The 45,255-nt window shown below is 71.2% G+C and carries 35 protein-coding genes, 6 tRNA genes, 1 pseudogene and 1 riboswitch (1 of these 43 running past the window's edge); of the genes and pseudogenes, 18 read left to right on the top strand and 24 right to left on the bottom strand.

Annotated features, from left to right (window positions below):
• Positions 1 to 448: 448 nt before the first annotated feature.
• Positions 449 to 1,006: a MarR family winged helix-turn-helix transcriptional regulator gene (locus ACFYQ5_RS29315; protein ID WP_389201866.1), complete on the bottom strand. Its 558-nt coding sequence runs from the start codon at positions 1,004 to 1,006 to the stop codon at positions 449 to 451.
• Positions 1,007 to 1,146: 140 nt separating this feature from the next.
• On the opposite strand from ACFYQ5_RS29315, the gene ACFYQ5_RS29310 reads away from it, so the two are divergent.
• Complete coding sequence (locus ACFYQ5_RS29310; protein WP_389201877.1) at positions 1,147 to 2,445, top strand: MFS transporter; 1,299 nt, start codon at positions 1,147 to 1,149, stop codon at positions 2,443 to 2,445.
• A gap of 27 nt (positions 2,446 to 2,472) precedes the next feature.
• On the opposite strand, the gene ACFYQ5_RS29305 is transcribed toward ACFYQ5_RS29310, so the two are convergent.
• Positions 2,473 to 4,137, bottom strand: a complete 1,665-nt coding sequence (locus ACFYQ5_RS29305) for a SpoIIE family protein phosphatase (RefSeq protein ID WP_389201864.1) — start codon at positions 4,135 to 4,137, stop codon at positions 2,473 to 2,475.
• Positions 4,138 to 4,468: 331 nt separating this feature from the next.
• The gene (locus ACFYQ5_RS29300) at positions 4,469 to 5,908 is read right to left on the bottom strand and encodes an NAD(P)/FAD-dependent oxidoreductase (RefSeq protein ID WP_389201862.1); all 1,440 of its coding nucleotides are present in this window, start codon (positions 5,906 to 5,908) and stop codon (positions 4,469 to 4,471) included.
• Between the two features lie 332 nt (positions 5,909 to 6,240).
• Here ACFYQ5_RS29300 and ACFYQ5_RS29295 point away from each other — a divergent pair, with 332 nt between their 5' ends.
• Positions 6,241 to 7,044: a TetR/AcrR family transcriptional regulator gene (locus ACFYQ5_RS29295; protein ID WP_389201859.1), complete on the top strand. Its 804-nt coding sequence runs from the start codon at positions 6,241 to 6,243 to the stop codon at positions 7,042 to 7,044.
• Positions 7,045 to 7,301: 257 nt separating this feature from the next.
• The gene (locus ACFYQ5_RS29290) at positions 7,302 to 9,248 is read left to right on the top strand and encodes a sigma-70 family RNA polymerase sigma factor (RefSeq protein WP_389201858.1); all 1,947 of its coding nucleotides are present in this window, start codon (positions 7,302 to 7,304) and stop codon (positions 9,246 to 9,248) included.
• Here the strand turns inward: ACFYQ5_RS29290 and ACFYQ5_RS29285 are convergent.
• The 3 genes and pseudogenes from ACFYQ5_RS29285 to ACFYQ5_RS29275 all read right to left on the bottom strand — a co-directional run bounded on the left by ACFYQ5_RS29285 (position 9,235) and on the right by ACFYQ5_RS29275 (position 12,097).
• Entirely contained in the window at positions 9,235 to 9,597 is a 363-nt protein-coding gene (locus ACFYQ5_RS29285; protein ID WP_389201856.1) for a hypothetical protein, read from the bottom strand. The genes ACFYQ5_RS29290 and ACFYQ5_RS29285 overlap by 14 nt on opposite strands.
• A gap of 11 nt (positions 9,598 to 9,608) precedes the next feature.
• Positions 9,609 to 9,930, bottom strand: a pseudogene (locus tag ACFYQ5_RS29280) (winged helix-turn-helix domain-containing protein); the annotation flags it as partial.
• 55 nt (positions 9,931 to 9,985) lie between these two features.
• Positions 9,986 to 12,097 (bottom strand): asparagine synthase-related protein, encoded by a 2,112-nt coding sequence (locus ACFYQ5_RS29275; protein WP_389201854.1) that lies wholly within the window; start codon positions 12,095 to 12,097, stop codon positions 9,986 to 9,988.
• Positions 12,098 to 13,031: 934 nt separating this feature from the next.
• Here ACFYQ5_RS29275 and ACFYQ5_RS29270 point away from each other — a divergent pair.
• The 4 genes from ACFYQ5_RS29270 to ACFYQ5_RS29255 all read left to right on the top strand — a co-directional run bounded on the left by ACFYQ5_RS29270 (position 13,032) and on the right by ACFYQ5_RS29255 (position 18,378).
• Positions 13,032 to 14,552, top strand: a complete 1,521-nt coding sequence (locus ACFYQ5_RS29270) for a sporulation protein (RefSeq protein ID WP_389201852.1) — start codon at positions 13,032 to 13,034, stop codon at positions 14,550 to 14,552.
• A 161-nt stretch (positions 14,553 to 14,713) separates the two neighbouring features.
• Positions 14,714 to 15,970, top strand: a complete 1,257-nt coding sequence (gene lhgO / locus ACFYQ5_RS29265) for an L-2-hydroxyglutarate oxidase (RefSeq protein WP_389201851.1) — start codon at positions 14,714 to 14,716, stop codon at positions 15,968 to 15,970.
• Positions 15,963 to 16,853: a tRNA (guanosine(46)-N7)-methyltransferase TrmB gene (trmB, locus tag ACFYQ5_RS29260; protein WP_389201849.1), complete on the top strand. Its 891-nt coding sequence runs from the start codon at positions 15,963 to 15,965 to the stop codon at positions 16,851 to 16,853. Before lhgO ends, trmB begins: the two co-directional genes overlap by 8 nt.
• A gap of 70 nt (positions 16,854 to 16,923) precedes the next feature.
• Positions 16,924 to 18,378: a PrsW family intramembrane metalloprotease gene (locus tag ACFYQ5_RS29255; RefSeq protein ID WP_389201847.1), complete on the top strand. Its 1,455-nt coding sequence runs from the start codon at positions 16,924 to 16,926 to the stop codon at positions 18,376 to 18,378.
• Between the two features lie 4 nt (positions 18,379 to 18,382).
• Here ACFYQ5_RS29255 and ACFYQ5_RS29250 read toward each other — a convergent pair whose 3' ends face one another.
• The 5 genes from ACFYQ5_RS29250 to ACFYQ5_RS29230 form a co-directional block, all read right to left on the bottom strand.
• A complete protein-coding gene (locus tag ACFYQ5_RS29250) occupies positions 18,383 to 19,327 on the bottom strand; it encodes an aldo/keto reductase (RefSeq protein WP_389201846.1) in 945 nt (314 codons plus the stop codon).
• Between the two features lie 142 nt (positions 19,328 to 19,469).
• Positions 19,470 to 20,510, bottom strand: coding sequence for a M23 family metallopeptidase (locus ACFYQ5_RS29245; protein ID WP_389201844.1), 1,041 nt, complete (start codon positions 20,508 to 20,510; stop codon positions 19,470 to 19,472).
• Positions 20,511 to 20,521: 11 nt separating this feature from the next.
• Positions 20,522 to 20,674: riboswitch (cyclic di-AMP (ydaO/yuaA leader) on the bottom strand.
• Between the two features lie 233 nt (positions 20,675 to 20,907).
• Entirely contained in the window at positions 20,908 to 22,065 is a 1,158-nt protein-coding gene (locus ACFYQ5_RS29240; protein WP_389201843.1) for a PP2C family protein-serine/threonine phosphatase, read from the bottom strand.
• Between the two features lie 133 nt (positions 22,066 to 22,198).
• On the bottom strand, positions 22,199 to 22,396 hold the full coding sequence (locus tag ACFYQ5_RS29235) for a TipAS antibiotic-recognition domain-containing protein (protein WP_389201842.1): 198 nt from the start codon (positions 22,394 to 22,396) through the stop codon (positions 22,199 to 22,201).
• Positions 22,397 to 22,527: 131 nt separating this feature from the next.
• Positions 22,528 to 22,601 (bottom strand) — tRNA-Met (locus tag ACFYQ5_RS29230).
• 435 nt (positions 22,602 to 23,036) lie between these two features.
• Between ACFYQ5_RS29230 and ACFYQ5_RS29225 the strand changes: the two genes are divergently transcribed.
• The 3 genes from ACFYQ5_RS29225 (at position 23,037) to ACFYQ5_RS29215 (ending at position 25,113) form a co-directional block, all read left to right on the top strand.
• Complete coding sequence (locus ACFYQ5_RS29225) at positions 23,037 to 24,422, top strand: FAD-binding oxidoreductase (RefSeq protein WP_389201841.1); 1,386 nt, start codon at positions 23,037 to 23,039, stop codon at positions 24,420 to 24,422.
• A gap of 208 nt (positions 24,423 to 24,630) precedes the next feature.
• A complete protein-coding gene (locus ACFYQ5_RS29220) occupies positions 24,631 to 24,789 on the top strand; it encodes a hypothetical protein (protein WP_389201840.1) in 159 nt (52 codons plus the stop codon).
• A 102-nt stretch (positions 24,790 to 24,891) separates the two neighbouring features.
• Entirely contained in the window at positions 24,892 to 25,113 is a 222-nt protein-coding gene (locus tag ACFYQ5_RS29215) for a hypothetical protein (protein WP_389201839.1), read from the top strand.
• A 69-nt stretch (positions 25,114 to 25,182) separates the two neighbouring features.
• On the opposite strand, the gene ACFYQ5_RS29210 is transcribed toward ACFYQ5_RS29215, so the two are convergent.
• Positions 25,183 to 26,523: an ABC transporter substrate-binding protein gene (locus ACFYQ5_RS29210; protein ID WP_389201838.1), complete on the bottom strand. Its 1,341-nt coding sequence runs from the start codon at positions 26,521 to 26,523 to the stop codon at positions 25,183 to 25,185.
• 433 nt (positions 26,524 to 26,956) lie between these two features.
• Here ACFYQ5_RS29210 and ACFYQ5_RS29205 point away from each other — a divergent pair, with 433 nt between their 5' ends.
• A complete protein-coding gene (locus ACFYQ5_RS29205; RefSeq protein ID WP_389201837.1) occupies positions 26,957 to 27,412 on the top strand; it encodes a MarR family winged helix-turn-helix transcriptional regulator in 456 nt (151 codons plus the stop codon).
• Between the two features lie 233 nt (positions 27,413 to 27,645).
• On the opposite strand, the gene ACFYQ5_RS29200 is transcribed toward ACFYQ5_RS29205, so the two are convergent.
• From ACFYQ5_RS29200 to ACFYQ5_RS29165, 8 genes are all read right to left on the bottom strand, one after another.
• Positions 27,646 to 28,254: a hypothetical protein gene (locus tag ACFYQ5_RS29200; protein WP_389201836.1), complete on the bottom strand. Its 609-nt coding sequence runs from the start codon at positions 28,252 to 28,254 to the stop codon at positions 27,646 to 27,648.
• Positions 28,255 to 28,346: 92 nt separating this feature from the next.
• Positions 28,347 to 28,420: transfer RNA gene (locus tag ACFYQ5_RS29195), tRNA-Lys, on the bottom strand.
• 91 nt (positions 28,421 to 28,511) lie between these two features.
• The gene (locus ACFYQ5_RS29190; RefSeq protein WP_389201835.1) at positions 28,512 to 30,068 is read right to left on the bottom strand and encodes an amino acid permease; all 1,557 of its coding nucleotides are present in this window, start codon (positions 30,066 to 30,068) and stop codon (positions 28,512 to 28,514) included.
• A 103-nt stretch (positions 30,069 to 30,171) separates the two neighbouring features.
• Complete coding sequence (locus ACFYQ5_RS29185; protein ID WP_389201834.1) at positions 30,172 to 32,448, bottom strand: DEAD/DEAH box helicase; 2,277 nt, start codon at positions 32,446 to 32,448, stop codon at positions 30,172 to 30,174.
• Between the two features lie 198 nt (positions 32,449 to 32,646).
• On the bottom strand, positions 32,647 to 33,207 hold the full coding sequence (locus ACFYQ5_RS29180) for a hypothetical protein (protein ID WP_389201833.1): 561 nt from the start codon (positions 33,205 to 33,207) through the stop codon (positions 32,647 to 32,649).
• A gap of 120 nt (positions 33,208 to 33,327) precedes the next feature.
• The gene (locus tag ACFYQ5_RS29175; RefSeq protein ID WP_389201832.1) at positions 33,328 to 33,711 is read right to left on the bottom strand and encodes a fluoride efflux transporter FluC; all 384 of its coding nucleotides are present in this window, start codon (positions 33,709 to 33,711) and stop codon (positions 33,328 to 33,330) included.
• A complete protein-coding gene (locus ACFYQ5_RS29170) occupies positions 33,708 to 34,205 on the bottom strand; it encodes a fluoride efflux transporter FluC (RefSeq protein WP_389201831.1) in 498 nt (165 codons plus the stop codon). The genes ACFYQ5_RS29175 and ACFYQ5_RS29170 overlap by 4 nt, the downstream gene beginning before the upstream one ends.
• The gene (locus ACFYQ5_RS29165) at positions 34,202 to 34,555 is read right to left on the bottom strand and encodes a metallopeptidase family protein (protein ID WP_389201829.1); all 354 of its coding nucleotides are present in this window, start codon (positions 34,553 to 34,555) and stop codon (positions 34,202 to 34,204) included. The genes ACFYQ5_RS29170 and ACFYQ5_RS29165 overlap by 4 nt, the downstream gene beginning before the upstream one ends.
• Before the next feature lie 124 nt (positions 34,556 to 34,679).
• On the opposite strand from ACFYQ5_RS29165, the gene ACFYQ5_RS29160 reads away from it, so the two are divergent.
• The 4 genes from ACFYQ5_RS29160 to ACFYQ5_RS29145 all read left to right on the top strand — a co-directional run bounded on the left by ACFYQ5_RS29160 (position 34,680) and on the right by ACFYQ5_RS29145 (position 36,589).
• A complete protein-coding gene (locus ACFYQ5_RS29160; protein ID WP_389201828.1) occupies positions 34,680 to 36,212 on the top strand; it encodes a metallophosphoesterase in 1,533 nt (510 codons plus the stop codon).
• 91 nt (positions 36,213 to 36,303) lie between these two features.
• A tRNA-Glu gene (locus tag ACFYQ5_RS29155) sits at positions 36,304 to 36,376 on the top strand.
• 39 nt (positions 36,377 to 36,415) lie between these two features.
• A tRNA-Asp gene (locus tag ACFYQ5_RS29150) sits at positions 36,416 to 36,490 on the top strand.
• Between the two features lie 22 nt (positions 36,491 to 36,512).
• Positions 36,513 to 36,589: transfer RNA gene (locus ACFYQ5_RS29145), tRNA-Phe, on the top strand.
• A 39-nt stretch (positions 36,590 to 36,628) separates the two neighbouring features.
• Here ACFYQ5_RS29145 and ACFYQ5_RS29140 read toward each other — a convergent pair.
• Both ACFYQ5_RS29140 and ACFYQ5_RS29135 read right to left on the bottom strand, forming a co-directional pair.
• Positions 36,629 to 37,474, bottom strand: coding sequence for a cytochrome c biogenesis CcdA family protein (locus tag ACFYQ5_RS29140; RefSeq protein ID WP_389201827.1), 846 nt, complete (start codon positions 37,472 to 37,474; stop codon positions 36,629 to 36,631).
• A complete protein-coding gene (locus ACFYQ5_RS29135; protein ID WP_389201825.1) occupies positions 37,471 to 38,250 on the bottom strand; it encodes a DsbA family protein in 780 nt (259 codons plus the stop codon). The genes ACFYQ5_RS29140 and ACFYQ5_RS29135 overlap by 4 nt, the downstream gene beginning before the upstream one ends.
• Positions 38,251 to 38,460: 210 nt before the next feature.
• On the opposite strand from ACFYQ5_RS29135, the gene hrpA reads away from it, so the two are divergent.
• The 3 genes from hrpA (at position 38,461) to ACFYQ5_RS29120 (ending at position 43,074) form a co-directional block, all read left to right on the top strand.
• Complete coding sequence (gene hrpA, locus ACFYQ5_RS29130; RefSeq protein WP_389201823.1) at positions 38,461 to 42,393, top strand: ATP-dependent RNA helicase HrpA; 3,933 nt, start codon at positions 38,461 to 38,463, stop codon at positions 42,391 to 42,393.
• Positions 42,394 to 42,509: 116 nt separating this feature from the next.
• A tRNA-Asp gene (locus ACFYQ5_RS29125) sits at positions 42,510 to 42,584 on the top strand.
• A gap of 142 nt (positions 42,585 to 42,726) precedes the next feature.
• On the top strand, positions 42,727 to 43,074 hold the full coding sequence (locus ACFYQ5_RS29120; protein WP_389201820.1) for a DUF6274 family protein: 348 nt from the start codon (positions 42,727 to 42,729) through the stop codon (positions 43,072 to 43,074).
• A gap of 499 nt (positions 43,075 to 43,573) precedes the next feature.
• Here the strand turns inward: ACFYQ5_RS29120 and bldC are convergent, their stop codons facing one another.
• Entirely contained in the window at positions 43,574 to 43,780 is a 207-nt protein-coding gene (gene bldC / locus ACFYQ5_RS29115; protein ID WP_003949541.1) for a developmental transcriptional regulator BldC, read from the bottom strand.
• A 658-nt stretch (positions 43,781 to 44,438) separates the two neighbouring features.
• On the bottom strand, positions 44,439 to 45,255 hold the 3' portion of the coding sequence (locus ACFYQ5_RS29110) for a hypothetical protein (RefSeq protein WP_389201819.1). The gene runs 44 nt beyond the window's last position; the window shows 817 of its 861 coding nt (coding positions 45-861); the start codon falls outside the window, past its right edge; it ends in the stop codon at positions 44,439 to 44,441.

The following is a 45,255-nucleotide window of genomic DNA, read 5'->3' as shown; positions in this document are numbered from 1 at the left end:
CCGTTTCACCGGGGCCCTCCGGGCGCTTCCCTTCGTTCTTGCGTTTCCGACTCTATCAGACTCTTTCGTGTCCGATTCCCGGTCGAAGCGGGTTCTTGCTTTTTCGCTTTCCAGTTCTTCGCTTTCGCGTTTCCCTTTCCGGCGAGTCCGACTCTATCAGATCCTTTCGGGCCTGATTCCCAGTCAGCGGGGTTCGTCTTCCGGGCTGTTGGGCCCTTCCGACGTCTCAAACTCTAGCGGATTCTCCCGGCGACTCATAATCGAGCCTGTGAATTGAATTCCGGGCATGCCGAAATTCTCCCCGGTGGGAGGTCGTGCTGAGTTTGTTTGCCGCATGTGCGGCGGGATCGATTGCCGCCGGACCGTACCGGCTCCGTGACAACTCGAAGAACCTTACGGATGCAGGGGAGGCGTGTCAACCCCGTCGCCCTGCCCCCGCCCCCGCCCCTCAGTCCAGGTCGGTGAGCCGGCCGCCGGCGTCAGGCTGCTCGTGCTCCACCCTGCGCAGGAGACGGATCAAACTCTCACCCAGCGCTCCGCGCTCCTCGCCCGAGAGGTCCTGGAGAAGGTCCTCCTCGAAGGTGGTGGCCATCCGCATCGCCTCGAGCCACTTCGTACGGCCCTCGTCGGTCAGCTCCACGATGACGCGCACCCGGTTGTTCTCGTCCCGGTCCCGGGTGACCAGGCCTTCGCCCGCCATGCGGTCGATGCGGTGGGTCATCGCCGCGGGAGTGAGCCCGAGGCGCTTGGCCAGCTCGCCCGGCCCCAGCCGGTACGGGGCGCCGGACAGGACGAGGGTCTTCAGGACCTCCCACTCGGCGTTGCTGATGCCGAGGGCGGCGACCTGTCTGCCGTAGGCGACGTTCATCCGGCGGTTCAGCCGGCCCAGCGCGGAGACGATCTGCTCGACCTGCGGATCGAGGTCCCGGAATTCGCGCTGGTAGGCCGCGATCTGCTCGTCGAGGCTCGGCTCCTGGAGCTCTGGCCGCTCGGTGGTGTCAGACATGGCGGGCAGTATGGCACGCCCCCATCGCCTTCAAAGTCCTTCACAGTGAAGACTTCAGCATCTAATTTTAGTGCTAAAGTCTACGAGTTCGTGTTCTCGAAGTTCTTCATGTCTTGAGGTAGGTGAGTGTGACCAGGGAGATGGGTGCAGCGCTGCGGCGGATCCAGCTGGGGAGTGCGCTGAGCGCGTTCGGCCTCGGATTCACCGTTCCGTATCTGTACGTCTACGTGGCACAGGTACGGGATCTGGGTGCGGGTACGGCAGGTGTCGTGCTGGCTGTCTTCGCGATGGCGGCGCTTGCCGTACTGCCGTTCACGGGCCGTGTCATCGACCGGCGCGGCCCCCTGCCCGTGCTGATCGTCGCCGCCGTCACGGCGGCCGTGGGCGCCGGTGCCCTGGGCTTCTCGAACGGTGTGACGTCCGCCGTGCTCTCCGCCGCGGTCCTCGGCGCGGGCACCGCCGTCATGCAGCCGGCGCTCGCGACGATGCTGGTGTGGTGCTCGAGCGCGGCGACCCGTACCCGTGCCTTCGCCATGCAGTTCTTCCTGCAGAACCTCGGCCTCGGCATCGGTGGCCTGCTCGGAGGGCAGCTGGTGGACGTCGCCCGTCCGTCGAGCTTCACCCTGCTGTTCCTCATCGAGGCGGCGATGTTCGTGGTGCTCGGCGTGGTCGCGGCCACGGTGCGCATGCCGCGCGGCCCTTCCCTCACGGGTCCGGTGTCCGCCGACGGCACGGCGCCCAAGCCCGGACTGCGTGTGCTGCTCTCGCACAAGGCCATGGTGCAGCTGTGCGTGCTGGGCTTCGTGATCTTCTTCGCCTGCTACGGACAGTTCGAGTCCGGCCTCGCCGCCTACGGCACCGAGGCCGCCGGAATCGCTCCGTCCACCCTGGGCATCGCGCTGGCGGCCAACACGGCGGTCATCGTCCTCGCGCAGTTCGTCGTGCTCCGCCTCGTGGAGCGGCGGCGGCGCAGCCGGGTCATCGCGTGGGTAGGTCTGATCTGGGCCTTCGCCTGGATCGTGGCGGGGTACGCGGGTCTCGGACACGGCAGCCAGACCATGGCGACGGCCGCGATGATCTCGACGTACGCGCTGTTCGGGCTGGGTGAGTCGATGCTGTCGCCGACGGTGGCGCCGCTCGTCGCCGATCTGGCGCCGGAGGCCATGGTCGGTCAGTACAACTCGGCCTTCGCCCTGGTGAAGCAGCTGGCCCTGGCCGTCGGGCCCGCCGTTGGCGGTCCCATGGGGGCGTCGCTGCACGGGCCGTACATCGTGACCTTCGTGCTGTTCTCGCTGGGCATCACCGTGCTGGCGCTCAAGCTGGGCCGTCAGCTCACTCCCGTACAGGACAAACCGTCGCTCACGGCGGCGCCGTCCCGGGTGGTCGCCGTGTCGCTTCCGGAGAGCGAGCCGGTCACCACGCCCGCCGTCGTGCGCTGAGACGTCCGGCCGGGTGCTGAGCCGGGGTCAGCCGGGCAGCGCGAATTCGCACCAGACCGACTTACCGCCGCCCGGGGTGCGGCGACTGCCCCAGGACGAGGCGATGGACGCGATGATGGAGATGCCGCGCCCCGCCTCGTCGGCGGGTTCGGCACGGCGGCGGCGCGGCAGGTGGTCGTCGGCGTCCGTCACCTCGATGATCAGGCGTCGGTCGGTCCTGCGCAGACCGAGGCGCATGGGCGGGGTCCCGTGCTGGAGCGAGTTCGCGACGAGCTCGCTCGCCGCGAGGACACCCAGATCGCAGAGCTCCATGGGAAAGCGCCAGGACGCCAGGACTCCGGTGGCGAAGGCGCGGGCCCTGGGAGTGGCCTCGATGCCGCCGAGCAGTTCGAGCGAGGCGTTGTGGAAGAGCTCCGCGGCCGTTCCCGTACGGGCGGGGTGCTGGACCACGAGGACCGCCACGTCGTCGTCGTGCTCCGCGGTGACGCCCAGGGAACGGATGAGCCGGTCGCAGACCACCTGGGGCGATCCCTTGGCACCGGACAGGGCGCGCTCCAGGGAGGCCACGCCCTCGTCGATGTCCTCGCTGCGGCGTTCGACCAGGCCGTCCGTGTAGAGGACGGCCGTGGAGCCGGGCGGCAGGGCGATCGTCCCGGAGGTATGCACCCAGCCACCCGTGCCGAGCGGCGGCCCGGTCGGGTCCTCGGCACGGTGGACCGTGCCGTCCTCGTCGCACACGAGGATGGGGAGGTGCCCGGCGGAGGCGTAGACGAGGTGCCCCTCGTTGGGGTCGTGGACGGCGTAGGCGCAGGTGGCGATCTGGCTGGCGTCGATCTCCGCGGCGAGTACGTCGAGGAGCTGGAGCACCTCGTGCGGCGGCAGGTCGAGGCGGGCGTAGGCGCGGACGGCCGTACGCAGCTGGCCCATGACGGCGGCGGCCCGCACGCCGCGGCCCATCACGTCACCGATGACGAGCGCGGTCCGGCCGGCGCCCAGGGTGATCACGTCGTACCAGTCGCCGCCGACCGCCGCGTCCGTGCCACCCGGCTGGTACGTGGCGGCGATGCGCAGGTCGTCGGGCTGTTCGAGGTCCTGCGGGAGCAGGGAACGCTGGAGGGTGACGGCGGTTTCCCGGTGGCGCCGTTCGCTGGCGCGGAGCCGCTCCGCGGCCTCGGCGTGGTCGGTGACATCGGTGGCGTAGACGAGGACGCCCGCTTCCCCGTCGGGTCCGTCGGGGTCGCCGGTGGCCATGGGGGTGCAGGTCACCGTGTACGAGCTGCCGGCCAGGACCTTGCGGGACTTGACCGTGCGCGGGGTGCCGCTGCGCAGGACCTGGTCCATGAGGGGCAGCAGGCTCAACTCGGCGAGCTCGGGCATGGCTTCGGCTGCGGGTTCACCGCTGGGACGCGGGCCGAAGGCCGACGTGTAGGCGGCGTTGACATAGGTGATGCGGTGCTCGGGGCCGTGGAGCAGCGCGACGGGTGCGGGAAGCCGGCCGAGGAGCTCGCGGGCCGACAGTGCCTCCAGCGAGGGCCCTGGGGCGGAGGGTGCCGAGGTGTCGTCCGGTGGCGTGGGCTCGGTGTCCGGCCGTACGGACTCGGCGCGGGCGGCGGGTACGGAACTGTGGTCGTCCCGCGCGGCGGCTCGACGCTGCGTTCCGGGAAGGCGGGCGCTCCAGCGCGTGAAGTTCACGGAATTTCTGGCCTCGTGTGTCGGTCTGGTCCGCTCGGGCGAGCTGCTTCTTCTGCTGGTCCTGTGGCTGGTACCCGGCCGGTTCTCATGCGGGGACGGGCTGCCGGGGCCAGGCTTCCGGGAACGCGCAGCCAGGCCTCTTGGTGCTGTTGATCGTCGCTGACGGTCACTGTAGGTGACTGCCCGCCGGGTGACTCTGCGCAGGTGTGAGCCCACCTATGGTCACACGTCAATGGTGACCGGCCGTACTGACAGTTGTCGTACGGCAGCCGGTCCGCCGGCTGAACTCCAGCCGGTCCCTGGGGCGTGCCGGAGGGCGGGGAACCGCGGGTCAGCCGGACGTGCCCGGCGGCCCGCCGTCCTTCGGCGGAGTGTCGCCGGGGGGACCCGGGTGCGCGTGTCCACGGGCGGCGAGGGCGAATTCGGCACGCGGGTGTTCGAGCGAGCCGAGGGAGACGATCTCCCGTTTGAAGAGCCCGGCCAGGGTCCACTCGGCAAGGACACGCGCCTTCCGGTTGAACGTGGGTACGCGGCTCAGGTGGTAGACGCGGTGCATCAGCCAGGCCGGGTATCCCTTGAGCTTGCGCCCGTAGACGTGCGCGACGCCTTTGTGCAGGCCGAGAGAGGCGACGGATCCGGCGTAGGAGTGCCGGTAGTCCTGGGCCGGCCGGCCGGCGAGCGTGGCCAGGATGTTGTCCGCGAGGACCTTGGCCTGGCGCACCGCGTGCTGGGCGTTCGGCGCGGTCTCGGTGCCCGGCTCGGACGCGGTGAGGTCCGGGACGGCCGCCGCGTCACCGGCGGCCCAGGCGTGCGCGGTGCCGTCGACGGCGAGCGTGGCGTCGCAGCGGATCCGGCCGCGCTCCGTGAGCGGAAGGTCGGTGGCGGCGAGGATCGGTGCGGGTTTGACGCCCGCGGTCCACACCAGGGTGCGGGTCGGGAAGCGCGAGCCGTCACTGAGCACGGCGACCCGGCCTTCGCAGCTGACCAGCCGGGTGTCGAGCCGTACGTCGATGTTGCGGCCCCGCAGTTCCCTGACGGCGTACCTGCCCATCGCCTCGCCGACTTCGGGCAGGATCCGCCCGGTCGCCTCGACCAGGATCCACCTCAGGTCCGCGGGCTTGATGTTGTGGTAGTACCGCGAGGTGTACCGGGCCATGTCCTCGAGCTCCGCGAGCGCCTCCACGCCCGCGTATCCGCCGCCGACGAAGACGAAGGTGAGGGCCGCGTCGCGGATGGCGGGGTCCCGGGTGGCGGACGCGATGTCCATCTGCTCGATGACGTGGTTGCGGAGGCCGATGGCCTCCTCGACCGTCTTGAAACCGATGCCGAAGTCCGCGAGGCCGGGTACCGGCAGGGTGCGCGACACGGATCCGGGCGCCAGGACGATCTCGTCGTACGGGATCTCGAGGGCGCCGGTGCCGTCCTCGCCGGTGGCGAGCGTCGTGACCGTCACGGTGCGCTTGGCGTGGTCGACGCGCTCCGCCTCGCCGATGACGATCGTGCAGTTCTTCAGGACCCGGCGCAGGGGGACGACGACATGGCGTGGCGAGATCGAACCGGCGGCCGCCTCGGGCAGGAACGGCTGATACGTCATGTAGGGCTCGGGCGTGACCACCACGATCTCGGCCTCACCGCTTCTCAGTCTCTGCCGCAGCTTCCGCTGGAGACGCAGAGCGGTGTACATCCCGACGTAGCCGCCGCCGACGACGAGGATGCGCACACTGGGCCGGGTGCCGGGGGGTGTCCCCGGAGAATCTGGTGCCTTCACCATCCCATGACGCAACGGAGTCCGGTGTTTGTCCACAGGCCCGGCAAATTGTGTGACCGGAGCTCCTGGGCCGCGCGGCGGGCGGCGGCGCCCTCCTGTTTCCGAGCTGTGCAGGTCAGGTACGCCGGGAGGGCGGGCCCACAGGGGCCGAACCCGGGTCCAACCGGTCCTTGCTCCGATCGGGGGGCGCCCGGTGCGGAACAACCCTCTTCTGAATTGAGCCGGGCTCAACTATGTTCGTATCGCGTCGGGGTGTCGGATACGGACGAAGGTCCACACGTCGGCTGACACGGCGGGGAAGTCTCCGGGGGGAGACGTCATAACCGGGGGAAGTTATGCACATTCAGGATTTACATGGACCGAGCGCTGTCACCTCCTCTGTCGAGGACCAGGGGCGGCTGAGCCCCGTGGGAGCAGTCGGGACGGTCACGGCAGCGGGAGCGGCGGGCAGCACGGCCCGCTCCGCACCGCTCCGTGTGGACGCACAGCGCAATCTCGAACACGTCCTGCGCGCCGCGCGTGAGGTGTTCGGCGAGCTGGGTTACGGCGCGCCGATGGAGGACGTGGCGCGCCGGGCACGGGTCGGCGTGGGGACGGTCTACCGGCGTTTCCCGAGCAAGGACGTGCTGGTGCGCCGGATAGCCGAGGAGGAGACCGCGCGGCTCACCGATCAGGCGCGCTCGGCCCTCGGCCATGAGGACGAGCCGTGGTCGGCGCTCTCCCGCTTCCTGCGGACCTCGGTGGCATCGGGCGCGGGGCGGCTGCTGCCGCCGCAGGTGCTGCGTGTCGGTGCGGAGCAGGACGAACAGGCCGGGACAGCGGGCTCCGACGGATCTACGCGCGTTCCGCATCAGCGGCAGGGAGTGGAGTCCTCCGGGCTCAGGGCGGTCGGCCGGCACCCTGCGGGCGACGACAGGCTCGACGACGGTCCGGGGGCGGCCGAGCTGCTCGAGGTCGTGGGCAGGCTCGTGGACCGGGCCCGGGAGTCGGGTGAGCTGCGGGGTGATGTGACGGTGGCCGATGTGCTGCTGGTCATCGCCACAGCGGCACCGGCTCTGCCGGATCCCGCGCAACAGGCGGCCGCTTCGGCCCGGCTGCTGGACATCCTGCTGGAGGGCCTCCGCGCCCGCCCGGCGTAGGCGCTGCTGGGAGCGCGCTTCCCCACCCCACCGCGACGGTGCGCCGCGCGGTGGGGCGGGGCACGGCCTCCGTCGGCCGGACACCCGTGCGACCGGGGGCAGTTGTTTCTGCCCCGTCGAGGTGATGCCACGCCCCGCGGGCAGGGGAAGCCACCCCGGACGAGTGGTTGCTCCCGCTCAGGGGTTCGTCGCGGCGTCGCTCTGTGGCACTCTTGCCCCGTTATTCGGGTCCGAGGGTGTACACGGGGGCTTCCGCGATGAGCGGTGAAGCGCAGCAGGAAGAGCCGGCCGAAGGTATCGCTGCCACGGGCAAGGGCGGCAGTTCCGACGAGGGTGGCACCGTGCTGCCCGGCCCCTGGCCGACGGCACCCGCCGCCGACGTGGTGCGGCCGGAGCCCGTCGCGGAGACCGATGCCGTGTACGCGGTCCCTCTGCAGCGCGAGGGACGCGCGGGGTCCGCCGATCTCGGCCCCTCCGACGCACAGTTGCTCCAGGGCATGCGCGCGGGCGACGACCAGGCGTACGAGGAGCTCTTCCGCCGCCACTCGGGCGCCGTGCGCCGCTACGCCCGTACCTGCTGCCGGGACGCGCACACCGCCGACGACCTGACGGCCGAGGTGTTCGCCCGGACGCTGCAGGCCGTGCGCGGGGGAAAGGGGCCGCAGGAATCCGTCCGGGCCTACCTCATGACCGCGGTCCGGCATGTCGCCGCCGCGTGGACCAAGAGCGCCAAGCGTGAGCATCTGGTCGACGACTTCGCGGTGTTCGCCGCGCAGGCCACCCGCACCGCCGAGCTGTCGGAGGCCGACACCCTCGATCTCGGCGCCGATGTGCTGGCCATGCACGAGGCGGACCGGTCGATGGCCATGCAGGCGTTCCGCAGCCTGCCGGAGCGCTGGCAGGCCGTGCTGTGGCACACCACCGTGGAGGAGGAGTCACCGAGCGACGTCGCCCCGCTGTTCGGCCTCACGGCCAACGCCACGGCGGCGCTGGCCGTCCGGGCCCGCGAAGGGCTCAAACAGGCCTATCTGCAGGCCCATGTGAGCCAGTCGCTGACGACGGGCGGCGACTGCGCGCAGTACGCCGACCGGCTCGGCGCCCATGCCCGGAGCGGCCTGCGGACCCGGGCCGAGCGCGGACTGCGCAAGCATCTGGACGAGTGCGTGAAGTGCCGGCTCGCCGCCGGTGAGCTGGACCGCGTGAACGCCGGCATCCCGGCCCTCCTTCCGGTCGCCGTCATCGGCTGGTTCGCCGCGGGTTACGCGGTCAAGGCAGCCGGCGTCGTGGCGGGTGGCGCGGTGGGGGCAGCCGGTGCCGGTGCCGCCGCTGCGGCCACGGGAAGCACGTCCTCCGGAGGAGGCGCGGCCGGCGGTGCGGCCGCGGCCGAAGGGATCGGCGCTCCGCTGAAGGCCGGGATCGCCGCCACGGCGGCCTTGGCGGCCGCCGGACTCGTGTGGGCCCTGGCCGGCGGCGACCGCCCCGCGCCGGAGCAGAAGCCGGTGGCCAAGCCGCCGGTCGTGGCTCCCGCCACCCCCACGCCCCCACCGGAACCCACGCCGAGCCCGCGACCGGCCCCGCCGGCCCCCGTGGCACCGCCCGCCCCGGAGCCGACACCCACGACGACCCCGACACCCACACCCACACCCACACCCACGCCTCCGCCTCCGTCGCCTCCGAAGGAACCGACGCCGACTCCCACCGCCACCCCGACACCGACACCGACCCCGGCACCCCCTGCCCCGAAGGAACCACCGCCGCCCGCGCCGGAGATCTACCAGGTCAACGAGCTGTCCTACTCCGCCACCGGTGATCACACCGGCCCCGAGATCCTGCTCGGCCGGAGCAGCGGTGTGGTCTGGCAGCGGCAAGGGCTGTCGATCGCCTCCGAGACGTACGCCCACGGGGTGACCGTCCACTCCCGTTCGTCGATCACCGTCCAGCTCAACCGGGCGTGCACCCGCTACGACGCCGTGGTCGGGGTCGACGACCTGACGACGGGGCCCGGCGCCGTGCTTTTCTCCGTGTACGACGGTGCCGGGGCGCGGCTGTGGCAGTCGCCCGTGCTGCGGGGTGGTGAGCCCGGCGTACCGGTGGGCCTGGGCATCGAGGGCCGGGAGACGATCCAGCTGGTCGTGGAGCCGTCGGGACGGGGCGGCGGGGTCGCGATGGCCGACTGGGCCCAGTCGGCCATCAGCTGCCGCTGAGCTCCTCGGCGACACCGGTCAGGAGGCCCAGGACGTCGTCCGGGGTCAGACCGAGCCCCAGGGCGCCCTCCTCCTCGTACCTCCCGCGCATCATCCCCGTCTCCGCGGTGGCGCTCGCGACCTGGGCACGCAGATAGCGGTCGCCGATACGGCGGCCGAGTACGCGCAGCTCGGCGAGGTCCTCGTCCATGCCGGTCGTGCCGAACGGGGTGTCCACCAGCATGTGGGGGCGGAACATCCAGGTGATGGCGTACTCCCAGCCGCCGCCGTGCGCACGAGTGTTGGCGACGGCCGCCTCGAAGCGCGCGGGCACGTGAGGCATGTACGCGCGACGCATGTACGCGGTCATCTCTGCGGCGCGCCCCGGCGGGCGAGCCGTTCGAAGACGTGCGGGTCGATGTCGTCGGGCCCGGCGGTGAGCCGGTAGCCGCCCGGGGTGCCCGACGACCGCCTCCCGGCCGAGGACGCGCCGCAGCCGGCCGACGAGGGCCTGGAGGGCGGCGGGGGCGTCCTGCGGAGAATCGTCGGTCCATACGTCGTCGATGAGCGCGACGACGGGTGCCGGGCGGCCCGCGCGCAGGGCGAGGGCCGCGAGCAGGGTGCGCAGCCGCGTGCCGCCGACGGGCAGTACCTCGCCGTGCTCGTCTCGCGCCTCGGTGACGCCCAGGATCAGGTACCGCACGCGGCCGTTGTGTCCCGGCGGGCGCGCGCCCGGCGGCGGGTGCGGCGGACCGCCCCTACGACTGCAGGGTGCGGCGGGCCGGGACGACGCCGCCGGCCACGGCTCGCTGCCTCGGTGCCGCCGTGCCCGTCCAGCAGGTGCCGCGGCGCGTGACCAGGCGGCGCAGCCAGAGCTCCGTGGACGCCAGCTCGGCCAGGCCGTCCAGCGGAAGGGGTTCGCCCTCGGAGGCCGCGCGCAGCGCCTTGCGTACGACGCGGGCCTCGATCAGGCCCGCGTCGGCGAGCAGCGGGGCGTCGAAGAGGGCGATCAGTTCCGGAAGGGCGGTACGCAGGCCGATGCGGCCTGCCGCGGTCGAGGTGGCCTGCGACGGGGCGCCCCAGCCGGGCGGCAGGTCGTGGATACCGGCGCCCGCGAGGACCCGGCGCAGGATCGCGGCACGGGCGCCCGGCTGGACGCGCAGCGATTCGGGGAGGGCTCGGGCCGCCCGTACGACCTGGTTGTCGAGGAAGGGGGCGTGCAGCCGCTGGCTGCGGATCTCCGCGGCCTGTTCCAGGATCCGCTGGTCGGCCGCGTGGCGGGCCAGTGCCGCGCGGGCCCTGGCCTCCCCCGGGCGCTGGACGGAGGCGGGCCGGATCGCCGCCTCCTGGAGGCGAACCGATACTACCGCGAGTGCCTCCCCGGTGAGCCAGCGCGCGGCCGGTCCGGGCCGGGACCAGGCGAGGGAGGCGAGCGAGGCGTCGGCCGGGGTGTCGAGGCCGGGGGCGGCACGGTTGGCGTCGGGCAGCAGGGACGCCGCCGCTTCGAGCCCGGTGCGGTACGACGTGCGGGCCAGCCGGCGAGCGGCCCGGTAGACGGCCAGCGGGACGAACAGGGAGCGGGCCGAGGGCCCTTCCGCCCTGGCGAGCGCGGCGACGGGCCGCAGGAGATGGCGTCTGCGCCGGTCCATGAGGAGGTCGGCCAGCCGCGCGGGGTGCGCGTCCAGGACCTGACGGGCACCGTGCCCGACGAAGTGGTCCGCGCTGCCCGCGGCCAGCCGGCGGCGGTGGCGCTCCGCGACGACGAGGGAGGGGGCGGGCTCGTCGGTGAGCGGGCCGCTCTCCAGCGACGCGTACGGCAGGGCCTCCTCGCCCGCCGCCACGACCACATGGTGCAGACGGGGGTTCGCGGCGATGATCCGGGCGCGCTCCAGTTCGTCCTCGCGGCCCTGTGTGGAGAGGTCGTTGAACGTGACGGCGAGGAGCCGTTCACCGGCCCCCGTCCCATGGCCCAGCACGGTGCCCGGAAGTCCGGGCAGCCCCGACGCCAGCAGGGCGAGCGTGGCGGAGGCACTGCCGCCGGAGAGGTCCGCGCCGATGCCGGGCACCGGTGCCCCACGGGCCGCACGGCGTTCGGCGGGCCCCATGCCGGGGACGGGCCCGGGGTCCGGCGGCAGGGTCTCCGGGGCGTGGCGCGGCGCCGTGAGCCGTGCGCGTACGGCTTCGACGAGCGCGTCCCGTACGCCTTCGACGGCGCTCACCGGGTCGGTCTGGGCGGCCGCCACGGCGAGCGAGGCCACCGCCTCGTACCCGGTGATCTCGCGCGAGCCCTCCCGCAGGATCAGCGCGTGCCCGGGCGGGATCCGCTTCACCCCCGCGTACGGAGTGCCGTCACCCAGCGCCTCCGGGGTCTCGGGGCAGGCCAGCAGCGCGGCGAGGTGGCCGATGTCCAGCTGCGCCTCGATGAGGTCGGCGAGCGGGAGGGCGGCGGTGGCGTACGCGGTGCCGTTGGCCCAGGGCGTGTGGAAGACGGGCCGGGCTCCGGCGAGGTCTCCGGCGACGGTGATGCGGCGGCCGATCTGTACGACGGCCGTGTAACTGCCGGGCCAGGCGGTGAGATGGCGCAGCGCTCCGCCACGGGCGGCGAGCAGCCCGACGCGCAGTTGTTCGTCGGTGGCCCCGCAGCAGCCGAGGACGGCGAGGCGGGTGGTGGGCGCCCCCTCGGGGGTCGCGACCGTGATGATGCGGATCTCGTCGGGGCGCCAGTCGCCGACGGCCCAGAGCGGATCCGGGTCCCCCCACAGGAGTTGGGAGCCCACCGGATGTACGGTGCGCCCCTCCCCGTGGTGGCCGACAGCACCCACGGTGCCGAAGCTCGCGGCGATACTGCTCCACCCCACCAACCAACGCATCGCCGCCTCCACAGGCTGTGGACGAACCGGCGCTCCAGGACACGGGGGACGCCGTCGCGGGACATGCTGCCACGACAACGGCACCCGGGAGGGGGTACGGGCGGCGCACACCGGATACGCATGCGCCCCTGGCAAAAGCATGGCCACGGCTCTGTGGATCGTCCGCAACGGAATTGGATCTTCCGGGAGTTGCGGGGATCGGCCCCGGAAGCGGGCCCCGCCTCGGCCGGTCCACGGAACCGACGTAATCCGGCCATAGCCGGACGGCTTCGCGACGCACGCTCCGACCGGCACTATTCGGCCATTCTCCGATCGCCGGCGGAACCGCGCGTTTCGCCTGTGGAAGCCCGCCGATGGATCTCCCACGCGGCCCTCCCCCGGGCGCGGGCACACTCCCGCAGTCCCTCGGCGCGGAAAGGCCCGCCGAAGTGCGGCGACGTGCGGGCCGGCACAACCCCCCGGTGCGCCGGCCCGCACACCGCCTTCTCCGAACCCCGCCCGTGCGGCGCACAGTCCGGGAGGTGTTCGCCACCTCCCGGACCGGTTCGCCGCCCGCGGGGATTGGGGCGGCGGTCTCCCCCAGCCCACTGTGTCCAGTTCAGCGGGCCGACCCACGCAGGACCATCGAAGCGCTTGCACAACGGCCGGACCAGAGCGCACGGCCGGGCGCACGGCCACACATCAGGAGCACGATGCCCACGCCCCGCGCGGCACCGACAACATTCCCGCCATACGGAGGTCTGCCCCTTAACGGTGGGGATGCGGCGAACTACGCTGGGTTTACCGATGTTCTCAGCAGGGCGGCATATTCCACGGGGCTCAGCCAAATGCGTGTGCAGCCGGAGTGCCGGGGACAGTACCTGGGGAGAACACGGTACGAATGCCGCGCGCCTGACGGTGACGCGGCGGCCGTCTGTGTGTCGAGGGGTGACGCATGTCCAGGGAACAACGCGGGCCGAACGAGAAGCTCGGCACGGTTCTCGCCCTCGCGGGAATCAGCAACGCCGGGCTCGCCCGGCGGGTCAACGACCTCGGAGCGCAGCGCGGTCTGACACTTCGTTACGACAAGACCTCGGTGGCCCGGTGGGTCGCCAAGGGCATGGTGCCGCAGGGCGCGGCGCCTCATCTCATCGCGGCGGCGATAGGGGCCAAACTCGGCCGTCCTGTCCCGCTGCACGAGATCGGGCTCGCCGACGCCGATCCGGCGCCCGAGGTCGGTCTGGCCTTCCCCCGAGACGTGGGCGAGGCGGTCCGGTCGGCGACGGATCTCTACCGGCTGGATCTGGCGGGCCGCCGGGGCGGCGGGGGGATCTGGCAGTCGCTGGCGGGTTCCTTCGCGGTGAGCGCCTATGCGACCCCCGCGTCCCGCTGGCTCATAACCCCGGCCGATCCGTCGGTCGCACGGGACCCGACGGCCGCCCAGGCCGCGATCCTCGGCACGGAGGGCGCACCCGGGGCGCAGGGCGGGGTGCCCGTCCAGCCCGGCCCGGACACGGCGGGCGGTGGCGGTAGTGGTGGCGGCGTCGACGGCCTGCTGCTGCGTGTCGGGCACAACGACGTGGCCAAGCTGCGCGAGGCCGCCCAGGACGCACGCCGGTGGGACTCCAAGTACGGCGGCGGCGACTGGCGTTCCTCCATGGTCCCGGAGTGCTTACGGGTCGACGCCGCACCGCTCCTCCTGGGCTCGTACAGCGACGAGGTGGGCCGGGCTCTCTTCGGCGCCTCCGCCGAGCTGACCAGGCTCGCCGGGTGGATGGCCTTCGACACCGGCCAGCAGGAGGCCGCCCAGCGCTACTACATCCAGGCGCTGCGCCTGGCCCGAGCCGCCGCCGACGTACCGCTCGGCGGCTACGTCCTGGCATCGATGTCACTCCAGGCGACCTACCGTGGCTTCGCCGACGAGGGCGTGGACCTGGCGCAGGCCGCGGTCGAACGCAATCGCGGGCTCGCCACCGCACGGACCATGAGCTTCTTCCGGCTCGTGGAGGCGCGCGCCCACGCCAAGGCCGGCGACGCACCGGCCGCGGGGGCCGCGCTCAGGGCCGCCGAGAGCTGGCTGGAGCGCTCCCGGGCCGGTGACTCCGACCCGGCGTGGCTCGGCTTCTACTCGTACGACAGGTTCGCCGCCGACGCCGCCGAGTGCTACCGCGACCTCAAGGCGCCCCGCCAGGTCCGGCGCTTCACCGAGCAGGCCCTGTCGAAACCCACCGACGAGTTCGTCCGCTCCCACGGGCTGCGGCTCGTGGTGTCCGCGGTCGCCGAGCTGGAGTCGGGCAATCTCGACGCGGCCTGCGCGGCGGGGACGCGTGCGGTGGAGGTCGCGGGCCGCATCTCCTCGGCGCGCACCACCGAGTACGTCCGCGACCTGCTGCACCGCCTGGAGCCGTACGGGGACGAGCCCCGCGTGGCCGAGCTGAGGGAACGAGCGCGTCCGCTCCTCGTCGCCCCGGGCTGACCCGAACGGCGGGACGTCGCGGACGGGACCCGGGGCGAAGGCCACCGGTACGCCCCGGTTTCGCCGGGTCCGGGTGCGGGGTATCCCGGCACGCACACGCTCTCCCTGGTTTGAGCCCGTTGTCAGTGGGTCAGTGCACTATCGGGGTGGGAGGTGGCGTGATGGTGACGCACGCGGCGTACGACTGCGATGTGCTGGTGATCGGTGGCGGGATCGTCGGTCTGTCGACCGCGTACGCGATCACGCGCACCGCGCCCGGCACCCGGGTCACGGTGCTGGAGAAGGAGTGGGGCCCGGCCCTGCATCAGACGGGGCGCAACAGCGGGGTGATCCACAGCGGTATCTACTACCCGCCGGGCTCGCTCAAGGCGCGCTACGCGGTGCGGGGCGCCGCCGAGCTGGTGGACTTCTGCGCGGAGCACGGCATCGCCCACGCGGTGACGGGCAAGCTGATCGTCGCGACCGACAGCGGCGAGCTGCCCAGGCTGCACGCCCTGGTGCAGCGCGGCCGGGCGCACGGCCTGCCGGTCCGGGAGCTCGGCCCCGCCCAGATCGCGGAGTACGAACCGCGGGTGCGCGGCCTCGCGGCGATCCGGGTCGGGACGACGGGGGTGTGCGACTTCACCGCGGTGGCCGTCAGGTTCGCCACCGAGGTGTGCGCCTCGGGCGGGCAGATCCGTTACGGCGCGGAGGTCGTCGCCGTCGACCGGCGCCCGTGGGGTGTGGCGGTGCGCACGGCCGACGGCCAGGTGGTCAGGGCCCGTGTGCTGGTCAACTGCGCGGGGCTGCACAGCGACCGGGTGGCGCGGCTCGCGGGCGACGCCCCGGGGGCACGCATCGTGCCGTTCCGCGGGGAGTACTACGAGCTGACCAGGCCGGAGCTGGTGCGCGGGCTGGTCTATCCGGTACCGGACCCCGCGTTCCCCTTCCTCGGGGTGCATCTGACCCGGGGCGTCGACGGCACGGTCCACGTCGGTCCGAACGCCGTGCCGGCGCTGGCCCGTGAGGGATACGGCCGGACGGTCGTCCACCCGCGCGAGCTGGCCGCCACCCTGGCCTGGCCCGGTTCCTGGCGGATCGCCCGGCGGCACTGGCGGTACGGGGCGGGCGAGGTGCACCGGTCCCTGTCGAAGAGCGCGTTCACCCGGGCCGTCCAGCGACTGCTGCCGGAGGTGACGGAGGCCGATCTGCGGCCCTCCCCCGCCGGGGTCAGGGCCCAGGCGGTCCTCCGGGACGGCACGCTGGTGGACGACTTCCTGATCCGGGACGCCCCGCACACCGTGCACGTGCTGAACGCCCCGTCTCCCGCGGCGACCGCTTCCCTGCCCATCGGGAGGGAGGTGGCGCGACGGGCCCTGCTGCGGGCCGGGGCGACGGGCTGGACGCCTCCCGCCGTAGAATCGGGTCATTGTGTCTGAGCCTGTGAACCCCACCCCAGAGACTCCCGGCCCCGCCCCGGAAACACCCGGCCCCGCCCCGGAGACTCCCGGCCCCGCCCTGGAAACACCCGGCCTCGCGGACGCGGACGACGCGGCAGCGAGGCGCGCCGCCTCCTTCGAGCGCCAGCGCAGGCTGCGCCAGGAGCCCCGCTTCCCCGGAGGCCCGGCCGCCGATCCGGCGGGCTCGCACCACGAGCGCCGGATCCGCAGCTTCCAGCCCCGCCGCAGCCGGGTGACCACCGGCCAGGAGGACGCCCTCCAGCGGTTGTGGCCCACCTGGGGCCTGGACATCGACGGCCGCGGCGTCCTCGATCTCCGCACGCTCTTCGACGGCCTCCCGGTGATCCTGGAGATCGGCTTCGGCATGGGCGAGGCGACGGCGCAGATGGCGGCCGACGACCCGACCACCGGAATCCTGGCCGTCGATGTGCACACCCCCGGGCAGGGCAATCTGCTCGGTCTCGCGGAACGGGCGGGGGTGTCCAACGTCCGTGTCGCCAACGGTGACGCGATCATCCTGCTCCGCGAGATGCTGGAGCCGGCCGCCCTGGACGGGCTCCGGGTGTACTTCCCCGACCCCTGGCCCAAGAAGCGGCACCACAAGCGGCGGCTGATCCAGCCGGAGTTCCTCGACCTGGTGGCGCAGCGGCTGAAGCCGGGCGCTGTCGTCCACTGCGCGACGGACTGGGAGCCGTACGCGGAGCAGATGCTGGAAGTCCTCACGGCACACCCCCTGTTCGAGAACACCCAGGCGGACGGCGGCTACGCGCCCCGGCCGCCGTTCCGGCCACTGACCCGCTTCGAGGGCCAGGGCCTGGACAAGGGGCACGTCGTGCACGACGTGCTGTTCACCCGTCTCTGACCGGCCACGCCCCGCCACCCCGCCCGACGCGGCATGGCCAGGTGTCAGTCCCCCTCGTTAGGGTCGTCGGGTGTACCAGGGGTTCGTGCAGCACCAGCAGCCGGACGTCCCGGTTCTCGAGGAGCAGCGGCTCGACGAGTTCCTGGGCGCCGTCCCGGAGCGAGGCCAGTGGCGTTACCGGCCCCGCATCGTCGGCATGGTCTGGCGCAGCAAGGCGTTCCGCGCCGGAGCGGTGATCACGGTGCTCGCACTCTGCGGCCTGGTGATCCTGGCCCTGGTGCGCCGGCAGACGGGGCCTGAGGGCTTCCTGGTGGGGCTGGGCCTGGCCGTACTGCCCGTGCCGCTGCTGATGGCGGCGTTCCGCTGGCTCGACCGGGTCGAGCCGGGTCCGTGGCGGAATCTGCTGTTCGCCTTCTCCTGGGGCGCGTGCGCCGCCGCGCTCGTGGCGATCATCGCCAACTCCTTCGCGACCCGGTGGATAGCGACGGCCACCGCGGACCCGGCGAGCGCCGACACCCTCGGAGCCACGGTCGTCGCCCCGGTCGTCGAGGAGACAGCGAAGGCCGCCGCGGTCCTGTTGATCTTCCTCTTCCGCAGACGGCAGTTCGGCGGGATCGTCGACGGCATCGTGGTCGCCGGATTCACCGCGACCGGCTTCGCCTTCACCGAGAACATCCTCTATCTGGGCAATGCCTTCGGCGAGGACCAGCAGCAGGGGACCACGGGCTTCGTCTCCGTGACGGCGGGGACGTTCTTCGTCCGCGTGGTGATGTCGCCGTTCGCGCACCCCCTGTTCACGGTGCTCTCCGGCATCGGCTTCGGCATCGCGGCGCTCGGCGGCGCGCGCCACCGGGTGCGCCGGATCGTCCTGCCGCTGCTCGGGCTCGTCCTCGCCATGGGCATGCACGCCCTGTGGAACGGCTCGTCGTCCTTCGGACCGTACGGCTTCTACGCGGTGTACGGCGCGTTCATGGTGCCGGCCTTCGGCCTGGTGACCTGGCTGGCGATCTGGTCGCGCCAGCGGGAGCTGCGCACCCTCTCCACCGAGCTGCCGGTGTACGCGGCGGCCGGCTGGCTGGCTCCCGCCGAGCCCCTCGCGCTGGCCTCGATGCGGGCACGGGGCATGGCCCGCGACATGGCCAGGCACTGGAACAGCCACCCGGACCGCGCCCGGGGCAGGGCCGCGGCCCGCGCCGTCGCTGAGTACGAGTCGTTCGCGACGTCCCTGGCCATGCTGCGCCGGAGGGCCCGCCACGACGGCCCGGGAGCGGACTTCGCCGTCCGCGAGCAGGAGTTGCTGCATCACCTCTGGCACCGCCGGGACATCGCGGGCCCGGCCCTGACCTACGCGGCCCACGCGACGGGCCGGCTGCGCGCCCACCGGCCGCCCTCGCCGCCCCCGTTCCCCCGGCAGTTCCCTCACGGCGGGCCGCCTCAGCAGCACCTCCCCGCACCGCACCGGCACTACGGCGGCTACAACCCGTACCTGGAGAACGGCGGCAGGCACCGCGCACCGCCGGGTTAGGACGTCAGGCGGATGCCTCGGTCAGCTCCGCCACCTGCTGCCCGGTCAGCTTCAGGTCACCGACCGCCACCAGCGCCGGCAGCTGTTCGACGGTACGCGCGGAGGCGATCGGCGCGGTCACGGTCGGCCGGGCGGCCAGCCAGGCGAGGGCGACCGTGGCGATCTCGGCGTCGTGCTCCTGGGCGATCCTGTCGAGCGCGGCGAGCACCTTGCGGCCGCGCTCGGTCTCCAGGTGCTTGCCCGCGCCCTCGGCCCGTGCGCTCTCGACGGCCGCCCCCGGCCGGTACTTGCCGGTGAGGAAGCCCGAGGCGAGCGCGAAGTAGGGGACCGCTGCGAGACCGGCACCGGCCGCCGTGTCCTGGAGCGCGCCCTCGTAGGTGTCGCGCGAGACGAGGTTGTAGTGCGGCTGCAGGGCGACGTAGCGGGCCAGGCCCTCGCGCTCGGAGAAGTCCAGCGAGGCCTGGAGCCGCTCGGGGCTGATGTTGGAGGCGGCGATCTCCCGCACCGTGCCGGCCTTCACCAACTGGTCGAGGGCGGTGATGATCTCCTCGACCGGGACGTTCTCGTCGTCGAAGTGCGTGTAGTAGAGGTCGATGTGGTCGGTGCCGAGACGGCGCAGCGACGCCTCGGCCGCCTCCTTGACGGTGGTGGGCGAGAGCCCCTTGTACGCGGGGTGGGCGCCGACCTTGGTGGCGATGACGACATCGTCGCGGCGGGCACGGGCCTTCAGCCACTTGCCGATGAGGGTCTCCGACTCACCGCCCTCGTTGCCCGGGGCCCAGGCCGAATAGGAGTCGGCCGTGTCGATGAAGTTGCCGCCGGCCGCCACGTACGCGTCGAGGACGGCGAAGGTCCGGTCCTCGTCGGCCGTCCAGCCGAAGACGTTGCCGCCGAGAGCGAGGGGGAAGACCTGAAGGCTCGAAGAACCGAGTGGGCGCAGAGTTGTCATACCCAAGAACAACCGGTCGCCGCAGGCGACTATTCCGGTTCACGGGACGGCGGCCGGAAGGCGGCGGGTTCCCGGCCCCGGTCGGACCGGCGGCCCTGACGTCGGGGGGTCGTGCGTCAGGGCCGCCGGGGTTCCGAGGGGATCAGATCGTGAGGCCCTTGCCGCGCAGCCAGCTCATCGGGTCGATGCCCGAGCCGTCCGCGGTGTGGATCTCCAGGTGCAGGTGTGCGCCGGTCACATTGCCGGTCGCGCCGACGCGGCCGATGGTCTCGCCGGTGGTGACCTTCTGGCCGGCGGTCACGCCCATCGAGGACTGGTGGCAGTACCAGACCTCGGTGCCGTCGTCGAGCTCCAGGACCGTGCGGTAGCCGTACGAACCGGAGTAGCCGGCCGACTTCACCGTGCCGCTGTGGACGGCCTTGACCGGGGTACCGGTCGGGGCCGCGAAGTCCAGCCCGGTGTGGTGGCCGGAGGACCACATCGAACCGGCCTGACCGAAGGTCGAGCTGATGTAGTACGAGGAGGTCGGGACGGCGTAGCTGGCGGCGAGCTTGGCGAGGCGCTCGGCCTCCGCCTTCTTCTTCGCCGCTTCCTCCGCCGCCTTCTTCTTCGCGGCGACCTCGGCCTCGGCGTCGCTCTGCTGCTTCGCGGCCTGGGCCGCGGCCGCCTCGAGCGCCGCCTGCTCCTCCGCGGCCTTCGCCTCGGCGTCGGCTCCGGCCTGCTGCTGCTCGGCCTGCTGGAGGATGCGGGCGCGCAGCGCCTCGCCGGCGTCGGTGGTGCCCTGCTCGGCCTCGGTGGCGGTGATGCCCGCAGTGGTGAGCGGGGAGGACGCGGCGACCGTCTCGTGGTCCGAGTCGGAGTCGCCGGACATGAACGCACCCACGCCGGGAAGGGACTTGGCGTCGGGGAGATTGTCCGCGATGGAATCGGGAAGAGAGATGGAGACCGGCGGCTTGCTCTGAGCGGTGGCCATGCCACCCGCTCCGACGGCCGCGATGACCCCGACGCCGAGGACGGTGGAGCTACGGGCGAGGCCGCGCTGCTTGGCTACGCGATGCCGGCCGCGTACGGGACGGATGGACTCCTCGGTGGGGTTCCATTCCTCCCACGTCCTGTCCTCATCACCGAGGCTTCCGGTCCTGAAGGATGACGGTGCCTCGGGGGCAGGCTGGTTGGACGCCACGTGGGCGCACTCCTTTCCTTCCTTCTCGCCTACCGGGTTAGCTGACGGGTTCGGAGCAGGAAGGTCTCCTACGGGCCCCTTCGTCTCTCACGAGACGCAGGTGTCCGATTCACCCCATGTAGGTGGTTCCCCGGTTCCCTTGCGGAATTCGGCGCTGCGCACGGTGCCGCCTCTTGCGACGACAGGTACAACCGCGCTGCGTTATCGAACGTTAATAGACACCCGGGTCCGATTCCAAGCTGTTCCCACAGTTCATTCGCCGCTGCGGCCTGGACTTTCGGGTGTCAATCGGGCGCAAACGGGCGACTTGAGTACCCCTCACCCATGCGGCAGTTTCTGACGGTGCGTCAAATGTTATGCGGAGCGGGGTCTTTCGACTACCGACGGTCGCGACCGGTCATTCACTGTCCCGCCGCACGATCTTCACCGTCGTCCGCCGCTCCTGCTGCCCCCGCGCGGGACGCCCGACCGCGAGGAGCGCCAGGTCGTCCGTCGACCGGCCGCCGGTGTGCAGCCGTACGTCGTCGGTGAGCGCGGACAGCAGTTCCTCGGGCCCCGGGAAGAGCCGGCCGCGCAGCCGGTCCGCCGGATCGTAGAAGGCACCCTTCGCGTCCCGCGCCTCGGAAAGCCCGTCGGTGAACGCCAGGAACATCGCACCGGCCGGCAGCGACCACTCGTCCGACCGGTCCGGCCACACGTCCAGCCCCATCCCGAGCGGCAGCGCGGGCACGGTCGGCGACACTACGTCCAGCGCCCCGTCCGCATGCAGCACGAGCGGCTCGGGATGACCGCGGTTGACGACCCGCATCGTGTCGGATCCGGCCGGGATCTCCGCGAGGACAGCGGTGACGAACCCCTCCATGGAGTCGAGCCCGCCCCGCCGCGAGTTCTCACGGGCCAGCGCCCGTTCCAGCCGCTGGACCACCCCCTCCAGCGACAGCTCCTGTTCCGCGGCCTCCCGGAACGCCCCGATCACGACGGCCACCGCCGCCACGGCGTCCAGCCCCTTGCCCCGTACGTCACCGAGGACCAGGCGCACCCCGTACGGAGTGTTCGCGACGGCGTACAGGTCGCCGCCGACGAACTCGTCCGCCTGCGCCGCCTCGTACCGCGCGGCGACCAGCAGCCCGCCGATCCGGTCCTCGGGCGTCGGGAGCACCGCGCGCATCGCCGTCTCCGCGATGACCCTGGCAGAGGCCAGTTGCTCGTTCCCGCGACGTACGACGCGGTTGATGACGAGGGAGAGCACGGCGACGGTGACCAGGGTCAGCAGGTCGGTGACCGGCACGACGTCGGTGAGCAGGCCGTCCCAGACGCGGATGGCGAGCACGACGAGGATCGAGATGACCGCGACCCGCACCGTGCCGGCCAGCGAGAAGAACGGGGCGGCGATCAGCGGGGCGGCCGCGAAGAGCGGGACGGCGGTGACCGCCGACGGCGTCACGAGATCGAGGATCACTCCGGCGCAGATCATCAGGGCGGGCAGCACGCGCACGAACTGACGGGCACGGGCGTTCCCGGCAGCCCTCCCTCGCCGTCCGTCCCGCTTCCCCACCTGTGCACTCCTGCCCGGTCCACCCACGGCTGCGGACGGTACCGCGCCCCACCCAGGCTGGCCGGAGCCGCGCCGAGCGGCGACTCGTCATCGGCCAAAGGGAGGAGTGCGCCGGAGCCCCGGCCGCAAAGGGTCAGTCGAAGAGCCGGTGCTGCGCGTAGATCGTCAGTGCATCCCGTACGAAGACGGCTGTTCCGTCTCCCCGCCGATCGTAGTTCCTTCCGAAGCGCGGATCGGCGACGTACATCTCGCCGGTGCCGGTCACATACGAACGGGTGACCTCCATGGTCGCCGAGAGCCACGCGCAGTGCCGTCGCGCGATGTCCCGCACCTTCGCCGCCGGCGCCGAAGCCGGCCGCCCTCGCCTCCCCGTAGTCCCGTGCGGCTCGGCGCGAGAAGACCGGATGACGGCATACGACAGAGGCCCGGATCCTCGAAAGGATCCGGGCCTCTGTCTTTTAGTAGCGGGGACAGGATTTGAACCTGCGACCTCTGGGTTATGAGCCCAGCGAGCTACCGAGCTGCTCCACCCCGCGCCGTTGTGATTGCAACTCTACGCCATCCGGGAGGGTGCTCCGACCACATGGGGCGGCCGCACCCCACCACCCCTCGCCACCGGGGGACCTCCCGGCCCGACGCAATGCGCCAACAGAGCCTGTACACCGCGTAGTTGCCAAGAACAGTGGCGCCCCCAAGGGTGTTTCCGCACCCCTCGATCCTGCGTATCGCCGGTGCGGAGGGCCAAGGGGCGCGGCAGCCGGCTCAGGAGAACGCCTCAGCCCACCGCAGGGACGGCGCTCCGCGATTGCGCCGTATCCGGAGCAGCGGGACGCTGGAGGGACAAGCCTTTCGGTGTTCGGTCCCGTCTGCCCGGCATCCTTCGGGTGCCGGTGTCGGCTGCCCAGCAGCCTCACCCGATGCGGGGGGGGGTGGCCAGGGGAGGCCGGGCGCACGCGCGTCAGGAGATGGTCATGGACGGCGCCCTGCTCGAAACGATGAGAACCGCTCTGCGCGGCCCGGTCATCGGCCCGGACGACCCGGGGTACGGCCGGGCCCGCACGGTCTACAACGCCATGATCGACAAGAGGCCGGCGGCCGTGGTCGAGTGCCGCGACTCGGCGGACGTCATGGCGGCCGTCGACTTCGTCCGCGAACACGGCCTGGACGTGGCCGTCCGGGGCGGCGGGCACAGCGGCCCCGGACTCGGCCTCAGCGACGACGCCGTCACGATCGACCTCTCGCCCATGCGCGGCGTGCGGGTCGACCCGGCCACCCAGACCGCTCAGGCCGACGGCGGGGCGACGCTGGGCGATTTCGACCACGCCACCCACGCGTTCGGCCTCGCCACCCCGGCGGGGATCATGTCCACGACCGGCATCGGCGGTCTCACCCTCGGCGGCGGTCACGGCTACCTCACCCGCAAGTACGGCCTCTCGGTGGACAATCTGGTCTCCGCGGACGTGGTCCTGGCCGACGGCAGCTTCGTCGCCACGAACCCGAGCGAGCACCCGGACCTGTTCTGGGCGCTGCGCGGCGGCGGCGGAAACTTCGGCATCGTCACGTCGTTCGACTTCGAGCTGCACCCCGTGGACACGGTGGGGGTCGCCATCACCGTGTGGCCCCTGGAACTCCTCCACGACGTCATGCGCTGGTACCGCGACTTCCTGCCGCAGGCGCCGGACGACCTGTACGGCTTCTTCGCCTCGCTGACCGTCCCGCCCGGTCCGCCCTTCCCCGAGGAGATCCACGGGCGGAAGATGTGCGGTGTCGTCTGGTCCTCGACGGCGGACCCCGAAGCCCTGGGCGAGACCCTCGCCGTGGTGAACGAGCCGGGGACGCCCGCCTTCCACTTCACCGCGCCGATGCCCTACCCCGCCCTGCAGTCCATGTTCGACACCCTGCTGCCGACCGGTCTGCAGTGGTACTGGCGCGGCGACTTCTTCGACCGGATCACGGACGACGCCATCGACGTGCACGCCTCCTTCGCGGAGAAGCTCCCCAGCGGCCTGTCGACCATGCACCTGTACCCGGTCGACGGGGCCGCGGGCCGTGTCGGTCCCGACGACACGGCCTGGGCCTACCGCGACGCGCTCTGGTCCGGTGTCATCGCCGGCATCGACCCCGAACCGGCCCACGCGGCGGCACTGCGGGAGTGGGCCGTCGGTTACTGGGACGCGCTGCACCCGCACTCCATGGGCGGCGGCTACGTGAACTTCCTCGGTACCGGCGAGTCCCAGGACCGCGTCCGGGCGACCTACCGCGGTCATTACGACCGGCTCGCGGAGGCCAAGCGGGCCTACGACCCGCACAACCTCTTCCACGCAAACCAGAACATCGAGCCCGCACCGCCGCACTGACCGTCACGCCTGGCTCGCAATACCGGTGGAAAGCCGTGCTGGGAGGGTTACAGTCTGCATGCACCGCATGATGATTCCGGACGCCCCCGGAGCGGCGCGGCACCGGTAGCGGCACCTCGTAGCCCTACCGGTCGGGACCAGTCCGGGATGAACCGCAGCGACTCGGTCACAGGGCTCTCACCGCACACCTACGTACAGGACACCTGAGATGACCGACATGCCTGCCCGCACGACCCAGCGGCACTCCGACGGCGCGTCCGCGACCGCGACCGCCGACCCGGGCACCACGGCGCCCCGGCCCACGCCGCAGTACGCGAACCTGTTCATCGAGCCCGATCTGCCGCCGGTCACGGACGAACCCGAATGACCGGGTGTCCCCTGCCCGGCCCCCGAGTGACCGGCCCCTGGTGAACGGACCTCGGTGACCGGCCTTCAGTGACCGGCCCGGCCGCACGGTCGTTGATCGACCATGCGCATCCGAATCGGTGTGGTCGTCCTCGCAGTGGTCCTGCTGATCGCCGCGTACATCTCGAACATCCCGTCCGAGGCCGAGACCGAGGCGGCCTGCCGGAAGGCCCTCGACAACACGTCGACGTGGACCGACCGGCCGGACATCTGCCTGGACGTGTCCGCGGAGACCTATCGGACGTTCCTCCTGATGTACGAGCTGAGGGAAGAGGGCCTGGACTGAGAAGAGGGCCTGGACCGGCCCTGCCCACGGGACGTGACGGTGGACAGGCGTACCTGACCGAGCGGTGGCTCAGCCCTGCTGTTCCTTCCACTCCGCCTGGGCCTCGTCGAGGTTCTCGGCGAGCGTGTCCAGGAAGTCCTTGGCGCTCGTCTTGCCGAGCAGCACCTTCTGGAAGCCCGATTCGCTGTCGGCCTTGGACAGGGTGTTCCAGTCCGGCAGGTAGTAGGGCAGCTGCACGATCTTGGTGTCGCCGGAGAACAGCGCCTCGGCACCGAGCTTGGTGGTCTCGGCCTTGTCGAGCCAGGGGTCCTCGGCGGCTTCCTTGTTGGCCGGAATCAGGCCCGCGGACTCGCTGAACTTGGAGTTCGAGGCGTGGGACGCGGCGAACTCGATGAACTTCCAGGCCGCCGCCTTGTTCTCGGACGACTTGAGCAGACCGAGGCCGGAGACCGGGTTGGAGACCATCACCCGGGTGCCGTCGGCCAGTTCGGGCTGCGGGATACCACGGAACTTGTCGACGCCGAGCGAGCTCACGTGGTCCTGGTAGGAGCCGAGGTTGTGGTTGAGCATCGCGATGCTGCCGGAGTCGAACTGGGCGACCATCTTCGTGAAGTCGTTGTTGAGGTCGGCCTCCGGGGTGGCCTTCTTGTACAGACCGACGTACTTCTCCAGCGCCGCGACGTTCTTCGGGTCGTTGACCGTGGTCTTCGTCTCGGAGGCGTCCCAGAAGGAGTCGATGCCCGACTGCCCGTACATCGAGTCCAGCGCCTGGGCGATGGAGCCCGGGCCGCCGCGGATCGTGTAGCCGAACTGGTTCTTCTGCTTGTCCGTCAACTTCGCGGCGGCCTTGTAGAACTCGTCCCACGTGTCCGGCTCGCCCAGCCCGGCCTTCTCGAACAGGTCGGTGCGGTAGTAGAGGACACCGTTGGTGGCGGAGATCGGCACCGTGTACGTCGCGTCCCGGCCGGCCGCGCTCCGTACGTTCTCGATCATCGCCTCGTTGAGCTTGCCCTTGAGGGAACTCCCCTCGATCCGGTCGTCCAACGGATCCAGCGCGTCCTGCGCGGTGATCCCGGCGACCATCGCGGCACCCACACCACCGACGTCCGGCAGCCCGCCGCCCTGGATGGCGGTGTCGTACTTGGACTGCGCCTCGGTGGAGGCGATGCCCACGTACTGCACGTCGATGTCCGGGTTCGCCTTCTCGAAGTCGGCGATGATCTCCTTCCAGATCGCCGTACGGACGCCGCCGTTCTCGTCCCAGAACACGATCTTCCCGGTGCCCGAGCCCTCGGCACCCTTCGCACCGGTGACGCCGCTGCCGTCGTCACCGCAGGCGGTGGCGGTGAGGGCCAGGGCGGAGACCAGGGATATCGCGGCGGCTAGACGGCTGTTGCGGGGCTTGATCATGGTCGGCTCTCTTCTCTGCGTGCTCACCTGCGCGGCGTCGGCCAACGGGCCGCCGCAGCGTGAAGTCGTGGGGGAATTGCGGGGCCCCAGCTCTCATATCGCGTCTGATATATGACATACGAAGGGCAACGCGAAGAACGTAAGTCGGCCCACTCCCACGGTCAATGCCCGTGCAGCAGAAATATCTGAAGCCCCCGGTGGCAGCGGTCAGGCTTCGGCCGCGACCGTGCCCGGGGCGGTGGAGCCCGCCTCGTCGCCGTGTCCGCCATCTGCCGGCGGAAGACCTGACATCCCGACCCCTATTGCACTGTGCACACGATGTGGTCCATACACTCACTCGTGAACATACGATGACATCAGCACGCACGACGGCCCGCCCGACGGCACGACGACACACCGGCCTCGCCCGGCAGGAAGCAGGAGGTGCCCGCGCATGAACAGGGCAACGCAGGAGGTCGAGTACGAGCAGATGCTGCTCAGCCGTCACGGCCTGCTGAACCAGAGAAAGGGACGCCGCAAGGACGGCCTCCTGGAACGCAGCGCGTACGTCCTGCTCAGCCGCATCCGTGTCCAGGGGCCGATGTCCGTCGGCGAGCTCAGCGAGGCCTTCGAACTCGACGTCTCCACGCTCAACCGGCAGACCGCCGCGGTCATGCGCGCCGGCTTCGTGGAGCGGATCCCCGACCCGGACGGCGGGATGGCCCGCAAGTTCCGCATCACCGAGGAGGGCGCGAAGACCCTCGACGCGGAACGCGAGGGCATGGTCAGCTCCCTGGAGCGCGTCATGGCCGGCTGGCCCGAGGAGGACATCTCCGCCTTCGCCGCCTACCTGCGGCGCTTCAATTCCGACATCGAACGCATCGGCGGCCGCCACTGGCCTCGGCCCTGAGCCGCGCCCGCTGACGGGCGAAGCCCCCTGGAGCACCCGCTCCGCCGAAGCCGTCGGCCTCCCCGACCACGCACGGGGCCGGACTCACGAGTGGCCCGAGGGGAGCGAATGGCTCATCGGTGACGCGCTCCACCGATCCGAGCAGGTGCACCGGAACCTGACCGGCTTCGTCACCCTGCGGCCATCGCGAAGTCCGCACGCTGAGACCGCGCACAGCCGCTCGCGCACACCCCTCATCCAGCCGCCGCGACCTCCACGTGACGGGCGGCCCGGAGCAGGTCGTGGGTGCGGAGACGGCCCGTGCAGTCGTCCTCCCGGGCCGAGTCCCGTCGCTCCCCGAGCCTGCGGACGCACTCCGCCAGCACAAGGCGCTCTTCCGGCGCCAACGGCCCACCGGATTCCAGGCAGGCGCCGACACAACGGAGCAGGTCCGCGGCAACCTGATCGCCGGCGACCATCGGGATCCCCCGTCGGTCGCGCAGGAACCACAGAGCGTGCAGGGCGCCCTCCCGTGGCGCACCCGACCACCACATCTCGCGATACGGATTCCGCTCGGCCTGACGCGGCTGACGTGCCCCCTGCCCCTTGGCGAGCCTTCGCGTCCCGTCGAACGCCCGCAGCTCCACGTGCCACGCGTCCCTGCTGGCCTCCAGCACACCCAACGCACGGAGCAAGGCGCCCTCGTCCCTGCCGTAGGGCCCCGCCTTGGCTTCGAGGAGACTCAGCGTCGCCCGAAAGCCGATCGGCCGGTACAACTGCACGCAGGACCGGAGCTGCGTCACGCGGAGACGGTGCGGAAGCGCCGCGTCGCGGACCTTCCTCGCACAGGTGTTGAAGCTCACCCGGCGAGGGTAGCCCCCGGGGCCCAGGCTCCGGGAACGACAGAACCCCCGTCTGACCAGGTCAGCGGGGGTTCCGAGGGTGACGCGATCGGTAGGCCGTGTGGGACTCGAACCCACAACCAACGGATTAAAAGTCCGCTGCTCTGACCAATTGAGCTAACGGCCCGGGATGGATCACCCCCGAGCATAGCTTCCCCGGGCCCGGCAGCCGATCGGGTATCGGGTGCCGGGCCCTGTCGTACCCGGGGCGGGCCGCTTCAGTCCGTGCTTTCGTCCGTGATCGTGCGTTTGTGATCCGGTGCGGGCGGCTTGAGGAACCAGTGGCGCGCGGACACCACCCACCAGACGGCGGCGAAGCCGAGGACCACCAGGACGGCCAGCGGGGCGTAGTTGAAGCTCTCCCACGTGACCGGGGACACCTGGGGCAGCATGAAGAGCACCGTGATCACCCCGACCCAGGACACCGCGACGACGCCGATGGGCCGGGACCACCGGCCGAGGTGCCAGGGGCCCCGGACGAAGTCGTCGCCCCGCAACAGCCTGAGCAGGGTGGGGATGACGTAGGCGATGTAGAGGCCGATGACCGCGATGGACGTCACGGCGGTGTACGCGGTGACGTTGATGAGGTACGGGAGGCCGAGGGCCAGGGCTCCGAGCGCGGCCAGCCAGACCGCCGCGACGGGCGTGCGGGTACGGGGGCTGACCGTGTGCCAGACGCGGGAGAAGGGCAGCGCCCCGTCGCGCGAGAAGGCGTAGATCATGCGGCTGTTGGCGGTCACCGAGGCCATCCCGCAGAACAGCTGTGCGCCGATCACGACGAGCAGCAGGAGCTTGCCCGTGGTGGCCCCCAGCGCGTCCAGGAGGATCTGCGCGGGCGGGGCGCCGGTCGGGGAGTTCAGGGCGCCGTCGTACGACTGGATGGCGAAGGTGAAGCCCAGCAGGAGCACGAAGCCGGCGATCCAGGACGTCCAGATGGACTGCACGATGCCGCGCGGTCCCGCCACGGCCGCGTCGTGGGTCTCCTCCGTCATGTGGGCGGAGGCGTCGTAGCCGGTGAAGGTGTACTGCGCCATCAGCAGGCCGATCATCACGACGTAGAAGCCGCTGCCCCAGCCGGTGTTGTTGACGAACTCGGTGAAGACGTACGACGCCGACTGGTGCGAGTCCGGTACGAAGGTGAGCGCGCCGACGATGACGGCGACACCGACGACGTGCCACCAGACGCTGACGTTGTTGAGCACGGCGACGATGCCGACGCCGAAGGTGTTCAGCAGCCCGTGCAGGATCAGGATCGCCGCGAAGAGCAGGATCGTGCGGCCGGGTGTGACCTCGAAGCCGAACTGGAGGTTCAGGTACGCCCCGAGGAAGGACGCCGCCCCGAAGTCGATACCGGCGGTGACGGCGACCTGGCCGAGCACGTTGAACCAGCCCGCGAACCAGGCCCACGCGGCGGCGGATCGCGGCGGGGCGAGACGGTGGGCCCAGAAGTACAGGCCCGCGGACGTCGGGTACGCCGAACAGATCTCGGCCATCGCCAGGCCGACGAACAGCGTCATCAGTCCGACGCCGACCCATCCCCAGGTGATGACGGCGGGCCCGCCGGTGTTCATGCCGAACAGGTACATCGTCAGGCAGCCGGAGAGCACCGAGATGATCGTGAACGAGACGGCGTAGTTGGAGAAGGCGGACATCCGGCGGGCGAGCACCTGGGTGTAGCCGAGTTCGGCGAGCCGTTCCTCGTCGGAGAGCGCGGCCGGAGGGCTGTGCAGAACGTCCGGTGGTGGCTCGGCGGCCACCGCTTCGTCGTTTGTCATGCCCCCAGCGATGCCCTCGGGAGCTCTGCGGAAACGCCCCGGGGCCCGTACAGCACCGAAGTGCTGTACGGGCCCCGGGGACCGATCAGTGAGTCAGCCGGACTCAGCCGTTGCGCTTCCAGCGCGGCTTGTCGTCGCGGCGGCCGAAGGTGCCGGTGCCGGTACCCGTGCCGGTGCCACCGCGGTGGTCGTCGCGGCGGCCGGTCGGACGGTCGCTGCCACCGGAGCGGAAGCCGCCCGAGGGACGGTCGTCACGACGGTCACGGTTGAACGGACGGTCGCTGCCACCGGAGCGGAAGCCACCGGACGGACGCTCGTCACGACGGTCACGGTTGAACGCGGGGCGGTCGTTGTCACGGTTGAACGCCGGGCGGTCGTTGTCACGACGCTCGAAGGAACGGCCACCACGGTCGTCCCGACGGTCGCCACCACCGGAGCGGAAGCCACCGGACGGACGCTCGTCACGACGGTCACGGTTGAACGCCGGGCGGTCGTTGTCACGACGCTCGAAGGAACGGCCACCACGGTCGTCCCGACGGTCACCGCCACCGGAGCGGAAGCCACCGGACGGACGGTCGCTGCTGCCGCGGAACGACGGACGGTCGTTGCTGCCGCGGTAGCCGGTCCCACCGGAGGGACGGCCACTGCGCTCGCCGACACGGTCGCTGCCGCCTCGGTATCCACCACGGTCGCCACCACGGTCGTCGCGGCGGTCGCCACCACGGTCGTCACGGCGGCCGTAGCTGCCCCGGTCGTCACGGCGGTCGTCACGCGCGGCCGGCTGCTCCGGCACGGACGCGGCGGCCACCAGAGCGGCCTCGGCCTCGGCGGCGACCTCGGCCACCGCTGCCTCCGGGTCGTCGCCCCGCTCGCGGGCGGCACGGGCGACCAGACGGTCGGCCTCCTCGCGCAGCTCCACGGCACGGCGCTGGATGCGCTCCAGCTGCTTGGTGAGATCGGCGGCCTCGCGCTCGGCCTGCTTGGCCGCGTTGTTCGCGGAGTCGGCCTGGACCTCGGTGAGCGAACGGGCGCCGGTGATCTCGGCCACCTCGGGCTCGAAGACGCCCGCGCCCTGCACGAGGTGACGCGAGGCGTCGACGCCCGCGTCCTCCATGAGGCGGAAGATCTGACGACGCTGGTGCGGAAGCGCCAGCGAGACGACGACACCGGACTTGCCGGCACGGGCGGTACGGCCCGAGCGGTGCAGGTAGTCCTTGTGGTCGCCGGCCGGGTCCACGTTGAGGACCAGGTCGATGCCGTCGACGTGGATGCCGCGGGCGGCGACGTCGGTGGCGACCAGGGCGTTGACGTAGCCCTTCTTGAAGTCCTCGAGGACGCGGGTACGAGCGCCCTGCGTCATGCCGCCGTGCAGTGCGTCGGCCTTCACGCCGGACTCGATGAGCTGCTCGGCGATGCGGTCGGCGCCCAGCTGGGTGCGGACGAAGATGATCGTGCGGCCCTTGCGGGCGGCGATCGCGGCCGTGACCGGCGCCTTGTCCTTCGGCTTCACGACGAGGACGTGGTGCGACATGGTCGAGACGTTGCCCTGGGCGCTGTCGACCTCGTGGGTGACCGGGTTGCTCAGGTAACGCTTGACGAGCGTGCCGATCTCGTTCTCCATCGTGGCGGAGAAGAGCATGCGCTGGCCGCCACCGGGGATCTGGTCGAGCAGCTCGGTGACCTCGGGCAGGAAGCCCAGGTCCGACATCTGGTCGGCCTCGTCGAGGACCGCGACCTGGACGTTCTCCAGGGAGCAGGCGCCACGGTTGATGATGTCGCGCAGCCGGCCCGGGGTGGCGACGAGGACGTCGACACCGCGCTCCAGCGCGTAGATCTGGTTGCCCATCGACGTACCGCCGCAGACGACCTTCATCTTCAGGCCGAGCACGTCGCCGTAGGGCTGCAGAGCGTCCGCGACCTGCATCGCGAGCTCACGGGTCGGCGTGAGGATGATCGCGCGGGGCTTCTTCTTCTCGGTGTGACCGCCGGCCAGCGTGGCCAGGGTCGGCAGACCGAAGGAGAGTGTCTTGCCGGAGCCGGTACGGCCACGGCCCAGGATGTCCTTGCCGGCCAGGGCGTCCGGGATGGTCGCGGCCTGGATCGGGAAGGGAGCCGTCACGCCGTTCTGCGCGAGCTTGCGGACGATGCCCTCGGGCAGTCCGAGCGAGGCGAACGTAACGCTCGGCTCGGCGTCCTCGTCGGAGGCGTCGTCGGCGGGGATCTCCGAAGCGGAGATGTCCGCGACGGGGGTCTCCGCGACGGGGGTCTCGTCGGCGGCCTCGGGGGCCTGGGCCACTACGGCCTCGGCTGCTTCGACGACCTCGATGTTCTCGACGACGTTCTCGGACATGACGGTGTTGTCAGAGCTGGAAATTGACATGCGAAATGCGAAACCTTCCGGAGTCTCGGCACGCGCCCGTAACTCCGTGTTTTCGCAATTTCGACCGCCTCAATGCGGTCCAGCCACGGCAAGGGAGAGTACGCGCCACACGGCGCTCTTCTGTGTCGGCGCCGGGCATAGGATCAAACGATCTACTACCATACGCACCCTCCCCCCATTCGCGCAAACCGGCCCGGCTCACACCGGCGCGACCTGCGGTGATACCCGCGGAGTGGGCCACACCTCGACCCGCTCCGGCTGCCCCATCGCGTCCGTGCGGTACTGCGCGGCCGGCGAGGCCGTGGGCTGCTCCGGCGGCGGCGAGGGCTCCGGCTCGGGCGAGGGAGGCGGCTCCTCAGGGGTGACCGGCGGGGGCGGCGGTTCACCCGGCCCCGGGGAACTGGGCTCCGGGGTCGGCAGGGGGCCGCCCTGGGTCGGTTCCGGGGTGGCCGGCCCACCGGGCGCCGGGCGGGCCTTCTCGGGGCCGGCCGACGGGGCACCGCCCGAGGCCTTGGCGTCCGGCTTGCGTGAGGCGCCGCGGTCGGACTGCGCCTCGGCACGGCCACCGCCGGAGCCGGTCCGGCCGGTGCCGGACACCGTGCCGCCGTCCGGCCGGGCCGACGCACCCTTCGGGTCGGCGGAACGGGAAGGGGCCGGCTTCCCGGCGTCGTCGTCACCGACGCTCACACAGCCTGTGGACGCGGCGATCGTCAGCGCGGTGACGGCTGCCCAGCGGACGCGGACGGACAACTGGCGCACGGGGTGGCACCTCCGTGAAGGAGAGGAACAGCGGGGACGGGAGAGCGCTGTGTCCAACTCCCCTGCCCCCACGGGGGACACGCCCGGACACAACTCCCGCACACGCGCCGGCCGCCCGGGTCATCCCACGGAGTCCCCGAAGCCCCCCGCCAGCTCCACCCCCAGGAACACCGCCCCGAACCCCACGAGCAGGGACGCCACCACATTGGCGCCGGCCAGGAAGCCACGACCCGCCTCGGCCAGCCGCAGGGTCTCGTACGAGAACGTCGAGTACGTCGTCAGCGCCCCGCACAGGCCCGTGCCCAGCAGGGCGTACACAGGTGTGGACACCGTCGCCCCCGTGAGCACCCCGAGCAGCAGGCTGCCCGCCGCGTTGACGGTGAAGGTCCCCCACGGGAACACGTACGGCAGCCCGGCACCGTGCCGCGCCTGCACCGCACGGTCCGTCAGATAGCGCAGCGGCGCCCCGACAGCGCCCCCGAGGACGACCAGCAGCCAGTTCACGCCGGCCGCCCCCGCCCGTCGACCAGCGCGCGGGTGAGCGCGGCCGCCCCCCACACCGCGCCGAGCGCGGCCACGGCCGTCGCGGCCATGTACGCCATGGCCGTCACCGCCTCCTGACGGGCCAGCAGCTTCGACACATCGGCGGCGTACGTCGAGAAGGTGGTGAACCCGCCGAGCACCCCGACCCCCAGGAACGGCCGCACCAGCGGGTGGGTGACCGTGCCCCGTTCCGTCACCAGCACCATCAGCACCCCGAGCAGGGCGCAGCCCGTCACGTTGACGACGAAGACCGCCCAGGGGAACGCCCCCTCGGCGGCAGGCCACGCCAGCGAGGCCGCATAGCGGGCAGCGGCCCCCAGGGCGCCGCCCGCCGCGATCGCCGCCAGGACCCGGTACCTGCCGGTCCCCGCGGTCTCGGCGCGCTGCGCCGGTACGGAGAGATCGACGTCCGGGTCGACGACGGGCCGGACGGGCGGCGGATCCTGGGTGCTCACCCGTACCCCAGCTCGTGCAGGCGCTCGTCGTCGATGCCGAAGTGGTGGGCGATCTCATGGACCACGGTGATCTCGGTCTCGGCGACCACGTCCTCACGGGTCTGGCACATCCGCAGCGTCGGCCCCCGGTAGATGGTGATCCGGTCCGGCAGGACGCCCGCGTACCACTCACCGCGCTCGGTGAGCGGGGTGCCCTCGTAGAGTCCGAGCAGCTCCCGGTCCTCCGAGTCCTCCGGTTCCTCCTCCACGAACACCGCGACGTTGTCCATCAGCCGCATCAGCTCCGGCGGGACCCGGTCAAGAGCCAGGCTCACCAGCTCTTCGAACTCCTCGCGCGTCATCTCCAGCACCCCGCCATTGTCACGTACGCCGGGCCGGAACGGGCGGGCCCCACCCGCCCCGGCGGCCACCCGCCCGGCCCACGGCTCTCCCCCCGCCCGCATGTCCACGCCCCGATCGGGGCATACGCGCCCAATGGCACGCCCGTTCCACGCCGCAGCCGCCCGTCTCCGCCTCCGCCGCTCCCACTCGCGCGCCACCGCCCCCGCCGGCGGGCTCGTCCCCGCCGCACACCCCTGGAAACGCGCGTGCGGCCTGCTGGCCGTGGTCGTGCTGGGCGCCTGGCTCGGGCTGCTGGTCGTCGGCAGTGTGCGTACGCCGGTGGGCCCCATGGACACCACCATGACCCTGCGGCCGTCGGTGAGCGGCGGCACCAAGATCAACGTGTCCCCGCTCGGCGCCCTGGAGCTGGACTCCCATCGCGCCCCGGTCCGCCTGGACGTGGACGTCGACCAACTGGACCCGGAGCGCTCGCAGGCCCTGGTCAAGCACCCCGAACGCCTCTCAGGTCTCCAGGACGAGGTCACCGACGACGTCGCCTCCGGCACCCGGGAGCTGGCCGTCCGCTCCTGCGTGGCCGTGGTCTCCGGCGCCACCGCCCTCGGCCTGGTCGTGTACCGGCGCCCGCGCCGCGCGCTGACCGCCGGGGGCCTCGCCCTGGCGCTGCTGGCCGCCTCGGGCGTCAGCGCGTACGCGACCTGGAATCCGAAGTCCGTCCTGGAGCCGAAGTTCTCCGGGCTGCTCTCCAGCGCCCCCTCGGTGGTCGGCGACGCCCGCTCGATCGTCACCGAATTCGACGTCTACCAGCAGGAACTGGCCCGGCTCGTCACCAACGTCACCAAGCTGTACGACGCCACGTCCACCCTCCCCGTGTATCAGCCGGACCCGGCGACCATCAGGGTTCTGCATGTGTCCGACATCCATCTCAACCCGGCCGCCTGGCACATCGTCGGCTCGCTCGTCGAGCAGTACGAGATCGACGTGATCGTCGACTCCGGCGACACGATGGACCACGGCACGGCCGCGGAGAACGGCTTCCTGGACCCCGTCCGCGACCTCGGCGCGCCGTATGTCTGGGTGCGGGGCAACCACGACTCCAAGGAGACCCAGGCCCATCTGGAGAAGACCAGGAACGTGCACGTCCTGGACGAGGGCGGCGCGGTGAACGTGGCCGGGCTGCGGATCGCCGGCACCGGTGACCCGCAGTTCACCCCGGACCGTTCCCGTCCCACCGGCGGCAAGGCCTCCGTGCAGCTCGCGGGCATGCGCCTCGCCTCGGCGCTGCGTGACCAGGAGCGGGCGGGCACCCCGGTGGACATCGCGGTGGCACACGACCCGGACGCGGCGCGGGAGACGGACGGCACGGTCCCACTGGTCCTGGCCGGCCATGTGCACCACCGGGTGAACGAACTGCTGCCACTGGGTACGCGGCTGAAGGTCGAGGGCTCCACGGGCGGCGGCGGACTGCGCGCCGTGCAGAACGAGAAGCCGGAGAAGGTGCGCGCCTCCGTGCTCTACCTGGACCGCCCCACCCGGCATCTGCAGGCCTGGGACGAGATCACCCTCGGAGGTCTCGGGCTGACGACGGCCGAGGTCAGCCGCCATCTCCCGGAGGAGAACCTGAAGAGTCCGTCCCCCTCTCCGACCCCCTCCACGGCCTCCCCCTGACGTCAGCCGAAACCGTTTTGGCGATACCTCCTGCCATCACATATGCTTCTCACGTCCCCGACGCGCTGGAAAGCGCGCAGGTGGGCCCTTAGCCCTCATCGTCTAGTGGCCCAGGACGCCGCCCTTTCAAGGCGGTAGCACGGGTTCGAATCCCGTTGGGGGCACGCTTTACGGTGTGCGAGACTTGTCTCGCACATTAGCTAGGTCCTGTGGAGCAGTTTGGAGTGCTCGCCACCCTGTCAAGGTGGAGGCCGCGGGTTCAAATCCCGTCAGGACCGCTGCAGCCCGTACGAGCTGCGTGGCTGGGTAGCTCAGTTGGTACGAGCGATCGCCTGAAAAGCGATAGGTCGCCGGTTCGATCCCGGCCCCAGCCACCACCCGAAGGCCCCGTCCGATGGACGGGGCCTTCGTCGTTGTCAGACCGCTTCCTCTTCCTTCCGCCCGGTGCGCCGCCGCCACATCTGCAGCCCGAGGGCCAGCAGCCCCACCACCGCCACGACACCCAGCGCCAGGGCGTCCGGCACCCGCTCACCGAGGCGCTGGGCCCACTGCTCGACGGCGAACGAGTCGTCCACGTCCAGGAGTCCGGGCAGCGCGGTCGTCCCGTCGTACACGAGGAAGAGCACTCCGAGCCCGATGAAGAAGAGTCCGGAGAGCAGCGAGGTGCTGTGCAGTTCGAAGCGGCCGACGCGCAGCGGCCTGCCCCGCAGCCAGGCCCGGCGGCCGAGGTCGAAGCGTTCCCAGAGCAGGGCGAGCACGAACAGCGGAACGGCCATGCCCAGCGCGTAGACGGCGAGCAGCAGTCCGCCGTAGACGGGGCTGCCGCTGACGGCCGCGACCGTGAGGACGCTGCCGAGGATCGGGCCCGCGCAGAAGCCCGCCAGCCCGTAGACCGCGCCCAGGGCGTAGACGGAGAGGGCGGTCGTGGGCCGGATCCGGCCACTGAGGGCGGCGATCCGCCGGGAGGCGAAGCCCAGCCCGACGATCTGGGCGAGGCCGAGCCCGATGATCAGCCAGCCCGCGCCGAGGACGAGTGCGTCACGGTGCCCGTAGAAGAGCCTGCCGGCGTACGAGCCGGCGGCGCCGAGCGGGACGAGCGTGGTGGCGAGACCCGCGTAGAAGATGCCCGTACGGGCCAGCAGCCGCGAGGCGGAGTCGACGGAGTACGCGAAGAAGGCCGGGAGCAGCAGGGCGCTGCACGGGCTGACGAGGGCCAGCAGGCCGCCGAGCAGGGCGGCGAAGTATCCGAGGTCCGGGGTCACTTCGCGGGGTCCCCGGCGCTTCCGACGTTCGCTTCCTCGGCCGCCGCGGCCTCGATGGCCTCGGTGAACACGGCCATGGGCTGTGCTCCGGCCAGGGGGCGGCCGTTGATGAGGAAGGACGGGGTGGACGTGGCGCCGATCCCGTAGGCCTGTTCCTGGTCGGCGCTGACGGCTTCGGCGGCCGCCGGGCTGTCCGTGTCCTCTACGAAGCGGTCGAGGTCCTTGACGCCGGCCTGCCGGGCGAGGTCCCTGAGCCGGTCCTTGCCGAAGCCCTGCTCCTTGGCGTCCTCGGCATAGGCGGCCTCGTGGAAGGCCCAGAAGCGGTCCTGCTGCCCTGCCGCCCAGGAGGCGCGGGCGGCGGCCTCGGACTCCTTGCCGAAGATCGGGAAGTTGCGCCACTCGATGCGCAGGGTGCCGTCGTCGACGTACTTCTTGATCAGTTCGGGTTCGGTGTCCCGGGCGAACTTCCCGCAGTAGCCGCACTTGAAGTCGGCGTATTCGATGAGGACCACGGGGGCGTCGGTGCGGCCTTGTGCCAGCTTGTCGCCGGCGTCGCGCCGGGCGAGGTCAGCCAGCTCCCGGTAGACGTCGGAGTCCGGGGCGGCGGTCGTGGCCTCGGCCGGGGCATCGGCGGCGGACGCGTCCGGGGCGGTCGCCCGGTAGGAGACGAAGCCGAGCAGCCCGGCGGCAAGGACGACGACGAGGCCGAAGAGCATCGGCTTCCTCGCGGAGGACGGCTTCTTCGGGGAGGACGGGGGGCGGGTGGGCGTGGGCATACGGCGCTCCGTGCAGGGGGGCAGTGCGGTGCGGAGGTGTGGGGCCTCGCGCGGGAAACGGGTGATCAGTTGCCCGGAATGGTACGGCCTGTGAGCCCGCTCTCCCGCTCGGTCATCGACGTCACGGCACGCCCTTGCGGAGCGGTGTGACGCGGCCCGGACGAAATAAGTTCGCCACTCCTCGCGCCCGGGTGAGATCCTGGGGTCCGTATGTCTACTTCCTTCGCCGATCTCCAGTCCCAGCTCGGGCAGCTCTCGCTCCGCGACGCGCACCGGCTCGGCCGCCGTCTCGAGGGTGCCCGCCGCATCCGTAAGCCCGAGGCCCGTCAGACCGTCGTGGACGAGATCTCGGCCGAAGCCGGGAAGGCAGCCGAGCGGCTCGCAGGACGCGCCGCGCGGATGCCCGCTCTGTCGTACCCGGAACAGCTTCCCGTCAGCCAGAAGAAGGACGAGATCCTGGAGGCGATACGCGACCACCAGGTCGTGATCGTCGCGGGTGAGACCGGGTCGGGCAAGACCACGCAGATCCCCAAGATCTGCATGGAGCTGGGGCGCGGTGTCCGGGGCATGATCGGGCACACCCAGCCCCGCCGCATCGCCGCCCGTACGGTCGCCGAACGCGTCGCGGACGAGCTGAAGACCCCGCTCGGCGAGGCCGTCGGCTGGAAGGTGCGCTTCACCGACCAGGTGAATCCCGACGCGACCTTCGTGAAGCTGATGACGGACGGCATCCTGCTGGCCGAGATCCAGACGGACCGCGAGCTCCTCGCCTACGACACGATCATCATCGACGAGGCCCACGAGCGGTCGCTGAACATCGACTTCCTGCTGGGCTATCTGGCCAGGCTGCTGCCCAAGCGCCCCGATCTGAAGGTCGTCATCACCTCGGCGACCATCGACCCGGAGCGCTTCGCGAAGCACTTCGGCGAGGCGCCGATCGTGGAGGTCAGCGGCCGGACGTATCCGGTGGAGGTGCGCTACCGGCCGCTGCTGGAGGACGACAGCCAGGACTCCGACCGCGACCAGATCACCGCGATCTGCGACGCCGTCGACGAACTGGACCACGAGGCCCCCGGCGATGTCCTGGTCTTCCTCTCCGGCGAACGGGAGATCCGCGACACCGCGGACGCGCTGAACAAACGCAACCTCAGACACACCGAGGTACTCCCCCTCTACGCCCGTCTCTCGCACGCCGAGCAGCACAGGGTGTTCCAGCGCCACACGGGACGCAGGATCGTGCTGGCGACGAACGTCGCCGAGACCTCGCTGACCGTCCCCGGCATCAAGTACGTGATCGACCCGGGCAACGCCCGCATCTCCCGCTACAGCCACCGCACCAAGGTCCAGCGGCTGCCGATCGAGCGGATCTCGCAGGCCAGCGCCAACCAGCGCAAGGGCCGCTGCGGCCGTACGTCCGACGGCATCTGCATCCGGCTGTACTCCGAGGACGACTTCGTGACCCGCCCGGAGTTCACCGATCCGGAGATCCTGCGGACCAACCTCGCCTCCGTCATCCTCCAGATGACCGCCGCCGGCCTCGGCGACATCGAGAAGTTCCCCTTCATCGACCCGCCGGACCACCGCAACATCCGCGACGGCGTCCAGCTGCTCCAGGAGCTCGGCGCGCTCGACCCGGGAGAGAAGGATCCGAAGAAGAGGCTGACCCCGCTGGGCCGCAAGCTCTCCCAGCTGCCCGTCGACCCGCGCCTGGCCCGCATGGTCATCGAGGCCGAGAAGAACGGCTGCGCCCGCGAGGTCATGGTCATCGCGGCGGCGCTCTCCATCCAGGACCCGCGCGAGCGGCCCTCGGAGAAGCAGACCCAGGCCGATCAGCACCACGCCCGCTTCAAGGACGAGACGTCGGACTTCCTGGCGTTCCTGAACCTGTGGCGCTACATCCGGGAGCAGCAGAAGGAGCGCGGCTCCTCCAGCTTCCGCCGGATGTGCAAGCAGGAGTATCTGAACTTCCTGCGGATCCGTGAGTGGCAGGACATCTACGCCCAGCTCCGCACGGTCGCGAAGCAGATGGGCATCGAGGTCAAGGAGTCCTCCACAGGTGCCGACGTGCCGGAGCAGTCGGTGCACACCTCGCTGCTGGCCGGCCTGCTGTCGCACATCGGGCTGAAGGACACCGAGAAGAACGAGTACCTGGGCGCCCGCAGCGCCAAGTTCGCGGTCTTCCCCGGATCCGCGCTGTTCAAGAAGCAGCCGCGCTTCGTGATGTCGGCCGAGCTGGTCGAGACGTCCCGGCTGTGGGCACGGGTCAACGCGAAGGTCGAGCCGGAGTGGATCGAGCCACTCGCCCAGCACCTGCTGAAGCGCACGTACAGCGAGCCGCACTGGGAGAAGGACCAGGCCGCGGTGATGGCGTACGAGAGGGTCACGCTCTACGGGGTACCGATCGTCGCCCAGCGCAAGATCAATTTCGGCCGGATCGACCAGGAGGCGTCGCGCGACCTGTTCATCCGCAACGCCCTGGTCGAGGGGGACTGGCGCACGCACCACCAGTTCTTCCACGACAACCGCAAACTGCTGGGCGAGGTCGAGGAGTTGGAGCACCGCGCCCGGCGCCGCGACATCCTCGTGGACGACGAGACGCTCTTCGATTTCTACGATCAGCGGATCCCGGAGCACATCGTCTCCGGGGCGCACTTCGACTCCTGGTGGAAACACAAGCGCCGTGACGAGCCGGACGCGCTCGACTTCGAACGCTCGATGCTCATCAACGAGAAGGCCGGGGCCGTCACCAAGGACGACTACCCGGACTCCTGGCGGCAGGGGAAGCTCAAATTCCGGGTGACCTACCAGTTCGAGCCGGGCGCGGACGCCGACGGTGTGACCGTCCACATTCCGCTCCAGGTGCTCAACCAGGTCACCTCCGAGGGCTTCGACTGGCAGATCCCTGGCCTGCGTGACGGGGTGGTCACCGAGCTCATCCGCTCGCTGCCCAAGCCCATCCGCAGGCACTACGTCCCCGCCCCGGACTACGCGGCGAAGTTCCTGGACCGCGCGGTCCCCCTGCAGGAGCCCCTGCCGCTCACGCTCGCCCGTGAGCTCCAGCGGATGGTCGGCGTCCCCGTGACGGCGGACGACTTCGACCTGTCACGGATCCCGGACCACTTGAAGATCACCTTCCGGATCACCGACGAACGGCGCCGCAAGGTGGCCGAGGACAAGGACCTGGAAGCGCTGAAGATCCAGCTGCGCCCCAAGGCCCGCCAGGCCCTCTCCCAGGCCGCCGCGGCCACCGCGGGGCCCACGGGCGAGTCCGTCGAGCGTGCGGGCCTCACCGACTGGACGATCGGTACGCTGAACCGGATCTTCGAGACGAGGCGGGCCGGTCAGCCGGTGAAGGCGTACCCGGCCCTCGTCGACCAGGGCGACAGCGTGGCCGTACGGCTCTTCGACACGCAGGCCGAGCAGCAGCAGGCGATGTGGCGGGGCACCCGGAAGCTGATCCTGCTGAACATCCCCGTGAACCCGGCGAAGTTCGCGTCGGACAAGCTCACCAACCAGCAGAAGCTGGCGCTGTCCCGCAATCCGCACGGCTCCATCCAGGCACTGTTCGACGACTGCGCGACGGCGGCCGCCGACCGGCTGATCGCCGCGCACGGCGGCCCGGCCTGGGACGAGGCGTCGTTCCGGAAGCTGTACGACAAGGTGCGCGCCGACCTCGTGGACCTCACCGTCCGCACGATCGGCCAGGTCCAGCAGATCCTGGCCGCCTGGCAGGCCTGCGAGCGCCGGCTGAAGTCGACGAACAGCCTGGTCCTGATCAACAACGTCACGGACGTACGGGACCATCTGGCCCGCCTGATGCCGCCCGGGTTCGTCACCGCGACCGGGCTGCGCAGGCTGCCCGACCTGATGCGCTACCTGGTCGCCGAGGACCGCCGGCTGCAGCAGATGCCGACGAACGTCCAGCGCGACACCACGCGCATGGAGAAGGTCCACGAGATGCAGGACGAGTACGCCTGGCTGCTCGAACAGCTGCCGCAGGGGCGGCCGGTACCCCAGGACGTCCTGGACATCCGCTGGATGATCGAGGAGCTGCGCGTGAGCTACTTCGCGCACGCCCTGGGCACCGCACAGCCCGTCTCGGACAAGCGGATCGTGAAGGCGATCGACGCGGCGGCGCCGTGACCCGACCCGCCCCGGGGGCGTGACAGCTCCACCACTGTGGGTGAGTTCGACCTGGCCCGCGGACCTCCTGTACAGTCTGTCTTCGCAGCCGGACGAAAGAACGGCAGCGAAAACCTGGTCCTGTGGAGCAGTTTGGAGTGCTCGCCACCCTGTCAAGGTGGAGGCCGCGGGTTCAAATCCCGTCAGGACCGCAGTAGACAGAAGCCCGGATCCCCTGGATCCGGGCTTCTGTGCGTCTTGACGCCGGCTCCCACCGCGAGTAACTCCGTAGGACGGAGTCCGCCCCTGTTTCCCTCGACGCGGGGCGGCCGGGTCCACCGGGAGGCCGCACGCATGTCTGCGCCCATGGAAAGGCACGAGACCCGCGCGCTGCTGCGCGCCCATCTGGCGGCCGCCTCCGGCTACCGCCACCTCACCCGGCACTGTCCGATCTGCTACCGCCTACTGCGGCTCGCCACGGAGCCCCTGACGGCCCCACAGATGCCGTACGCGCCCCAGGGGCCCTGCAACGCAACCGAGCCGCCGCAGGCCCCACAGGACGCCACCGACGCGCCCGGGAGGGGTGCGGACGACGAGGCCGGCGCGGACCACCTCACGGACCACCCACGGGACCACCCCCAGGGCCGCCCCCGGGGCCGCCGGCAGGGCCGCCCACGGGGCGAAAGCCCTCCCGCGACATGACCATCTGCCGCAGCCATGACCGCCGAACAGTGGCGGCCTCGCAGGAGGCAGGACCGGACCGGTGTGACGGGAGTCACCCAATCCGTTCCGCGTGGAAGCGACTTTACTCACTTCATACAACTGGCCAATTTAATATGTGCAATTGCACTTCCTCGAAAGTACATCCCGGACCGTTCCGCCCGAGCTGTCCCACGACGCCAGGGACCCGGGCGAACAGGCCCGAACAGACCCGCCCGGAGTCGCACGCGACCTCCCCACAAACCGACCCGTCGGCAGGTTCGGGCAGACGCTCGGGCCGCTGAGCACCTTCGGGCTCCTTCAGGCACAAAAAAGATCGCGCTGGACCCGGCGGAGTCCAGCGCGATCGAACGACGTACCCGCATGTCACAGGCATGGCACCCGTTGGGGCGGGCACCCGTCATGTGGAGCTATGAATGGGGACACCGGGGGTTGGGGAACCCTTCAGCGCCCTGTTGTGGCTGCGGCGACAGGGGGTGTGTCAGGCCTCGCTGCGCTGCTGCGGAATACCCGCAAGCAGTGCGCGGACCTCTGCCTCGCGGTACCGGCGATGCCCACCGAGCGTGCGGATGGACGTGAGCTTGCCAGCCTTTGCCCAACGGGTGACCGTCTTCGGGTCCACGCGGAACATCGTGGCAACCTCAGCCGGGGTCAGCAGCGGCTCGGCATCAGGGGTGCGAGCGGTCATGAGCGGCCTCCTCGGGAGAACCGAACCATCTCGGTTCTTTCCTCTAAATTCTGCACCTTGACCCGCGTTGCCCGAAATGGCGGACGCAGGCCGAGTCGGTTATAGGACGAACGGCTTGTCTTCGGCACTACAACTACACCATCCGTCCAGCCACGTCGGCCAAACCGATGGAATTGCCCTCCCAGGTGCCCATCAGCGACGGAAGCCGATGGACCATGCCATAGCGGACAGTCACGCCCCGGTGACGATCAGTCACAGGACAACCGGGAGTCATCAGAAGTCGTCAGACCCCCCATGGCGTGCAATACAAAGCATTCCGCCCGTAGTTGGGCGAACGGAGTCCTCCCCGGACTCCTTGTCCTATTTTGGCATGAGGAGTAGGGAAGGGCGCAAGGGCCCCGTTAGTGCTATCCATCACGCTTGAGGCAAAGGCCCGGTTCGGGACATAGGTCCCGACCTCATGAGCGCCTTCCCGCCCCACCTGTCGCACGCGTCACACTCGACGAGGGTTCACGGCCCGCCAGTTGCCCTCATGGCATCTTCGTTCACCTCCGCCGGGCTCTCCGGCGCCCGGGGATGTCGGACACCTCACAGGATGTCTCTTCCCTGCGGATAGCACCTCTATGCGGCGGTGCGTTCCCATTCACACCGCTTCGCGCTAGTTGGAGGATTGTAGGTCACGCACGGCTCGCCAGCGGTCGGCGAGACGCCCGTACGCGACACCCGCCGCATCGCTGTCCCCGGAGCGCAGCGCCGCGATGCCCTCGGCCACATCCGCGGCCGACCGGTCCGCGGCGAGCTGCTCGCCGCTCAGCGCGTGGACCAGGCCGCCGTAATCCAGCTCGACCATGGCGCGCGGGTGGAACTCCTCCAGCCAGCGCCCCACCTCCACGAGCCCCTCGGTCAGCGGGCCTTCGTCGACGGTCTCCCGCAACGTCCGCAGCGCCCTCGCCAGCCTGCGCCGCGCCTGCACCATCGGGGTCCGGTAACGCAGCAGCCGGCCACCGTCGGCGCCGACGGCGCCGTCCGTGCCGCCGGTCACGTACTCCCGCTCCTCGTCGTCGAACAGGACGAACCAGCGCACCGGCACATGCCACACCGTGGTCCGGATCCAGGGGCGGGCGTCCGGGTTCCGCTCGGCCCACCGCTCGTGGTCCGCCGCCGCCTGCCCCCGCACCACCGGGGGCAGCACCGCGTCCAGCACAGTGGCCGGAAACAGACCCCCCAGTTCACTCAAGGCCAGCCAGCCACGCATCCGGGTCCGCCACGGGCAGACGCAGACCACCCCGTCGACCACCGCGACGAAGGCGTCCGCGCTCTCGTGCACCGGCACCGCCACCGGAGGGGTGGAGACCAAGCCCGCCAGCGAGCGCCGCAGTTCGTCCTGGGCCGTGGGGAGGGCGGAACGCCGCGCGTAACGCGTCCAGTGGCCCCGTTCGGGTTCACGGAAGGCGGCGAGCGGCTCGTACACCCGC

The organism is Streptomyces sp. NPDC005794, from assembly GCF_042871445.1.
Classification (GTDB): Bacteria; Actinomycetota; Actinomycetes; order Streptomycetales; family Streptomycetaceae; genus Streptomyces.
The sequence above is the reverse complement of the archived record's forward strand: the minus strand, read 5'-3'. Positions and strand labels throughout refer to the sequence as shown.

Bases quoted from the DNA above. Each gene is read 5' to 3' on its own strand.
- ACFYQ5_RS29300 (WP_389201862.1), bottom strand. From the start codon at position 5,908: ATGGTGAAGGCACCAGATTCTCCGGGGACACCCCCCGGCACCCGGCCC.
- hrpA (WP_389201823.1), top strand. From the start codon at position 38,461: ATGTCTACTTCCTTCGCCGATCTCCAGTCCCAGCTCGGGCAGCTCTCG.
- ACFYQ5_RS29160 (WP_389201828.1), top strand. From the start codon at position 34,680: ATGGCACGCCCGTTCCACGCCGCAGCCGCCCGTCTCCGCCTCCGCCGC.
- ACFYQ5_RS29270 (WP_389201852.1), top strand. From the start codon at position 13,032: ATGTCCAGGGAACAACGCGGGCCGAACGAGAAGCTCGGCACGGTTCTC.
- ACFYQ5_RS29310 (WP_389201877.1), top strand. From the start codon at position 1,147: ATGGGTGCAGCGCTGCGGCGGATCCAGCTGGGGAGTGCGCTGAGCGCG.
- ACFYQ5_RS29275 (WP_389201854.1), bottom strand. From the start codon at position 12,097: ATGCGTTGGTTGGTGGGGTGGAGCAGTATCGCCGCGAGCTTCGGCACC.
- ACFYQ5_RS29185 (WP_389201834.1), bottom strand. From the start codon at position 32,448: ATGTCAATTTCCAGCTCTGACAACACCGTCATGTCCGAGAACGTCGTC.
- ACFYQ5_RS29285 (WP_389201856.1), bottom strand. From the start codon at position 9,597: ATGACCGCGTACATGCGTCGCGCGTACATGCCTCACGTGCCCGCGCGC.
- ACFYQ5_RS29290 (WP_389201858.1), top strand. From the start codon at position 7,302: ATGAGCGGTGAAGCGCAGCAGGAAGAGCCGGCCGAAGGTATCGCTGCC.
- ACFYQ5_RS29190 (WP_389201835.1), bottom strand. From the start codon at position 30,068: ATGACAAACGACGAAGCGGTGGCCGCCGAGCCACCACCGGACGTTCTG.
- ACFYQ5_RS29225 (WP_389201841.1), top strand. From the start codon at position 23,037: ATGGACGGCGCCCTGCTCGAAACGATGAGAACCGCTCTGCGCGGCCCG.
- ACFYQ5_RS29135 (WP_389201825.1), bottom strand. From the start codon at position 38,250: ATGCCCACGCCCACCCGCCCCCCGTCCTCCCCGAAGAAGCCGTCCTCC.
- bldC (WP_003949541.1), bottom strand. From the start codon at position 43,780: ATGACCGCTCGCACCCCTGATGCCGAGCCGCTGCTGACCCCGGCTGAG.
- ACFYQ5_RS29295 (WP_389201859.1), top strand. From the start codon at position 6,241: ATGCACATTCAGGATTTACATGGACCGAGCGCTGTCACCTCCTCTGTC.
- ACFYQ5_RS29210 (WP_389201838.1), bottom strand. From the start codon at position 26,523: ATGATCAAGCCCCGCAACAGCCGTCTAGCCGCCGCGATATCCCTGGTC.
- ACFYQ5_RS29120 (WP_389201820.1), top strand. From the start codon at position 42,727: ATGTCTGCGCCCATGGAAAGGCACGAGACCCGCGCGCTGCTGCGCGCC.
- ACFYQ5_RS29205 (WP_389201837.1), top strand. From the start codon at position 26,957: ATGAACAGGGCAACGCAGGAGGTCGAGTACGAGCAGATGCTGCTCAGC.
- ACFYQ5_RS29215 (WP_389201839.1), top strand. From the start codon at position 24,892: ATGCGCATCCGAATCGGTGTGGTCGTCCTCGCAGTGGTCCTGCTGATC.
- ACFYQ5_RS29220 (WP_389201840.1), top strand. From the start codon at position 24,631: ATGACCGACATGCCTGCCCGCACGACCCAGCGGCACTCCGACGGCGCG.
- lhgO (WP_389201851.1), top strand. From the start codon at position 14,714: ATGGTGACGCACGCGGCGTACGACTGCGATGTGCTGGTGATCGGTGGC.
- ACFYQ5_RS29250 (WP_389201846.1), bottom strand. From the start codon at position 19,327: ATGACAACTCTGCGCCCACTCGGTTCTTCGAGCCTTCAGGTCTTCCCC.
- ACFYQ5_RS29315 (WP_389201866.1), bottom strand. From the start codon at position 1,006: ATGTCTGACACCACCGAGCGGCCAGAGCTCCAGGAGCCGAGCCTCGAC.